Raw genomic sequence first — 57,379 nt, forward strand, 5'->3', positions numbered from 1 at the left:
TATCAATCTTTTTCTCATCAGATTAGATTATCCGAGTTTTCGGACAGTCTCCCCTGCAGGAACAGATGTATCCAGTTTGGCATACTCTCGAAAGGAATTCCTTTCAGATTATCAATCTGTGGTGTTACCCCTTCTTTGCACCATTCATATGTATTGGTTGTTGTATAGTCTTCATTAATTTCAAATACATAGGCACGGTCTGCGCATGTATACTCACCGACTTCACGTAACACGGTATTGATTCCATCGTCGATCAGCTCTGTACTGCTAAGACTTGTAATCTGCTAGATCATAAATCGTTCCGCTTCCAGTTCTGCGCTTAACTTTCCATTTTCATACAATAATTCTGCTATTGTATGGTTCTCTGTCATACTCATAAGGCCACCTCTTTTCTTATCTGGTTATCTGTTTTTATCTGTCTGCACGTGGTCTTTCTTTTCTCATAGGCCGTATTCTCTCTTACTTTTATGAAATGGTAAGCTCTTCCAACATCTGTCGTACGGTCTTTCCATTTCCCGGATGCCGTTTGTATGGTGCGATTTCCTCCAACGGCTCCAGTACAAAAGAGCGTTTATGCATTTCAACATGGGGAATACATAAGTCATCCTCCTGACTAATCAGATCGTCATAGAAAATGATATCCAGATCCAGCGTTCTTGGTCCCCAGTGAATGATCCGCTCTCTTCCGGCTTCCTTTTCGATCCGGTTCAGTTCTCTAAGGAGTTCCTTCGGATAATAAAGAGTTTTCATTCTCAGACAGCCATTCAGAAAATCCGGCTGGTCTGTCACACCGTACGGTGGGGTTGTAATAAATCCGGACACTTTTTCCACTTTGCTTGCAGGAAGCGCGTCAATTGCTGACACTGCATCGTCCAGAATCTGTTTGCTGTCTCCCATATTAGATCCGAGGGCAATGTAAGCAGTGTGCCAGCTTCTTGTGATTCTGACGCTGACAGTTTTAAGCGGAAGTCCTACCGGTGCCCATGGTTTCTGAATCTCCAGTGTTACTTTTTCAAGCCCGTCAAACTTCTGAAGCATATCTTCTACCAGTTCTTCGGCCACGCGCTCCAGTAATTTGTATGTATGTGATTTTACAAATTCTGTAATAAATGCACTGACTTCTCCGTAATGGATCGATGCCGTCAGCTCATCGGTCTTTCCGGCTTTTCTTGTGTCTGTATAAAGTGTTGCGGACACGATGAACTTCTGTCCCAGTACATTTTCTTCTGGAAATACGCCGTGATTTGCGAATATTTCCAGACCTTCAATTTTAATCTGATCTAATTCCATCCTCTATACCTCATGGTCACGCATAAGCGCTTTTGTCATCTGAATGGCTCTCTTATTCTTCTTTACATCATGGACACGCACAAATGCACTGCCTTTTTGAACACCGTATACCGTCGTCACGAGTGTCCCTTCTTCCCGCTGATCGACTGGCAGATCCAGTGTCAGACCAATGACGGATTTTCTGGAAGTTCCAAGAAGGATTGGGTAATTGAGCTTCTGCATGATTTCTAATTTGTCAATAATCTCCAGATTCATCTCGTAAGTCTTTCCGAATCCAACTCCCGGATCCAGAATAATCTTATCATCTGCAATCCCTGCTGCCTTTGCCAGACGTATACACTCCCGCATATCCTCCATAAAATCATCCAGGAAATTGCTATATTCTGTATTGTCACGGTTGTGCATCAGGCAGCAGGCAACGTTATGTTTTGCGATGACATCTGCAATCTTCTCGTCATATTTCAGACCCCAGATATCATTTACAAGATCTGCTCCTGCCTGAACTGCTGCTTCTGCCACCTTACTTTTATAAGTATCAATGGAAATTGGCACATCAAACTCTTTTTTCAGTTTCTCAATGATAGGAGTCACTCTTGCAATTTCTTCCTCATCCATGATCATTATATGTCCCGGTCTTGTAGACTCGCCTCCTACATCAATGATGTCTGCGCCGTCCTCGACCATCTGTCTTGCATGCTCCATTGCCTGATCCATGCCATTATATTTTCCACCATCAGAAAAGGAATCCGGTGTTACATTCAAGATTCCCATAACATAAGTTTCATGCTCTACGTCAAATTTCTTTCCGCCAATAATCATATCTTTATCTCCATATTCTTCTCTTCTTCGCTCCAATTGCACTGCTCTTTTACCGGACACGCAAAACAATTTCTGGAACGCTTGTCACACTCATAAAAAAGTCTTGCCACCTCCGACATGCCGTTACATTTTCTGCGATGTCCGCGCACAGCTTCTAATATCCATGCCCGTTCCGTCTCTGAAAATGCATCATTTTCCGAAAGTGTATCTAAAATCTCGCCTGCGATCTTCTCACCTGCAATTTCGTGAGGAATCTTGTCCGTGTACTGCAAAGCTTTTCCAATGTCATGTAAAATTGCTGCTGTGTAAATTAACTCCTTATCAATGTCAAGACCTGCTTCCAGGTTCTTAATATACGCAATCCGCGCTACATCCAAAAGGTGTGTGATCTGGTGACAACAAAATTCACGGTCATGCTCAATTTTTTCATTTTCCCGGTAATACTTCTGATAAAGTGGATGATTCCAGACTGCATTGAGGCGCGGCATCTCTATATACTTTTCCATCAGCATCGCTATCTCTCCAACATGCGGAAAAATCGTTCTTCCAGTGCCGGTTCTGTCTCGAAGACTCCACGTCTTGCCAGCGTCACTGTCTGGCTTCCCGGCTTCTTGATTCCGCGCATAGTCATGCACATATGCTCCGCCTCGATCATCACGATTGCGCCTTTTGCCTGCATATGCTCCATCAGCGCATCGGCAATCTGTCCCGTCAACTGCTCCTGAAGCTGCAGTCTTCTTGCAAATACTTCTACTGTTCTTGCAAGCTTGCTCAGTCCTACGACTTTTCCATCCGGGATATATCCGATATGTACTTTTCCGTAAAATGGAAGCAGGTGGTGTTCGCATGTGGAGTAAAATGTAATATCTTTTTCCACAACCATCTCACTGCTGTCTACTGTAAATGTCTTGGACAAATGTGTTGCTGCATCTTCTTCCATGCCGCCGTATATCTCTTCATACATTCTTGCAATCCGGTCCGGAGTGTCAATAAGCCCCTCCCGGTTCACATCTTCACCTATTCCTTCTAATAAAAGCCGAACTGCCTGTTCTACTTTTTCATGATCTATCATTTTTATTCGCTCTTTTCTATTTTTCTATTTTCTTCCACAATCCGCTTCACTTCTCCCAGATAAGAAAGTGAACCACATGCGATGATTACCTGATTATTCATTCCGGCACCGCACAATGCTGTCGCTGATTCCACCGCCGACTGAATACTGTCTTTTGCTTCTGCTTCTTCGCAATATTTTCTGGCACAGTCCGCAAGTTTCCCGGCACTTAAGCTTCTGGCTTTGTTCGGAAGTTCTACAGTGTAGACCTTCTTTGCCAGCGGGCAAAGGATACTTGTAATCTTTTCATACTCCTTATCCTGAAATACTCCCATAATAAGCTGGATTTCCTTTCCTTTAAAGTATCGCTCAATGGATGTTCTCAGTTTGATCGCAGCATCCTCATTATGCGCTCCGTCTATGATAAAAACCGGATTCTTTCTAAGGCAGGTAAATCTGCCTTCCCACACGGTTTTTGCAAGCCCGTCCCGCACTGCTTCGTCCGGAATCTCATATCCAAGTGTTCTTAACTGCTTTACAATCTCAAGCGCTGTGGCAAGATTCTCTCTCTGGCACTGCCCCGCAAGATTCGAATGCATCTTTTCAAACTCTTTATAAGAAAATGTGATTCCATCGTAACTGTCCGTCAGAATTTCCATTTTCTTTGGCTCCGCCTCTACATAAGAGCAGTTCTTCTCTTCTGCTTTTTTCTTCAGGACATTTCTCACAACGTCTGTCTGTCTCGCGGATACTACCGCACAACCAGGTTTGATAATGCCCGACTTCGTCCGGGCGATCTCCTCCAGCGTATCTCCAATCACACCAAGATGATCGACGCTGATGGTTGCAAATGCTGCACAGATGGTATTCTTCACAATATTCGTCGCGTCCGTCTCACCGCCAAGTCCGGTCTCAAGTACGACCATGTCGCAATGCATTTTCCGAAAATACAAAAAAGCCATTGCCGTCTCTGCTTCAAATAACGTCGGGAGAGGTTCTCCCTTTGCTTTCAGACTGGCAATCGCTTCCTTTATCTTCTCTACACTCTGTGCAAAATCCAATTCCGAGATCCATGTTCCGTCCACCTGGATCTTCTCCAGATAAGACATAACGGTCGGAGAAACATATCGCCCGGTTCTGTAGCCAGCCTCACTTAATATAGTCGAAGTGTACGCAAGCACAGAGCCCTTGCCATTCGTTCCTGCAATATGTATGAACTTAAGATCGTCCTGTGGATCACCAAGCTCATGCAACAGACCTCGAATCGTATCTAAGCCAAGTACACTTCCGTATTTCGACATCTCGTCCAAATATACCCTTGCTTCTTTGTAGGTCACGTTTTTTGTTCCCTTCTTTTTTATAAAATTTACTATGATATTTACATATTAGACTTATCATACCACTGTAAGCGCCTGATAACAAGCGAATCTTTTCGAAAAATATACCATAACTTTTTCCATTTGTAATGGTATATTTCATCACCTCAAGATTCCCGAATATCGAATCAGTGTAAGAATCACCTGCACTGCAAAAATCTCCGGAATCCCGTATCGGAATTCATTCTTCCTCGTCTTATGGTGGAATACATGCATTCCGATCCATGCTCCCACAGAACCACCGATGCATGCAAACCCAAGAAGAGTCTTCTCGCTAGTTCGCCACTCGTCATTCTTCGCTTTCCATTTGTCCTGGCCAAATGCCAGGAATGTAATGATATTAATAACACAAAGATAAATGATAAAATTTTTGTTCATGTTTTTTATAAAAAGACGAAATTCCAAAATTCCGCCCCTTTTACCTCTCGTAATTCTTATCTGTTTTTATTATTTTACCACATATTCCGTAATCTTTTCAAACAAGATTTCACCATCTCATGGCTTCTAACGGCTTGAAAATGTGTTCTGCTTTTATTAGAAAGAATCAGACACTAAAAACTCGAAAAGATGTACAATCTTAATTCCATTTTCAATTCCCTTATCCATCTCATTTAAAGTTACCACATATTTCGGATAATGATCTCTGATCGCCATCAAATTCCCCACTTCTCTGTCTGAATTCTGTGGAATCTGCACACACACTTGAACATATATTTTTTCTTCTCTCCGGATTGCCACAAAATCAATTTCTTTCGTATCATTTTTTCCTACAAATACTTCATATCCGCGTCGTTTTAATTCAAGAAAAACAATATTTTCCATTACCCCATCTAACATTTTCCGATTGTAACCAAGAAGCGAATACTTCAAAGAAACATCGGAAAGATAATACTTTTCCTGGGTTTTTAAGATATTTTTCCCTTGTAAGTCATAACGGGCACACGGATATATAATAAATGCCTGTTCCAGCCAGCGTAAATAATTGTAAATGCTTTCTACAGAAATTTTCCGATGCTCACTTTTCAAAAAATTGGAAATCGAGTTTGCTGAAAATGTTTTTCCTACATTTTCAATAATATATTTTACTACTCTATCAAATAGATCCTGTTTGTTGATCCGATGGCGTTTCACAATATCGCGGGAAACCACCGTGTAATAAATTCCATTTACTATCTGATACGCCTGCTGCGATTCATATTCTCCAAGTGCAATGATCGGAAATCCTCCAAAGCGAATATACTCTTCCAGCAGCTCTGTTTTTGACTTACCACTTTCTTTTTTAAATTCCAGATACTCTTTATAAGATAAGGTAAAAACCGGAATTTGTATATAACGTCCAGTCAGATAGGTCGAAATCTCACTTGACATTAACTTGGAATTAGAACCGGTTATATAAATATCTGCCTTTCCGGCTTCTAACAAATTATTAATTGCCTTCTCCCAGCCTGGTACTTCTTGTATTTCATCTAACAGAAGATAACAGTGTTCCTTCACACCTATATCTTCTGCCAATTCATCATACATCTGTTTTGCAGTTATACTCTCCGGTATATCCATATCCGTATACCGTTTCTCTATAATATGATCTTGTGAGACACCCTCTCTTATAAGTTCTTCTTTAAACATTTGAAAAATTGTAGATTTTCCACAACGCCGCACACCTGTCAGTATTTTTATAAGAGGTTTATCTTTAAACGCTTTTAATGCATCCATATAATCTGGTCTGTAAATCATAGAACGCCTCCTTTTTCCATGTTTAATGTTTCTATATTATATATTACCTAAATTCCATTATGTATTCAACAGTTTTTAAGGTTAAACCTTAAAAGCTATATTATTTTCCATATTTTTTCAGGTGATATAAAAATTAATTTAATATCTATGTGGCTATAAAATTCCCCCTCCCAGATGTATTATACCTGAGAGGGGGGATAAAATCTTTTGATATCTGTACCGATATGCCCTTTTGTTATTTATTTTTTCTTCTTATAACCGTCACACTGATCACAGCTGCTGCTGCAATTGCTGCCAGTGCATAAAGCATCGGTCTTGCTTCGTCTCCTGTGACTGCTGCCATCTGGTTTTTCAGCTTATTTAACGGTGTCTTTTTTTCTGATTCATGTTCCTTTCCAGTGCCCGGTGTTCCTTTATTCGGATCTTTATCCTTGTCCGGGTCTTTGCTTTCGCCGCCGCTGGTATCTTCTGCTGTCTCAATGACCAGTGTCAGATCCTCGCAGACTTCTTCCAGTGTCAGATATCCGTCTTTGAACTGTTCCGTAACGTCTTCTCCGTTCAGGAGTATCTTTGAAACCTTCCATCCTTCCTCCGGTGCGATCCGTATCTTCGGCTCGGCAAAACGATCCACAACAAAGTTATCTATGTTGCCTTCCGTCTGATCTTCTTCCCCTTCTATCACTACATCTGCGTGACTTTTTTCCACACGGATATTATGGGAGTCCGGCACGGTTGTACTAATGGTGCTCTGGGAATTCGATGAGCTTCCTGCATCTGCTGCCAGAACGGACATGGTCGTAAAAAACATCGCTGCGATTGCAGCCAGCATAGTCATCACTGTCACAAACACTGCCGTTGTAATGCGGACAGTCTTTTTATCCACAATGATATCCAAATTTTCTGTCTTTTTCCTCATATGCACGCCCCCTTACTCACTTTTGTCCACGTATGATATCGTAAATGTCACCGTATCTGCGTACTCTCCGGCTGCCGCCTTCTTCCAGTCTTCTTTTTTAATCGCGATAGTAAGAGGTGTCTCTTCCCCGGCTTTTGTATACTGTGCTGATGTAAATGGCCGGCTTCCCGCCTCATCCTGCGCCAGAATCTGATAAGGAATCACTGCCTTTGAATTGTTGGAATTCTTTAAGTTAAGATCAGATAGCAATGACACCTGGATACATTTTCCATCCTCAATCTGCGCCTGCTCTACTACAATATTCCCGTAAGAGGTTTCTGTCTCATTAAACCGCATGCTTGTATCTACCGGAATCGTCACCTGGTAAGCCGGGTCCACATGATAACTGACTGTCGCACTTCCTGCCGTCTGGGTGGTGGCTGCATAAATTGGATTTTCTGCACATATTAACAGCACCGGAGTCAGTAGTGCAAAAAGAATTCCTGTTCTTATACTTCTCTTTTTCATCATTCTCCCCTCCTGTTACTGTGCAATTAATGTAGTCTCTACATTTGCCCCGTTCATGGCAGAGCCGTCAGTGAGTGACGCGGTCGTAATCTTGATGGTCGCCGGATATTCTCCCGCTGCAAGTGCCTTCTCTAATGTCACCTCTGTAATCGCCTTCCCTGGCTCCACCATCTTCGATGTGTAGATGGTCTCATCTGTGTCGTTAAGCACGATTTCAAATGTAAAGTAACATGGGTTTCCTTCCGGATTCATCAGGTTCATCTGCACGTCTTTTTTGTCTGCCTCAATCGTAATGGTCGGATAGCCCGGTATCCGGATTCCTGTCGGCTTTTCCCCGGTATCGTCTGCCGTCTGGGTCTTCGCATTTGGATCCAGATCCGGCTTAAATGCCGAATCTGAACCTCCTTTTAATTTCATGAAATAAATTAATCCTGCAATGATGACCGCACACAGACAGATGATAATGACAATAAGTATTTTATTTTTTCCTGCTTTTTCTCTCATCTGCTCTTCCCCCTCTTATCTGAAAAATACATACATACTCAGACTACTAAGATCGTATTCATCTCTTTTATCTCCGTGAGCGTCAAATTCCAGTGTCAGGCTGTCTACATCAATTTTACCGTCAACCATCAGATAGTAATCACATATTCTCATCTTACCATTATTCTTATTCAGATCCTCGGTGTGAACCTGCCAGTCATTATGATCTTTATTGTCAGATCTTGTATGATAAGAAATCTTAAGATCCGAATAACCATCTTTAATTTTCTTAGTCCTGTACAGCACCATGACCTCCATAGATGAGTAATTCTGGTGGATCGCATCGTAGGAAAGATTGGTCATATTCATATGATAAACTGCCGGATTCTGTCCAGTATCTCCGGTTGTCGGCACTTTCGTCTGATTTCCGTCTACATAGAAAGTAAATTTTACAGTCTTGCCATCATCATCTACCCGGTAAGTGTTTTCATAATCCGATGGTTTGTAAAGATAAAAAGAATTTGCTTTCCAGCTTGCGTATAAGGTAATATTTTTTGCGTCCTGAAGCTGCAGCTCTTTCGTACTCATGTCAAATGCTGTGTTGGCTCCTTCTTTTTTCCAGCCTTTGAACTCCCAGCCGTAACGAGTCGGATCTGACGGGAACTGGTACTTATCACCATATTTTGTCTTTCTTACCGTCTTCGCTCTTCCGTCACCATAGTCAAATGTAACATTGTACACATTTGCCTCCCATTCCGGATAGAGTGTCACAACGCCTCCATTCACATCGGTCAGCTTCGACACCTTTTGCCGGTCAGAGTAATAAGTCTTCTTGCCCTTCTTATCCACGGTGTACCATCTCTTAAAGGAGTGGCCTTTGCATGTAAATCCGCATTTTGGAAGTGTTACATTTTCCGTGTAATTGACCGTCTTGGCTGCCATGGAACCTTTCGCCTCCGTACCGCTTAAGATAAATGTAATCTGATATGTATTCTCTCTCCAGTTCGCCTTATACTCCCGTTTTTCTATAGAGCCCTGTTTTACAGACACATTGTCACTTACTCCTGTAATTTCGGTTCCACTCCAGCCTGTAAATGTATATCCGGCGCGGACTGGATTTTTCAGTTTAAATACGGTGGTGTCCACGTTGTAAGTCGTCGGATTCTTCTCCCCGGACTTCATGCTTCCGCCATTTAAGTCATAAGTAATCTGGTATGTCTCCCGCTCCCATATTGCTGTGTAAATATGGCTTTCGGCCGGCATAGTCGTCGGAAGGTTATCGACTTTCTTGCCATTCTCACTCCAGTTTTTGAAAATATATCCTTTTCTTGTCGGATTTTCTGGTGCATTTATCTTGTCACCATAATTTCCTTTGATTGGCTCAATCGTTGTTCCTCCGCCTGTCTTGAACTGAAGTGTGTATTCCATCTTCAGCCACTGTGCCTTATAGGTAAGGTCTTTATCCGGTATCGTCATTTCAACGTCTTCGTCCCAGCCAAGGAACTGGTATCCGGTTCTTGCCGGCGCTTTCGGCACTGTGATATTCGCACCATAGCGTCCGGTCACGACGATCTTACTGTCGTCCTCACCCTTTTCTGCAGCGAATGTTCCGGAATCTGCGTCAAATGTGACTGTATGTACATTTCTCTTATAGTAGTACTTCACTGTCGTCTGTCCGTCTCCGGAAATGGTAACTTTCTCTGTCTTTGGTTCCTCGAAGCCTTTATATTTCATGACTTCTGGTGTCACTTCGCTATCCACAGCCGCCCGTGCATGACTGCTTTCTTTCAGCGTATAACCGTCACCTTGTACATTTTGCTGATAATGTTCTACTACATAGTTGACGATGTTTGCTTCCCATTTTGCATAGAGTGTCAGATCCTGATCCGGCATATTCGCTTTGTACTCTTTCGTACATTTTGCATCTGTATACCAGCCTGCAAATGCATAACCGGCTCTTGTCGGCTTCGGTATGGACATTTCATATCTTGCTTCTACCGTCTTATCTGTCTTACCATCGTAGTTCTTAAGCGTCAGCGTATGCACATTTCTTGTATAACGGTAAATGACCGTTGTTCTTCCATCACCTTCGACTGTCACCTGCTGTTTCTCCGGTGCTGTAAATCCTTCATACGCTTTTACTTCCGGTGTGACAACCGTATCCGTATCGGCGTTAAAGTTCTCCTGTGCTCCCAGTGAATATCCGTCATCATTGGCATTTTGCAGACAATGCTTAACCGTGTAGTTTACACTCTGCACATCCCATTTTGCATAAAGTGTGATGTCACGATCCGGAACCACTCCGTCAAATGCTTTTGTAAACTCTGCGTCTGTATACCAGCCTGCAAATGCATAACCGGCACGATATGGTTTTTCCTCCCATTTCTCACCATATGCAAGTTCTTTTGTCTCGCTGTCATTACCGTTATTGTAATGGATCGTTACCTGATGGCGGTCACGCGTATATTTGTAATCTACATATGTGATTTCTCCATCGTCTACCACATCATAGCTAACCGGCTTTGGTGCTGTAAATCCTTCATACGCTTTTACTGCCAACGTCAGATGTTCTCCTGTTTTAGCTGTGACAGTTTCTGTCTCTGCCAGATCATACTGCTCTGAATTGCCAATAGACTGTTGATAATGTCTCACCTGATAAGTCTTCATTCCGGCTTCCCATTTTGCATAAAGTGTCAGGTCATGTGCCGGCATGGTCGTCTGTACGTACGGCTGTGTCAGTGCTTCATCTGTGTACCAGCCTGCAAATGCATAGCCTGTTTGCGACGGAGTATTTGTAATATCTGCCTCATAGCGAACTTCTGAAGTCTTGTTGTCTTCTCCATTATTCAGGACATAAGTCAGATTGTAGCTGTTCCGCGTATAGCGATACCAGATATCCGGTCCGCCCCAGCCATTTACCTGTCCTGTCTTGGCCTCCGGTGAGGTAAATCCTTCATACTGTTTTGGCTGCGGAGTCACTTCTGATTCTGTCAGGCCGCTTAATACTTCTTCGTCCGTCAGGCCAAAGTAAGAACCATCTACAGATTCTTTATAATGATAGACAGTATAGCTGCTCATCACCGGTGTCTGTTTTGCATAGAGCGTCAGATCTTTGTCCGGCATGGTTCCATCGAATCGATTGTTGAAATCTTTATCTGTATACCAGCCTTCAAAGCGATATCCATCCCGGATCGCTACTTCTGTAATTGCCGCACCAAATGGCATTCCGAATCCTTCTATATTATTTTCATCGACCCCGCGGTCTACCAGCTTCAGCTTATGGATATTTCTCGCATACTTGTATTCAATAACTGTGTTGCCGTTTCCATCTACTGCCACGGTCTGTGTTTCCGGTGAAGTAAAGCCTTCGTAACGCTTCACGTCCGGCGTCACTTTATCTTCCGGATATGCCGCAAAGACTTCCTCTTCATATAAGATATATGGATCTTCTTCCACAACCGGTTTATCTGTGTCCGGATACTCTTCTTTATCTCCACCCGGTTTTTCTTTTTCTGCATCTGGCAGTTTTTCTAGCAGATGCCGGACTGTATAGTTGACTTTCTGCTTCTCCCATTTTGCATAGACCGTCATATCTTTTGCCGGCATCGTCTGGCCAAATGCGTTCTCACATGCCTCGTCTGTATACCAGCCTTCAAATACATAGCCTTTTCTTGTCGGCATCGGTGATGCAATCTTGTCACCATATCTTGCTGTCACTTCTGTCTGGTCTGATTCTCCGCCTTTTGCATCAAAGGTCAGCTTGTACTCATTCAGATCATAGTACACTTTCAGTACAAGACTGCCATCTGCCTTGATCGTTCCCTTCGGCAGTTCACCTTTTAAGTGATAGACTTTCTCGTCAAGATCTGCTGCTTTTGCTGTGACTTCCTCTCCCATCTGTCCGGTCAGAGCCGCGGTCTCGCTTAAGCTGTATCCGCTGTTATCCGTATTCTGCACGTAGTATTTCACGGTATAAGTAATGCCTTCCAGTGCTTTCCATTTTGCAATGTAGGTCTTATTCTCAGATGGAACTTCCTTTGGAACCCCAGCGCCTTCTTCGTCCTCCCAGCCAAGGAATTCATATCCCGGTCTGTAGACTGCCGGTGTCGGCATCATGGTTCCATATCGGTAATTTCCGTCTGCGATCACTTCTGTCTCCGTTCCATTCTCCGTCTCTTTTTCGGACTTGAATGTCTGTGTATATTTATTTCTTGCATAATAGTAATTGATGACCAGACTGCCGTCTGCTTTTACAGTCTCCGTAAGCTGCGGCGGTGTTACAAATCCCGTACGCTCATTTGGAACCGGGCTTACTTCCTCTTCCGTCCTGCCATTCATTTTCACCGGAGTCTGCGCTTCATAGGTTCCATTCGTTCCTTCTATATAATCTACGACTGTATAACCCACATCGGCTGCTTCCCATTTTGCATAGACAAGTCTGTCTTCTTCCGGCATCGTTTCCGGAATTGTGTATGGAATGGTGAGATCCATGTCCTCATACCAGCCGGCAAATGTGTATCCGAGTCTTACCGGATCTTCCGGCTTCTTGATCTCTGCGTTATATTTTCCGGTAATTGCATCGACGAAAGATCCGCCATTACTCTGGAATGCAATATAGTAACCATCTCGCAGGCGGTCCCAGTGAAGCTTGATCTTTCTTGCACATGGCTTCGTATTAAAGGTACCTTCCTGGTTTTTCCATGTAATGATCATCTCACCGTCCTGCTCCGGCTCATCACCTGGATTTACACGGATAATATTGGTCGCCGGATCATACGTAAACGCACTGTTCGTCATGGAAATGTTGAAATACTTTGTATCATCTTCGTAAATCTTCTCGTAATATTTTCCGTCGTCCAGTCCGGTCTTCATATCCATGTACTGCATCTTGAAATATTCATCCGGGATCTGAACCGACTGAATCTCCCGCTTCATATTAATCTCGGCAACCTTATCCTGGGTATAAGCAAAATCCAGTACATTTTCCAGAACACCTACCCTATAAAGCGGCCACTCGTTCTCGTAAAGTGTCGGATTATAGGTAAATGCATTGGACAGTGCCTGTGCCTCGAACTTCACTTCCAGATAAATACCGATTTCCAGATACATAGCTCCCATAGCACGGCTGCTTCGTCCTGCCGATGCCGTATATTTTAATTCGTAGTAGAGGTAACCCCAGACCTGTGCATAACCGCCCACATCCGCCGAGATACCGACACTGGCGATGGACGTTGATAATAATCCCACACGCACCGTCAGTCTCACACCGGCTTTGATGCCAAGAGTTCCCATAGCATATGCCGTAAATTCATACTGCTCCTCTACCAGATCTATCGTATCATTGGTCGCCGTCCGCTCTTTGACCCGTACACAGAAGACATACTCTTTCGCATTCTTATACCAGTACGTCATTCCGATGGAAATGTTCACATTTGCGGAAACAACGAATTCCAGCTTCACCTGAATATCAATGATCAGAAGCACACGGAAATGCTGGTCTACCAGCGGACGCTTGTAGATTTCCACCCAGTCTGCCTCGTCTGCCAGAAGTTCCGAGTACCTCTCTGCCAGAGACTTGGATACGGATATTTCATCTCCGCCACTGACGAGACCTGATGCAGAATTTAGATAATCCTCGCCATTCTCCATCATATTCTTCAGCTCTTCGGTAATCTTGTTGACACCTTTTCGTAATTTCGAACTGGAATCAGATACTGGGTTTCCGGTTTCTGCAGTCTTGAAGTTGACATTCAGTCCGATTCCTGTGTATTCATATAATTCCAGAGATGCCGTTACGCGGTAATCTGCAATGTACGGAATAAATCCCCATGTTTTCCACACGGCTGAACCGTCCACATCGATGGATACTCGCACTTCCTGTTCAAATGTCGCCGTGATCATGATCTCGATGTCTGCGCCCCGGTTCACATGAACTGTAATCGGCACGCCAATCTCCAGTGCAAGCCTTAGTCCACTCACATCTCCGTCAAAATGTTTTAGTGTCGTGCCGAGATTTGCTTTTACCGTCGGTACTCCTAATTCCACACGGGAACCGCCTGCGGCTCTTGCCTTTCTCAACTGGCCATAGCCCTGGCTCTGAACCATGATGTCTGCATTCATATCTTCCTTGAGAGATTCCTGAAGCTCCTCAAAAGATTCTGTCTCCATTGCCGCATCGGCAACTCTTTCTGCCACTTCGGATGCAAATCCGCTGTCTACTGCCTGTGTCTCAATATCCTCTTCCAGCTCCTGCACATCGGTATCTTCCAGAAGGTCCTCCCCTTCTACATTTTCCTTTTGGTACACGTCCATAGTCTGGCGCATATCTTCTTCGCTCACAGGTATATAGCTTACTATGTATTTCCCTTCTGATAACAGAACACTCGTAATCTCTCCATAGAGAGACACGGTTCCGCTTTCATTTTCTCCCATTGTACCTGTGTAAAGTGCCAGATAATCGCCCTCATCTACGGTTGTCTCACTGTCCAGATCCATAGCCTGGCTCATAGCATCATCACCAAAGGTCAGGTCACTGACATTAATCGTTACACTGTTATTATCCGGGTCACCGTCCTGATCTTTGTCCATAGAAAGCGGCAGCACATCCGGCATAAAGAGCACGTCTTCCGGTCTGGAGCCGCGATATGTATACTTGTCCCCATCCGCTCCTGTAATCTCGACAAATGACACATCACTGTTGTCACCAGAGGACATATCCATGGTCGGGATCACATCACCGGAATAAATTGCGACCTGGTCGCCGACTTCTAACTGCTTCTTATAAGTAAATGTTCCGGTCGTATCACTTCCTTCTTCGGTCAGGGAACCGTCTGTTCCAATCGTCATTGCCGCGATTGAAACTTCCTTAACTTTCTTTCCATTTACAGTCAGATTGGAAAGCTCTTTCTTATGAATATACTTGATTTCTTTATTTAACTCTACATTTTTGACTTCTTCGCGGTAGACCGTAAAATCATAGACACGGATCGTTGGGTCAAATCCTGTAAAATATAACGCCTTTTCCTGAAGCTCCAGCTTATAGGCTGCCCCCGGTGTCTATCCGTTCGGATTGCTGATTGTAAATGTATGGTCTGCTCCTTCGGTCACATCTACCGTAACCGTTTCGGAAGAATCTGTCACATTTTTTATTGTGAAATTTTTTCGCACCTGATCAGGCGTCATGGCAGCACTTGTATCCGTCACCGGAATCGTAAAATCAGTTGCCACATCATTTGCTCTGGCATAAGTCGCCATGGACACTTCTTCCATCGGCTGGTTGTCTGCATAAGAGGCATACAAGGTCACATCACTCAGAAGACGGTCCTTACTGTCCACATATCTGGTGCATGCTTCATCGTAACACCAGCCAAGAAATGTACTGGACTTTTTCACCGGTGCCGGCAGATCCTTCAGAACGGTTCCTGCCTGGTACTGCTCCTGTGTTATTGTGAGCATCTGATCTGCCTGCTGCGGATTCTTCTTCGTGATAGTTCCGCCATTTGTCTCATATGTAATATTGTACGCTGTATCCTGAAATGCAATGTCAAAAGTCAGGTGATCTGTATAATCACCTGTATAGTTCGGTTTGTCCAGAATGTTGCAGTCATATTCCTGCTGCTTATGGCTCTCATCTTTCGTAAGACTTGCGACAACCGAACCATTTTCCAGTGCCGAACCACTCTGCGGATTTCTCAGTTCATATGCAAGACTATGTAATCCACTCTTTAATTTCCAGTCATTTTCAGACTGGACTGTCACGCTCACATGATCCTTGTCATATAATCCACCTGCATCCGCTTTTATCGTAAGCTTATCCCCATCCGCATTGACCGTCTGTGGAATATCCACATAATAGTAGCGTTCCGTCCATTTTGCATAGAGGACAACACTGCCGGAATGATCCGCAGTACTAAGCGAAGTAACCGGCTCCCCGTTAAACTCCTCATTATCATACCAGCCGGCAAACTCATATCCCGCTTTTGTGATCTGCTCCGCTCCCGGAAGTTCTGTCACCGGCTCATCGTAATTAGACGGAGCCGTGTAACCTTCCGCAAACGTTCCTCCATTTTTCTTATAGTCAATGCCGGATTCCTTCAGCACATCCGTCCCCTGGGACGTTCCTTCCTCCGATTGCGCAACCGGATTCTGCGCATTCGCGTCTTCGGCAAATGCTGTGACCGGCACTGATGTTGCAAATAGCACCGCACTCAAAATCATACTGACCAGACGTTTCTTCATATGTATTCCCTCCTCATTTTTCCCTCTGAAAACGAGTAATTATATGCTAAATTACATATATATTGTACCAAAGGAAATACATCTCTCACATGCCCGTTGAAAGCCAAAAAAGTGCCTGTTTTACAATTCCTTTTGTAAAACAGACACTTTTTCGTATCCTGTTATTCTATTGATTTACGAATTCTTTAATCTTATCGCGTTTATCAATCTGCAGTTTTTCCAGAATTCCGGAGACATAGTGCTTGACCGTATTCACTGACATTCCCATATGTTCTGCGATTTCCTTGTTCGTCCAATCCCTGCACGCCAGCATGGCTATGGAAAATTCCAGCGGAGTCAAAAGATCCGTCACTGCCTTTTGCGTCTTGGGATTGTGAATTTTCATCCAGCCACGGCTAAATGCAAGTACACCATCCACCAGCTTCTTGTACATTTCCGGCTCTTTTTTCCGGATACAGACTTCCATAGTCCCCTGAAGCAGACCATGATACTCGATAAATGGTTCCATGAATTTGTCCGCTCTTGCCCTCTCCCATGCCCGGGTCACCGTCTGAATTGCTTCTTCTTGTTCTTTCAGATTAATCTGACACATTGCCTGTACGCACCCCAGATAAATCATGGAAATCGGATAAACTCCGTCTGCCATCAGAAATGCCCCCTGTACAACACCTTTTGCCTTTGCATAATCCTGTCTCAGATAAATCTCATGTGCTAAAAGACTTACTGCAAATAATCGTTGCCCAATTGGAAGATACGGAATGTACTGCTGAAGTGGCGGGGTTCCTTCCTCCGGCGGTATATGAAGAAATGTGCTGATTACATAAAATGCGAACAGACACGCCGCCTTTACATTCACAGGCGTGTCCTCCTGCATTGACCGTGTCAGACACTGATGCACATCTTCCCTTGTATGCTGTGCTGCCTGAGAATCTCCAAGTGTAAGATTCGCAAATGTGTAAAGCATATCTGCCGATAGCCGGAGCATCACATCATCGTGATCCAGATAATCTTTTATCGTCTCCACACATCTTTCTGCCTGAGCTGAGAAGAAATAATATTCTCCCTGTGCAATCTGTGCCAGTTCCTTATCTTCTATTTTCTCAATTGCTTCTGCTGCCTTTCCCGGTTGAAATGCACTTCCAACCAAAGGAAGGATGACTCTGTCAGATATTTCCATTTCTTTCACCACTTCTTATAAAATTATATTTTCTGTCAATATGGCCTTTATCAATGAAACTTTTCTACATAATAATTCTGTATATCTGTTAAAATATACGCCTCATAATATTCTACCGGAATCTCCTGATTGTCTTCCAGACAATAGGAAATCGCTTTAATTCTCAATAAAGGCTGACTTTCATCCCGTTCCAGTAACCGGCTCACCGACACATCTGCTGTTGTAGCTTCCAGTGTCTGTCTCACCTTGTACATATATGTCCCATAGAATGAACCAAGCACTTCATATAAAGACCGGTTATTGAAGTCAAAAAAATCTAACTTTTCAAATCTTTTTGCCGGTAATACTGCTGTATTTAAACTATACGGAATACCATCTGCATAATAAAGGCTGCGAATTTCAAAAATCTCTTCTCCTTCTTCTATCTGAAGTTTATCTGCCAGATACGCATCTGCTTCTTTTTTTTCTAAAGACAACTGCTTCTTGCCCGGCAACTTTCCTTCGTTCCTTACAGCCTCTGTAAAACTATAGATTCTTGATCTTTTCTGATCTGCCAGTTCTCTCACAAAGCAGCCCTTTCCCTTGATCCGGTACAAGATCCCTTCTGCACACAATTCGTCAATTGCTTTTCTCACCGTCACACGACTGACTTTATAACACTGGCACATTTCATTCTCGGATTTGATTACCTGATTGGGTTTTAAAATATTATCTTTGATCTGTTCTTTTATCTCTTGCTTGATTATTTCGTATTTGGTCATCTTACTTTCCACCTGCTTGCCATAAAGAATAACTTTGGCTTATCGTTATAGCGAAAAAAGCCATAGATCTCATACTCACATGAAATCCATGGCCTTCTTGATCTTTTATTATTTTAACATAAAATCCTCTATTTTTGTCCGTTATTATGCAGTTTCTTTTGCAATTTTTCTCCAGTTCAGGAAACCGTATGTGGAGTTGATGAAGTTGATTGTCTTCATAATGATAATCAGCAGTGCAGAGGAATCTCCCTGCATAAATACCATGATCCACATCACAATTGAAAGTGCATTTACAATTGCCCACATTGCCCACTGCTCTGAGAAACGAAGCAGATACAGGAAACTTGCCACAACCGATACGACTGTTGTCAGAGAATCCATAAATGGAAGATTTCCACCCATCCATTTCAGAATCTGCATGTATCCAAGTACTCCGATAATTGTCACTGCTACTGTTGTGAGCATAATCTTTGGTGTCATCGTACGGAATTTTACTTCTCCACCCTTTGTCATGTTCTTCTTCCATGTGAAGATTGCAATGGCACTGACCGGAATTGAGTAGATCAAGTTGTACATGACCTCACCGTAAAGCGGAATACCCATACAGTTAATCGCATATAATGCACTATTGATAATTGCAAAATACAGACCGGCAACTTTACCTTTTGCTCCAAGTACCAGGTTCAGACTACTTGTCAGCGTCATGACCAGCATAAACAGACTTTCTTTCTGAATTGCCCAGGCTACTGTCTGTACAATCAGTACAAATGCAAGCCATGCTTTTTCTTTCCAGCTCCAATCTGTAAAAAATTCTTTTATTTTATTCATTTTCCCATTCCTCCGAAATCTTCTGAAATTCCTCCAGGTCCATAACCGGTCCGGACGTTCCTACAATTGCCGCTGCCGTACGATTTGCAAGTAATACGGCATCTTCTACTTTCATTCCCTTTGACATTCCTGCAATAATCGCCCCGATATGACTGTCTCCGGCTCCTACAGTGTCCACAACATTGGTCTTAACAGATGCGACCCTTCTCATTTCTTTTCCATCATAGAACAAGGTTCCTTCTGCCCCAAGCGTAACAAATACGAGATTGCCACTCTTCTCATAAAGGGCTCTCACTGCTTCTTCTACATTTTCCTGCTGTGTATAACCCTTTGCTTCTGCTTCATTAATATGTAAGATTGGCTTTAATGCAAAAAGGTTTTCCATTGTTTCAGATTCGATTGCCGTAATCATCGGTCCCGGTGCGAAAAAGATATGCTTTTCTTCCACATTTTCCACTGTTTTCAACCATTGTGAAATGATTTCACCACTTTTTCCACAAACCTGATAGCCTGCGATGTAGATATTCTCATAGTTGTCCATGTCGATTTGCTCAAACCATTCCTTTTTGAAGTGGCATTCCGCTCCCTGCACTGTGATAAATGTTCTTTCTCCATCAGCCTCTACAAGACTCAGGCAATAACCGTTATCCTCTCCCGGTTCTTCAATCATCGGCTCATATCCTTTTTCCTTCATGCCTCTACGGATAATATCTGCAAATGAACCGCTTCCCACCGGCACACACAAATCATGTTCACATTTCAGATTTCTCAATGTGTTGGCAACATTGTACGCACAGCCGCCAACTACCGTTTTTGTCTCCTTGCAGGGAATATCCTCCCCACTCTTTGGGAGACGTTCAACCTTCATCATCAGATCAACAATCGCAGCTCCGACTACTAGCGTCCGCATCCCAACAGCTCCCTTCCTTTTTCAAGAATATTGATATACTCCTCAAAATCTGTCTCCGGGTTTTGAACTCTTAAAAGTTCTGTGTACTCTGGATTAATCTTTGAATAACCAACAAATGCCCCACATATAGCTGTTGCCATCGCTCCGATTGTATCTGTGTCACCGCCAAGATTTGCACACATCAGACAACATTTATTTGGATCCTGTGTGTAATATGCAATGGAAACCGCTGCCGGAACAGATTCAATAATTCCAACTCCTGCCCCAATTACATCATAGATTTTCTTAGAAAATGCATCTTCATCGTCTGCATATTCTTTTGCGATCTGAACACCAATCTTTACTCTCTCTGCAAGTCTCGGGCTGAAGGTCTCGCAACCTTTTTCGTATCCGGCTTCTTCTACAGAAAGAATATCACTTAACACCTGCTCGAAATCATCATTGACAATTGCAGATGCAACACCTTCTGCAATCATAGCTGCTCCGGCGATTGTAACATCACTTGTATGTGTTGCCTTGGAAACTCCGTACACATAATCTATCAGTTCTTTTCTCTGATCTGGTGTAAAGAGGCAGCCGATTGGTGCAATTCTCATAGAACTTCCATTGGATAAAGCTTTGTTCGTTATCGCACTTGCATCTACTCCATCTCGGAAATTCGCCAGTGCAACCTTAGAGGTCGGTCCTAAAATATTATTTTCAAATGCATTCTCTTTTTCAGCCCATTCCAGCATACGCTTTGCTATATCTGAAGCATTTGGCTCATAACCAGTTGCCTTCAATGAATCCAAAAGAATCATTGCCTGCCCCGTATCATCTGTAAACTGAGCTTTGTTGTAGTTAAATGCAACATCATTCTCTTTTGGTCCATCAATAAATTCTGTGATTTTTCCACCAAAGAATTTTCTTGCCCTTTCTCTGCCCCACAATTCTGCCGGCATTCCCATCGCATCACCAAGTGCCATTCCATATAATGCTCCGGCAATTTTATCTCTTAATTCCATGTTTCTTTGCTCCTTTTAGATACAGTTTGATAGTACAACTTGTATTATTTCTTGTTGCATTTATTTTATACATATCGGTTATTTATGTCAATATACTTTCATTTTTTTACAACTTTTCAGCACTTTTTTCAATTTTCATCGTTTTTTGAATAAATACAAGTCTGATTTTTTGTCTAAAATAACAACACCGTATCCGGTACTGTGTTTCTATTTCGTAATCTTCAAAAAAACGCCAGAACCGACATTTGCCGGAACTGGCATTTCTTAATCTGAGAGCTTTTTATACTCCCATTTTATTCTTTTATCATTTTATGAATTATTTTCCTAAGCTGTCACTTTTTTATCTTCCGGCTTCTCAAGGAGTTTCTTAATTCCCTGAATTGCTACAAGCACTCCAAGGATTAACAGAAGTACTGCAAAGATAAGCTGCAATGTATTTCCAAAATCCAATCCTGTTGTCATGAATGCCTTTGTAAGTTTTACAATTGTCATTCCAAGTGCCGTAAATGTAACTGCCATCATAAATACCATTGGTCCCCAGAGCATGAATCCCTGACGTTTTGTCTTCTTTAAGAATACTGCGCAGGCTACAAGTGCCAGTACAGATAACAGCTGGTTTGCAGAACCGAACAGTGGCCAAATCTCTGCATATCCGACTTTTGTCAGGAAATAAGCAAGTACCAGTGTAATGATTGTTGCAAAATACTTGTTCGTTACTACCTTTAAGAAAGGACTCATATTCTCATCTTCCACATCTGAATCAATCCAGAACTCCTGGAATGACAGACGTCCGACTCTGGCTACTGAATCCAGAGATGTCAGTGCAAATGCAGATACTGCAAGGTTGATCAGTGTAAATACAAGTGAATGTGGCAGACCGATGGCTGACAGGAAGTTCGCAATTGCTCCTGCAAAAATCTGTGGCTGAGTGGTCAGTCCCTGTGCTGCTGCCTCACCTTTTCCAAATGATGCAACGGAAATCAATGCCAGAACTGCAAGCATACTTTCCATTAACATGGCACCGAATGAAACCGGAAGCATGTTTTTCTCATTTTTAATCTGCTTGGAAGCAGTACCTGATGATACCAGTGAATGGAATCCTGAAACTGCACCACAAGCGATTGTTACAAACAAGATTGGGAACATATACTGCGGATTTCCATTTGCATCCGGTATCGAGAATGCTGTAAATGCTTCAAGATTACATGCCGGATTTGCAACAAATACACCAATAACAGCACCGAGGATCATAAAAATCAACAGATAACTGTTCAGATAATCACGAGGCTGAAGTAATGCCCATACAGGTGTTACACTGGCAATTAAAATATAAGCAAAAATAATAAGATGCCATGTACCAAGGCTTACATAGATTGGGAAGTTAAGTCCAAGTGCAATTGCAACTACCAGTAATATAACTGCTACTGCTGTATTTACCCATTTATTAAATTTTGAATATTTCAAGAAAAATCCAAGTGCCACTGCTTCTACGATAAATAACATCGATGTTGTTGCAACAGCTCCATTTGCCACTACTTTTGTAACTGTTCCTGATTCACTTGTTGCGAATCCATTAAATGTTCCGGCTACGACATCAGCAAATGCTGCGACAACCAGAATGCAGAACAGCCAGCAGAATAACAGGAATAATTTCTTACCTAATTTTCCAATGTACTCTTCAATGATGTAACCAATTGTACGGCCTTTGTTCTTTACAGATGCATACATAGATGCGAAATCCTGAACTGCTCCGAAGAATACACCACCAATTAAGATCCATAAGAGAACCGGAAGCCATCCAAAGATTGCCGCCTGAATTGGTCCGTTAATCGGACCTGCTCCTGCGATTGATGCAAACTGATGACCAAATACTACGTTAGTATCAGCCGGTACATAATCCACTCCGTCTTCTAATTCATACGCCGGAGTTTTCGCATTCGGGTCAATGCCCCATTTGTTTTGGAGATAACGGCCATACAGAAGATAGGCTCCTCCGAGCACTACGATGGCAATTATCATCATAAGTATTCCACTCATAATAATCCCTCTTTCTTTATATTTTGATTATATATTAATCTCAGGAACACCAATCAGCATTTCTGAAATTATTATTGATCTTGCGTATATGTTTCCATACAATAAAAAAACGCCTTCGCTATCCTTTCGGATAACAAAGGCGGATTTATCTTCCGTGGTACCACTTTGTATTACTGCATTTATCACTAACTACAGTCTCTCATCACTGTCATTCTCAAACAGTTTCTTCTGTAACGTGAAGATTACGTCCCTGCTTACTTTAGCTCTGATGTTAAATATGTTAAGTATTTCAGAGGGATGCTCCCAGGTGATATCACAAAATCCGTTCTGTCGCTTCGCACCACCCAACGACTCTCTGAAATCGCGTTCTCTTTTGTGACGTATCCCTTTCACTGCATTTCTTTTTATTAACTATATTAATTTTACACTTTTTTGCGTTAAAGCGCAAGAGACTATTTTAACATAATTAACAATAATACGAAGGACTGTTTGTGCAGTTTTTACAATTCTATTTTTTTGATATGGAATCTTGTTATATTTTATTAAATATCTCTACTGCCTTTTGTGCAAAGCGCTTCCCATAAATATTAAAATACTCTTTATAATTTCCCATTCCATTGAACTTTTCCATATTATTATTTACTCCGACCGGTCCAAGATGAATCACTGGCTTTCCACAAGCCATACCGCCTGAATAGCACAGCATTCCCTTTACCATCTCAATTGTCAAAATAGACTGAATGACCTGAGTTCCGCCACCATGTGTGTACTGCTCTGTTGCAAATGCGCCACCCATTTTCCCCGGAAACTCTAACTCTCCTGCTTTTTCAAACAGCCAATTATGAATCTGCGGTGTCATCTGTGCCATATAGGAAGGAGAACCTACTACAATTCCTTTTGCTTCCTTTACAAAATCTTCATCCACTTTTTCAATAGAAAATGCTCTGGCTTCTACTCCTGAGACTTCATTCATTCCATCGGCAATCCATTCTGCTGCCTGTTTTGTATTTTCAGTTTCTGAGTGGTAAATAACTGCAAGCTTCATAATAATTTCCTCCATCATTTGTGTATCGGTTTATATAGGTTTCATCCCTTGTTCAAACGCCCCCTCAGAGGTCATGTTGCAAGCGAGATGTATGTTTAGAAGATTAAACGTATTTCTTTATTTCTTCGATTACAATTTTCAAAGCTTTAATCCGGGCATATTTCTTATCTACGGATTCCAGAATATGCCACGGTGCATATTCTGTGTTCGTCTTTTGAAGCATTTCATTCACCGCAACTTCATATTCATCCCATTTTTCCCGATTTCTCCAGTCTTCATCGGTAATCTTCCACTGTTTCTCCGGATTATTTTGCCGCTCTTGAAATCTCGCCAGCTGGGTATCCTTATCGATCTGTACCCAGAACTTAATAATCACAGCGCCCCAGTCTTTTAATTCTTTTTCGAATTCATTGATTTCATTATAGGCACGCTGCCAGTCATTTTCACTGCAGAATCCTTCCAGGCGCTCTACCATCACTCTGCCGTACCAGGTTCTGTCAAATATCGCAATATGCCCGCTTTTTGGCAGTCTCGTCCAAAAACGCCACAGATAATGTCTTGCTTTTTCATGCGGTTCCGGGCTGGCAATCGGTTGTACCTCATAACCTCTTGGATCAAGCGCCTCCGTAATTCGTTTGATATTGCCGCCTTTTCCTGCTGCATCCCAGCCTTCATATGTGATAATGACCGGAATCCTTTTCCGGTAAAGTTTATTATGCAGTTTTCCTAATTCTATCTGAAGCTGTTTTAATTCTTTCTTGTATTCTTCGTCATTCAGTATTTTGTCCTGCAAATCAATATCTGCAAGATGTGGAATTGGTTCCAGTGGAAATACATTCTGCAAGATTGGCACCGAATGCGCCTGATTCTGCAATGCCACTTCAATGTTGCTCACCAGCGTCTCCATCACCTGCAGCTCTGCCCACTTCTGGTCACCTGCATCAATGATATACCATGGTGCGGAAGATGCATTTGTATCTGACATGTACTTTGAAAATGCCTTTTTGCATTTTTTATAATGTGTATTTTCCCACTGATCGAACAGGGAAACGCGCCATTGTGTATCCTTATTTTCCAGAAGTTTCTGCTCCCGTTCTTTTTGTTCTTTCTTCTCTATCTGCATAAAAAACTTCAAGACAAGATAACCGTTATCTGTCAGTTGTCTTTCAAAATTGCGGACACTTTCTATACGAGAAGCATATTCTTTTTCATCTGTTTTTCCCTCTAAATGCTCTCTGCAGATCTGCTCCAACCAGCCAGAATCCAGGAATGTGAATTTCCCTGCTTCTGGAATCTCCTTAAAAAATCGATATAAAAATGGATATCTTAGTTCCTCATCTGTCGGCTCGGACATTGTCACGACCTTGAAAAAGCGCGGATCAATATTCCGGATCACCTTACCGATTGTGCTTCCCTTTCCGGATGTGCCCCAGCCTTCAAAAAGCACAATTACCGGGATTTTATGTTCCTTGATCTTCATCTGTAAATCATACAACTGCTTTCTGGCTGTAGATAAACGTAACTTCATCTCATCCTTTTCCGGCATACGTGCCGGATTCCAATTCGTCAACATATCCGAGTCCTCCTTACCACTAAATTTCATCCATTACTACGTCATTGATTACATCGTACGCATCTTCAAGTGCATCCAATGCTTCCGTCAAAGTATCCGCTTTCTCCTCAGCTCCCTCCTCCTCATACTGATCCAGCACTTCCACAAGCGCATCTTTTACCTCCTGCAGCGCCTCCATGATTTCCTGCAGATTGCCTTCTCTATTTGCCATTGGTAAAATATTTATAATTTTTCCCATGTTATAATCTCCTTTTCCAGACCTTATAATAACTTTTCCGTCCATTCTTTCTCTTTAAATCCCGTCAACACAAGATTTTCTTTCACAATCAATGGTCGTTTCACAAGCATTCCGTTTGTCGCCAGAAGCCTCAACTGCTCTTCCTCGCTCATGTCAGGAAGCTTGTCTTTTAATTTTTGCTCTTTATAAAGCATACCACTTGTATTAAAAAACTTCTTTAGCGGTAAATCCCCATTCTCATACCACTGCTTCAGCTCCTCGTAAGTTGGATTCTCCTCCACAATGTGGCGCTCCTCATAAGAAATGTGATTGGCATCCAGCCATTTCTTTGCCTTCTGGCAAGTAGAACATTTTGGATAATATAAAAATAACATCTTTTCAATCCCTCCGTAATAATTTTTACTTATTTTTGCTTCTTTCCCAGCTGCCAAAATGCCACCGCACTTGCCGCTGCTACATTTAATGAATCAACGTCATGTGACATCGGAATCTTGACTGTGTAATCACACATCTCAATTGTCCTATCCATCAAACCTTCGCCCTCGGTTCCAAGAATAATTGCCAGCTTCTCTTCCTGCATAAGTTCCGGATTGTCGATTCCGACCGAATCATCTGTCAGCGCAAGCGCTGCCGTCTTATACCCCATTTCCCGAAGTTCTGTAATCGCCTGCCTGGGCCAAAGTATCTCCCGCTGGCAACGCATTTCATTATTGTCCTGAATAAATGTCCACGGAATCTGAAAAACCGTTCCCATACTGACTCTTGAGGCTCTCCTGTAAAGTGGATCACTGCATCCAGGAGTCAGAAAAACTGCATCCATGTTCAAAGCTGCTGCCGACCGGAAAATTGCACCGACATTCGTCGGATTCATTACATTTTCCAAAATGACGATCCGGTCTTTTCCCTCACACATATTCTGATAATCCATAAGCGGCTGACGCTTTAGGGCGCACAGCATTCCTCTTGTCAATTTGAATCCGGTCATTTTCGTCAGCACTTCAAACTCCGCTGTAAATATCGGGACATCTTTACCTTCAAACCTCTCCAGGATCTGCCTTGTCTCTTCATTTTCTTTCATCTGATGCTTTTCGACCAGAGCCGATACCGGGATATAGCCCGCATCTAACGCTCTGCCAATTACCTTCGGACTCTCCGCGATAAATAATCCAGCCTCCGGATTGTCCTTATTTATAAGCTGCGCCTCGGTACGTCTCGCATAAATATCAAGCTCCGGTGCAGAAAAATCATTGATTTCTAATATGTTTAGCATTTTGTCTGCAATTCCTTTCCCATGCTATTTTCTTCTATATGCTACTGAATTCTCCCTACACCACTCTTCTGCCTTATCAAGATACGCCTGGCTTCTGTAATCATAATAAAGCTGACTGATTCCCAATTCATTTATCTTATCTTTAAAGGCTCTGTAAGGATGTCTTTTTCTCAATGCATTCGAAAGCATTTCAGATACTCTTTCATTTCCAATCTCATATGCAAAATGTTCCAGAATATTTTTCGAAAAGTGACAGATATTCTTCTTCAACTTCTTCAAATGGACGAACCGTATAATCTAAGTCAATATGTAACTCTGGAATTTCTCCGTATTGTATTTCTCCAAGTAAATGTTCCAAGTCATACCATAGCATTGCATGATCTATTTTTTTGAGTTCTTTCTGTTCTTCCTCCGTCAAATCTGAGCCCAAAAATTTTTCATAAATTATGCCAAGCAAATGTTCTTCCTGATCCTGATATTCCGGTAGTTCATTCTTAAATGGTGTTGGAACATCGGACATATAGCATTCACTTGCATCATGAAGCAAGCATGCAAGTATCATTCGATTTGACAGACCACGGGCTGCCGCCTCCCTGGCACAACAAATACAATGCTGTCCCACCGACCAAAATGTCTTTACATGTCCATTTCCACGGCAAAGCATTGAAAGTGCATGTGCAATATCTTCAATCCGAATTAACTCCGGATCCGGATTTGTTGGTTCAAAATGTTTTCCTGTGTATGTTGTAATATATTCACTCATCATTTTCTCCTGTTACTTCATAGCCTCATACTAAAATTATTTTCTATGTACATATGCCTTGAAATCAATCACCTTTGCTGGTTTTCTTTTTGGGACAATTCCTAAACGTTCCATGTCTAATTTAGTATCTTTTTTCCATCAGCCACTTGATTCCTTTTGCCAGACGCTTCCCAGAATCCGCAAAATGTCCTCCGGGATTCCATTCTAATACTACCCGCTCGGCAAATGGATCTTCCAGCAACAATTTTTCTTGTTCCCTGGTGCGGTCTCCCACAGTTGCCATTACCGCATTCTTCGTCTTTTCTTCCTTTCCTCCAAGGCTCAAGTATACGCTACATTTGCGCTTCAATGTATGTTCTCTCATGTAAATGTCCCAATTCTTGAACCACAGAGAACCAGAACAACACGCGATTCCAGAAAATATATCACATTCATACGCCGACCACAAGGCAAATAATCCTGCTAAGGAATATCCTGCCAGCCAGTGTTCCTGTTCTTTCACATTATATGTCCGGTCGATATATGGAACTCCTTCCTCGAGCAACCACTTCAATGTCCTCGCGCCTTGTCCGGCAAATGCTTCCGTTCCAAATACCGCCAAAGCTTCCCAAGGTGAAAAATCCCGGTTCCAGTCTTCCACCTGAAATGCTACTAAAAGAAATTTCTGTTCCGGCACAAGCTCCATCAAAGCTTCCCAAAAATGTTCTACTTCTCCTCCCTGATGTGGATACATGCCCCAGAAAATAACCGGACCTCCCGAACCATTCTGTACGATATGTAATTGTATATCTGCTACGATTGTCTCTGTCACATTTATCTTCTTCATTTTCATCACATTTCTGATTCCTGTGCCATCTTTATCATTTTCTCAAATGACTGCGCAAACCGCTCATCATCTTCCTCAGTACGTCTCTTCGGCCCTTTTATATGATTTTTATGAGAACTTCTTCTCGCCTTCTTATTCAAATGTCGCTCCATAAGCATTTGATCAATATTATCATTGGTGTACCATTTTCCAGACTGATGAATAGCAAATGCACCCTTTCCCAACGCCATCGCTGCCACTCCATAATCCTGTGAAACCACAATATCTCCCCTATGACAAATGCTAATCAACTTATAATCAACAGCATCCGCTCCGGCACCCACAACAATCACTTCACTGTACTCAGATGTCAGGACATGATTTGTGTCACATAATAAAGTCACCGGAATGTTGTATTTTTTTGATATGTTCTCAACTATGCTGACCACCGGGCAGGCATCAGCATCAATGAATACTCGCATGTTTCTCTCCTAAAATATTTTTAAATAATTTTACTTTGAAATCAATTGTGTAATCCACTTCTGAATTATTACTCATTTTCTTATTCTCCCAATTCTGTTCCAATCTTCTCTATCAACTCCACGTCTGCTGGCAGCCAGGCTACTTCTCCCAGTTCATCTTTTTTCAACCACTTTGCGTCTTCTGCTTCTTTCAGAACCAGTTCACCTTTCACGACCACGCACCAGAAGCAATCCATGGACAAATGGAATGTCGGATAGTCATACTCGATTGTATCAATCAGTTTTCCTACTGTGATTTCCGTATCCAGTTCTTCCATAATCTCGCGTTTTAATGCTTCTTGTGGTGTTTCACCTTCTTCGATCTTACCTCCCGGAAATTCCCAGCCATCTTTGAATTCTCCATATCCGCGCTGTGTTGCAAATATAATTGGCTCTCCTTCTTGATTCAATGCTTTTATAACTGCTGCCACTACTTTTACTGTCTTCATCTTAATTTCTATCTCCTGTTTCCGTTCTCTTCTTATCCATTTACAATGTATTCATAAATGTCCTCACGCACTGGTGTCTCCAATGCCCATTCAATTTCTACTGCTGTCTTATCTGTATTTGGCATAATAAATTCTTTTTTATTTCCTGTCGCAATTACTCTTCCAAGATAATAAAATTCCTTGGATATCTTATCGTCTTTATTCTTTCTTACAAAAAGATGTACATCAATGCCACGTTCTCTTGCCTTTAAGAAATTCTGTACATCTTCCGAATCCACGCTTCTTCCACTTTTTGAAATCGCAATCAGACGACTTGCTGATACAAAGTGATCTTCATATTTTGTTGTATCACTGATATCGTCCTGTTTATCGTAATTGATAAAGATTGGAAATGTCTTCGTTTTCTTATCGTATTTGTAACCACCAATGTTCAATGGAACTTCATTTCTTTCCCAATTCAGTAACCGACACGCGTCTTCATAAGTATATTTCTGATATAATACCAAATCTGTATCTTGATAATGAACACTATAATTTTCTTTATATCGTGTTATTCCAAAATCCAGTAATTCTTCTAAAATAGAACGGAAATCTGAATTACCTAACATTTTCATAAATGACTTTGATGCGCTATAATCGTCCCCTTCTTTTTCTAAAAATACGCACTGTACGTAAGTTTTCTTAGCTGCGCTTGTCGGAAATTCATTGGTCATCACATTTATAATATTTCCTGCACAATTATCATCTATAAAATGGTGATATTTTTTTGATGATAATTCGCGCAACCAACCTATAGGATTATTGGGACAATCCATCAAATATTTTAGTAATTCCAGTTCATATACACGTTTTCCACTGGCAAGTTTTTTAGAAATAAATTCAATTACTTTTTCCTCATCTTCAGACAGACGAATCGTGTACTCTTTTTCATATTTCACAAGGAATTTGTAATAAGAACCGAGACTGCTGTTATCGAAAATTCTAAGTACATCCATTTCTCCATATTTATCAAAATCTGCTAATGCAGGAATGTGTCCCAATTTATTTTTTAGATTCGTATAATTCTCCCGGATCAACTTAATATCGCTAAAGTTTGCATTATCAATTGCTTGGAAAATGCGTTTTCTCGATATTTCATCAAAATGAATCGTACTGGCACCTGGAATGATCCTTCCACCTTCTGTCACATAGCGACGAATGTTATCTTTATTGTAACTTCGATCTCCTGACAGAGCAATCGGAATCATAAAGTTGTTTTGATAATTTCCAATAAAATCCAAAACTACTACATACTCTTTATCTTCCGCTTTTCGCAATCCTCGTCCTAACTGTTGAATAAATACAATCGGAGATTGTGTTGGACGAAGCATGATGACCTGATTAATTTCTGGAACATCAACACCTTCTGAGAATATGTCTACAGAAATAATATAATCCAATGCATTTTCCGATTCTTTTCCTGCTAGTCTCTCAATAGCCGCTGCCCTCGCCTCTTCTGAATCATTTCCACTAAGCACCAATGTTCTCCAGCCATTTTTATTAAATTTCGCAGACAGTTCTTTTGCTTCATCAATTCGACTACAGAATATCAACCCTTTCACACGCTCTCCACTATAGCCAAAATATCTTGCCTGCTTCATCACATTTTCCACACGTTCGTCAGAGGTCAGATGTCGGAAATTCTCTATCTTTTCTTCTGAAGATTTTCCTCCATCTGCAATAAGATCCAAATCTGTAATTCCAAAATAATGAAATGGGCACAACAAATCTTCTTCCATTGCATCTTGCAAACGAATCTCGTATGCAATCTGATGGTTGAAAATCTCATAAATATTTCTTCCTTCCAAATTGTCGTCTCGTTTATCTGGTGTTGCAGTCATACCAAGCCATAGCTTTGGCTGAAAATAATCCAATACTTTTTTATAACTATTGGCAGCACTGTGATGTGCCTCATCAATCACAATCGCATCAAACCTCTGCCTACTATATCTCTGTAATGTCTCCTCTTTACTCAGTGTCTGAATTGTCGCAAATATATAATCTTTGTCATATTCCTGATATTTTCCAGTCACCATTCCCATTGAAACCGAACCACCAAACACCTTGCGATAGGACTTAATTGCCTGTTTTGCTATTTGATTTCGATGCACTAAAAATAACACTCTCTGAAACCCCATTTCGCGCATGGCAAATGCCGACGCATACGTCTTTCCAGTACCCGTCGCGGAGATCAGCAATGCTCTCTCTTCTCCCTGCTCCAGAATCTTCCTCAGGTTTACTATAAATCTCTCCTGCATAGAATTCGGCTTTAATCGATATTTTTCCAGCGATGGAATTTCTTCACTTTTCGCAATCTCGCGCTGATGCTTTATAATATTGTAACGCTCTTTGTAAATTTCATAAAAATCATTATAAGGTAGTGCATACTCGCTATTCCAAAGATTATTGAACTCTTTTATGATTTCTTCTGCAACGTCTCCATTTTCCGTAGAAATCAGTTTCGTATTCCACTCTTTATTAACCGTAAGTGCCGCACTTGTCATATTGGAACTTCCAATGATAATCCTATAAATCTCTTCTTTCTTGAAAATATATCCCTTCGTGTGGAAACCATTCCCAGCAGCTTCCACGTCATACATTTTCAACGTAATATTTTTCAATCCATTAAGTTTCTCAAGTGCTCTCGGCTCACTGAAATTCAGATAATTCGTCGTAAGAATCTGTCCCTTAACACCCTTTTTCTCAAGCTCTTTTAACGTCTGAAGAAGCGGTGTCACACCACCCATCGTGATAAATGCAACACTGATCTGGAACTGATCACAGCGCAGCAATTCATCCTCCACAGATGAAATAACTTTCTTTCCCTCTTCCGGATTGTTCGATACAAATGCTGGCTTGTAAGCCAGATTCGCAGCTACAGAACCATTTATATAAGCGGCACTTAAGCCATTTTGCAATTCATTGATCGTATTCGTATCCATGTAAAAATCTTCCTCTCATTCCGTAATGAGCAAAACAAAATACTCTGGTTAGTATTATACCTTATGGAGGGAGGGGTTGTCATTGAAATCTGCTTTGTTTACGCTCTCGCTCCATTTTTTAACGCGTAACCCCCTTCTATTGCCCTTTTCGGGGCTATCTCACTAAGTATTAGTGCGCAGCTTCCTTTTTTTGCTTCTTAGATACATCTTCCTCCGTAAGGTCCCAACTTGCTTTACTTCCCTTTGGCTTCTTCGTGACTTCCTGGCTTCTTTTTTTGACTCTTCATCTATGGCCTTTCCGATGAATAGCTGGGCTGGCTTTTCATTGAGATTTCTTATGCTTTTTTCGTTGACATTTAATACTGTTCAATGTATCATATAAGCAAGAAATGGGTTTTGTTACTGAGTAAGGTCATTTGACCGGAAAAGATTGCTCGTTTCTTTTTTTATTTTCATGATATCGTATAAGTAATATTTCCCATCTTCATCGTGTCTGACCAACATCGCAACATTAAAGACGTTGTATCTCTCTATTTCTCCATCATCTCCAAATACCGGAAGAGCAAATCTTGAATCATATGAATACCAACCATATTTAGCATCTTTACTATGCTTCTCCTTACGATTATCTTCATAAACCTCGTTCGTTGCTATTTTAAACAATTCCGGTAATCCCTGTGCGGCATTCGCTTTTGCTTTCGCATTTGCTTCTTTCAAAATCCGAGTATAATTTGAGTGCGTATACTCATCAGGAAGATCCGATCCAATATAAATCATCTTATTGCAATCTTCTATCTGATAGAATTCTCCTACATACTGGCGTAAATACTTTTCAACTTCATCCCAATTAACTGCTCTTTTTCCCTTGAACAGAATATCGTGAATAAATACTGTTTTCTTTCCGTTCAAATCCTCGATAACATTTACTTTTCTCTCCAAGTTAACCTCCTAAACATTTACGTATTATAACGCATTGCGTTATGTTTATTACAAAAAAATATACAGAGGATACCTTTTAATTATCTTCACTTTTGATTCGACGCTCTATTTCCGCTCTGTATTTCAATAATCGCAGTAAATAATCCGGAAGTTCTCTTTTCTCTGCTTCCCAATCTTGAACGGTACGATACGGAATACCATAGTAGTCACAAAATTCACGTCTGTTCATTCCCATTTTTTCTCTTAATTTTTTTACTTCTTTTCCTCTACTCATGATTAAACCCTCCCGCCAGAAACAACGCATTGCGTTACTTAATAGTACCCGATATATGCTATGTTGTCAATTCGCTATATTCTCACCTCTCATCATATTTTCGCCCATATATTTTTATAAAATAGAAAAAACCGACCCAATATTCGCACTATGCTTCGCTTATATTCATATATGGATAAGTTTTCAAACCTTGATTCTTGAGCCATACTGCTCTACCAGTCTCTTCACTTCTCCTCGCATCTGTTCTACAACGTCCTCTGGTGAGAGTATTTTCACCTGCTCGCCCAATGAGAATACCCAGCCCAGGAACTGCTTGCTGACATGTACATCTACATTTACGGTGAAATGATTTTCATCTGCTGGTATGAGCATAATGTCTTTTCCGAATCGATCAATGATAACTCCGGCCAGGCGGTTATCTACCAAAAGCTTTACGGTCTTTTCTTTTCCACCGAACATTCCGAAGCTTTTCTTTGCATAATCTGCCATGTCTAATTGCTTAAAATGTTCTTTTCCTTCGCGTGCTTCTGTAGACATGCGGATATGAAGCATCTTATCTACGCGGTAATGCTTGATCAGCTCTGCTTCTGAATCATATCCCACGAGATAATAATTTTCATCGTCCCATGAAAGTCCCCACGGGCTGATATGATACCATGCGCCGTCATGCCGAAGCTCCATTTCTTTTTTCACATTCCACTGATAATACTGGAACTTGATTTTTCGGTTCTCTGATATAGCATTATGAATCGCATCAACTGTATAATAAATACTTTCGTTCATGGCCTTAATTCTGCCGGACACATAGACTTGTCGCTGCAATTTCTGTGCGTCATATTTGCTGACCAGTTTCTCCAGTTTTTTAATCAGTGTATTTGTCTTCTTTTGGGTAATGAATTTCGAAGACTGAATTGCATCTACCAGAAGCTTTAACTCCGGAAGTTCGAATGGGCGCTCTACCACATGATAATGATAGCGGTTTCCCACCGGCTCTCCTTCAACCTCTATCCCTAGCTTTTCCAGATCTTTCAGATCATTATAAATACTTTTCCGGTCCGCAGTGACTTCGTATTCTTCCAGCTTTTCCTTAATTTCCGGCATCGTGATATAGTGCTCTTCATCTGTATTTTCTAGCATAATCTGTGCAAGTCGATATAATTTAAGCTTCTGATTCTTTCCTTTTGGCATCGAAGTCTTCCTCCTCACCTGATGATAGTTTGATTGTATCACAGCTGGAAATAATATGGTACATTCAGCTTCCCCATAAATGAAAACAGGCCGACCTTTCGGCCAGCTTGTTTTCATTTATTTTTCTTATTCTCTTATAATAATTTCAATCTTCTACGAATAATTCTCTGTCAAGATCTATTGTACTGCTCCACCTTCTACAACCAGTTCCTCTTCGTAGTCTTTTCCGTAAGTATCTACAAGTGTCTCTTCGTAATCTTTGTGGAAGAACTGTTCATCACCAAGTGATTTGATTTCCTCATTTACCCAATCAAGCAATGTATCGTTTCCTTTGGATACTGCTGGTGCAATGGTGTCTTTATTTCCAAGTTCAGAAATTCCAACTGTGTAACCTTTGTTCTGAAGTGCAAATGCGATAACCTCTGTGTTGTCGTTTGCCCATGCTACACCATTTCCATTTTCCAGAGCGTTCTTTGCTGTTGCGTAAGAATCATATTTCTGAAGTGGAATGTCCGGATAATTCTCTGTCAGGTAAGTCTCTGCTGTTGTTCCGGAGATGACGATCATCTGGTCTTTACTGTTCCAGTTGTCCAGGCTCTTGATAACGTTGCTGTCCGGAGATACAACTCCAAGTGCTACGTTCATGTATGGAAGTGCGAAGTCTACTTCTTCTGCACGCTCGTCTGTGACTGTGAAGTTTGCAAGGATCAGATCAACTTTTCCTGTCTGCAGATACTCGATACGGTTTGCAGCTTCTGTAGATACAAAGTTGACTTTTACACCGAGATCTTCACCGATTCTGTTCGCGAAGTATACATCATATCCCTGATATTCACCGTTTTCATCAACATATCCAAATGGATTCTTATCGGAAAATACTCCGATATTGATTGTTCCGTCTTTTTTGATTTCATCTAATGTACGATAAACAGTTCCGGAATCTTTTTTTGCTGAGGAATCGCTTCCTTTAGAATCATCGGAGCTTGAGCTTCCGCATGCTACAAGTGCAAATGTACTTGCGACTACGGTTGCCAGTGTAATTAATTTTTTCAGTTTTCCATTTTTCATAATAAACTCTCCTTGTCTCATTTCTTATATCAAAACTCTTATAAGTCTTGCTTTTTCTAAAAATTTCCTGTTACAGATTGATTCAAATATCTCTCTTTACAGACTCAAATGTAAATGTATTCAAGAATTTCTTCGCCCGATCTGTCTTCGGGTGTTCGAAAAACTCATCTGGTGTTTCATCTTCTTGTATTTTTCCGCCTTCCAGAAATATGATCCGGTCTGCGACAGCTCTGGCGAACTGCATTTCATGAGTAACGATGATCATCGTTCTGCCTTGCGCTGCCAGGTCTAAGATTACGTCCAGTACTTCACGGACCATTTCCGGGTCAAGTGCTGCTGTTACTTCATCGAAAAGTAAGATTTCCGGGTGCATACACAATGCACGGACAATTGCAACTCGCTGCTTCTGTCCTCCGGAAAGCTCTCTTGGATAACTTCCGGCTTTTTCTTCCAGTCCAACTCTTCTAAGAAGCTTCATGGCTTCTTCTTTCACTTCATCTTTTGAGCGTTTTTGGACTTTCGTAGGTGCCAGTAAAATATTATCTAATACAGTCAGATGGGGAAACAGATCATAGCTTTGAAACACCATTCCAATCTTCTGTCTGAGACGGGTCAGGGATTTACTTTTCGGGTCAATGACCTCACTTCCCAGTTTGACCACGCCGCCCTGGATTGGCTCCAGGGCATTGATACATCGAAGTAATGTACTCTTTCCACAGCCACTTGGACCAACTACCACAATGACTTCGCCTTTCTTTACGTCAAGACTTACATCATCTAAGATGACTTGATCTCCATATTTTTTTATCAGATGTTCTACTGTAAGTAATGTCTCTGCCACAATCTATCACCTCCATCTTCTTTCCAGATATTTTGCAAGCATACTGATTGGCCAGCATGCGAAAAAGTATAATAAAAATACTACAAGATAAATGCCAAATGCAGCATTTGGACTGCTCATTCGATTTGCCTCGATGATCTGCTGTGAGACTTTCAGCACTTCCACCACACCGATCATCAGGATCAGGCTTGTAGTTTTGATCATTCGTGTGATCAGATTGATGGATAGCGGAATGAGTCTGCGAAGTGTCTGCGGAATGATAATGTACCAATAAGTCTGCACTTTGCTCAATCCTAATGCCTCGCTGCTTTCATATTGATGTTTCGGGATACTGATAAGCGCCCCTCTTACCAGGTCACTCATTTCAGCTGCTCCCCAGAATGTAAATACTATAATTGATGCATTTTCTCCTGATAAGTCCCAGCCAAACGCTCGCGTTGTCCCGAAAAATACGAGAAATAACAGTACCATTTGTGGCATGATTCGTACAATTTCCAGGTAAATGCGAAGAATCGCTTTGGTAATTGGATTTTTCCAGGTCATCAAAACTCCCAGTACGATTCCAAGTGGAATGCTTATGACTACGGAAATCAGGCTAATCTTCAGTGCCACTCCAAGTCCTGCCAGCATTCGTATGAAGTTCTGTCCTTTTAATAAAACACTAATCCCCAAATCCGGCATAACGCAGCCTCCTTTCCAAGAGACTTCCCAATATCGAAATTGGAAGTAAGATCAACAGATAAAAGACTACCAGTAAAAACAGGCTTTCTGTTGTCTTGTAATAAAGTCCGATTAAGTCTTTTGCGGTAAACATAAGGTCCATAAGACTGACTGCACTAAAGACACTCGTTTCTTTCAAAAGAAAGATTACATTTGCCATAAAGGCCGGTACACTTATTGAAAATGCCTGTGGCAGTACCACGTACCGCATAACCTGCAGACGGTTCATGCCGAGGCTCAATGCGCTTTCTGTCTGAACCTCTGCGACTGTCTCCAGTCCGCTTCGAAACGCTTCTGCCATATAACTTCCTCCAAGAAATGTCAGTCCTGCGATTCCACATGTCTGCGGATCTGTCTGGATTCCAATCTTTGGAAGTCCATAATATATAAAAAATAATTGTACAAGCAGTGGTGTATTTCGACTGAGTTCGATATAGACCGCTACAATTTGTCTTGCGACCGGTACTTTTTCATACTGGATGATTGCACAGATCAGTCCGACGATAATCGCACAGATAACTCCGGCTAATCCAAGTTTTACAGTCAACAAGGCAGCTCGTTCATACATTGGCAAATATTTGATAATAAATTCCCAGTTCATTGCCTTACCCCTCTCTCACGATTTTTAATCTCTTGCTCCTTTCGATTTCATGAAAGCAATGTTATCACTATTTTCCTAGCTAGTCAATAGGTTTAATATGAAATATAGGTTTTTGCTCAAACCTATAATCAATATCCAGCTATAGATGTTAGCTATATCTAAGTAATACATGATCTTCATCGCTGACAGTGTAACTGGAGTTTTTTGCATTGATATTACCTTATTCCATTATATGTATGCGGTGAAATGTATGTTATGAATACAAAAATAGCCGTCCTAATCTTTTGTGGTCACCTCACAGTTACCTCAAAGTTCAGGAACGGCTATCTCCGTAATAACTAATTATTTATTTCTGCTTTTTTTATAATTCCAACCCCTATTGGATATGGTCCTGTGTGTACTCCAATCGTCGCACCGATCTGGTGGATTTCAATCTCTTCGATTCCGAGACGTTCTTTTACGAGATCTTTTAACATCTCCCGGAATTTGACTGCCTCTTCATAATCATATCCATAGCCGATGCAGAAGCTGTACTCGCCTGGTTTTGCGTTGATTTCATCCAGATAATCTTTTGTCATCTCCACAACCTTTTTCATAGATTTGATGCGGTTTCTTGCAAGTCCGGAACTGAAGATTTCCCCTTCTTTCAATGTGATCATCGGTTTTATCCCCAGTGCACCTGCTGCTATCCCCGCAAGTTTTCCGATTCGTCCGCCATGCCTTAAATAATCAATGCTTCCGATTGTAAAGAAGATCCGGCCGGTCTCACGGATAGGAAGGATTCTTTCAATGATTTCCTCATAATCCAATCCCATGTCACGCATTCTGCATGCCTCCAGTACAAAAAGTCCCTGAAGAACGGTATTGACCGTGGAATCAATAACTGTGATCCTGGCTTCTGGATATTCGTCCTTTACCATCTCTTTTGCAACCGTTGCAGATTGCAGGGAGCCACTGAATTTTGTCGTAATACAGATGCAAATCACCGGAATATTTTCCTTTGTACTTTTTACAAATATCTGATAAAAATCATCTACTGACGGCATAGATGATTTTGGAAATACATCCGGGTGGTCTACCATTTCCTGATAAAATTCCCGAATTCCAATCTCTTCTATTTCTTTCTGATAAGTCTCACCGTTAAATGATACATAAAATGGTACGACTTCTATATCATGTGCATCTGTGATTTCCTGTGGAAGATCCAGTGATCCGTCACTGACGATCTGAACTTTCTTTTGCATAACTACTACCTCTCATCTCATGAAATTACGATTCTATATTGTTCTGATTTCCTTTGCATACCCCGAAAATATCAGGCTTACAGAATGAATTATTCTAATACATAGTTTCTAATACTACTTCTTATAGAAACGTAAAGCAGTATAACACAAAGGCAGTATTATGTACACGCTTTTGGCAAATAATTTTCTAAAATTTTAGAATTAAACCGTATGCTTTAAGTTTGAATCTCTTGTCACTTTATACTTGATTTATAAATCTTAAAAATGCTTCTTTTCCTTCTGGTGTCCGTTTGTAAACTCCGGCCTGTTCCAGAACTTTTGAAAAGACAATTCCAGTCTCTTTCTGAACGATTTCTTTTACATTTTCTGCTGTAATTTCGTAGTTCGCTGCAATATCTGCCGCCCACTTTGCATGAGACTTGGTCAGCGGATCTTCTGTCATATCCTCACCGGAAAGGAGTTTTTCTTCCACTGCCTCCAGCTCTTTTTTCAGACGTCCCGGAAGAATTGCCAATCCCATAACTTCAATCAGGCCGATATTTTCCTTCTTAATATGATGGAACTCTTCATGTGGATGATAAATTCCAAGTGGATGATCCGGCGTTGTCAGATTGTTTCGAAGCACCAGATCTAATTCAAAATCTTCTCCTCTGCGACGGGCAATTGGGGTGATTGTATTGTGAGGTTCTCCATCTGTCTCTGCAAGAATCATAGCTGCTTCATCTGTATACCCACGCCAACTTCCAAGAATTTTATCCGCAAGATCAATTAATCTTTCCGATTCTTTTGCATTTAAACGAATAACAGACATTGGCCATTTTACAATTCCTGCTTTTACATCTTCGTATCCTTCAAAAGAAATCTCCGTCTCAATCGGTGCGCGTTCCATTGCAAATGTATAATGTCCGCCCTGGAAATGATCGTGCGCCAGAATGGATCCTCCAACAATCGGAAGATCTGCATTGGAACCAACAAAATAATGCGGGAACTGTCTTACAAAATCTAATAACTTCGCAAAGCAGGCTTTATCAATTTTCATCGGTGTATGCACTTTATTAAAACAGATGCAGTGTTCATTGTAATATACATATGGAGAATACTGCAAATACCAGTCAGTATTGTTGATTGTCACTGGTACAATACGGTGATTCTGCCTTGCCGGATAATTGAGTCGTCCGGCATATCCCACATTCTCCTCGCAGAGCATGCAGCGTGGATAATCGGAAGCTGGTTGGTTTCTTGCTGCTGCGATTGCTTTTGGATCTTTTTCCGGTTTTGACTGGTTGATGGAAATGTCAATCTCACCATATTCTGTCTCGGTCTTCCAACGGATATCTTTCGCAACTCTGTCCTTTCGGATATAATTCGTGTCCTGACTGAACTGATAATACCAGTCCGTTGCCCTCTGGGAAGATTCTTCCTGAAGTTGTTGAAACTTCTTCATCACCTGTACCGGTCGCGGTGTCAGGCTGCCCATGAGTTTTGTATCAAAAAGATCACGGTATACGACTGAATTTTCTTCCAGTACGCCACGCTCATATGCATCATCGATCAATGTGTCCAGTATCTCTGTCAGACCAGCTTCTTTTCCCTTTGCTGACTCTTCCCATGAGAAAGAATCTGCCTGCATAACCTCCAAGATCCGGTTTACTGCCCATACTTTTTCTTCCTGCTCGATCAGCTCTTTCTCCAATGCATAATTCACTAACGCAGTAATTGCTTCATTTCGATTCATCTCATTTCCCCCTCATTCTTTAAAGGATAAGTCCACCAGCCGGACGGATACTCAATACATGACAGCATCCTTCACTCAACATAGTTTCCATCGTTTTCTTAAATTCACACACATCTTCCACCGGGACAAATGCCTGGATTGTTCCGGCAAATCCACCTCCATGTACGCGGCATGCGCCCTTTCCATTCAGCGCTTTCTCAGCCACGGCCAATGCAACTGCCATGTCCTGATGTGTGATGGCTGCTGCCGGTGTAATATTCTGAAGAAGTTCCCATGAAGAACGTCCTGACTCTTTTACAAGATTTAAAAACGCCTCTTTATCTTTCCGCTCCAGTGCATCTGCTTCCTCTGCTGCTCTTCTGTCATCTGCATAGAAATGTAAAGCCCTGAGAACTGCCCTGTCTCCTGCTTCTTTTCTGACCTGTGCCAGATCTGCCAGCAGATCTTCTTCTTTGACTTCGCGAAGTACTTTTTTACCAAAATGCGCTGCCACTTTGCTCATTTCTTCCGGAATAGACGCATATTCATTGGTAAGTGCTGCATGATCCGCACCACAGTCGATGATACAAAGTGCAAGTCCCAGTCCTGTAAGATCCGCATTGATGGATCTTACTATCGGGTTTGCCGGATCTTTAAAATCAATGGCTACTGCATCTCCCACGGAAGAAGCAGTCTGATCCATCAATCCACACGGCTTACCAAAATATTCATTTTCTGCTGCCTGACCGATTTTTGCGATTTCTACTGCATCAAACTTGTCCTGACAAAACAGATGATTTCCCGTTGTTCCAATCAGCACCTCACACGCTGCGGAGGAAGACAGTCCGGATCCAGGCAATACCGTTGATGTCACATACATATCAAAGCCTGCTACCGGATATCCTGCTTTATGAAGCTTGGCCAGCACGCCTCTTATCAGAGAAGCAGTTGTTTCTTTTTCTTCTTCCTTCACTTCCAAATCAGCAAGATCAACACTTGTCATTGGCCAGCCTTCTGACTGAAAATGCACAACACTCGTTCCGTTTAATGCAACACATGCAAGAAAGTCCAGATTCACTGCTGCCGCCAGCACTCGTCCATGCTGATGATCGGTATGATTTCCACAGATTTCTGTACGCCCAGGCGCAGAACAAAGTGCAACCATCGTATCTTCTGTTGCTCCAAAGCTCTCCTTAAATCCTTCCATCACCTGTGCGGCTCTTTCTCTTGCTGCCTTTAGATCCTCGCACCCTGTTTTCAGAAGTGACGCGTCCAAATCTCCATTTTTCACCATCTGATATACATCATTCCACTTTTTCAAAATATAGTTCCTGCCTTTCCTGTATGATTTTATATGATGTTGGGGCCAAAAGCCCCAACTATGATGCCTACGGATTGTTACGTGCGTTGCACTCCCACAACCCTGGCATCATTTATATGTTAATATATTTAACATGCTTATTTTTTCAGAAAATGTTCCCGGTTCGGGTATTCCTGACGAAATGCCTGAAGTGCCGCCTCCTGTAGAAGGGCAAATTCTTTATCCATGTGCAATGCATGGGGTGCCTGAAATGCAATGGCGCTGATCTGTTCCGCGATTTTTTTCACAACTCCTTCATCCGATAGCTGTCCCATTCCAAACACAAGTGAAGTAAATCCTCTTCCGTCTCTGCTGACTTCCATAAATTTCAAAAAGACATTTTTTAATTCCAGCAGAAGATTTTCTCTTAATTCTTCGTCCAAAGAATCTGCATCTGCCAGACATAATGTACTAATAATCTTTGCTGCCTGTTTTCTTCTTTGTCCGCCAAAATCTAACGATGTGCCTTCTGCCAGACATTTCAGTTCCATCAGGCTTCCTACGAATGCATCTTTTGTCGGTTTTCTCTTTCCATATCTGGCGACCCATAATTTTTTTCGGAACACATCCGCCTGCGTTAATTCATTTTCTGTATTCTGTTTTAGTAATTCCAGCCTTTTTGGCGCATCTGTCTCCTGATAAAATGTCTCGATCCATGCTGCTTCCATTCACTTCTTACCTCGTCTGTCTTTTTATAAAATCTTCCACATTACTGCTGTATACCGGCTGATACTCAGAAACATAATACCTGCCTTCTTTTAACTTGTTTCGGTTCACATCTTCTCCTCGGAAAATCTCTACAGCTAGCTTCGCTATCTGCAACGCCTGATTTTCTTTATCATTATACACTGTCCCCTGCATTTCACCAGCTTTTATTGCTTCCAATGCATCATCTAATCCATCAATACCGAAAATGACCGGCCACTCTGCCTGTTCATATCCGGCTTTTCGATATGCCTCCACAGCTCCAAGTGCCATTTCATCATTGTTAGAAATGACAAGTTCAATTCCATCTTTATACTGACTGATCAGGCGGTTCATCCGGTTTTCGGCCTGTCCCCGGTTCCAATCTGCGAACTGATAACTTAATTTTTCCAGATTTACCTCTTTCTCGATCAATGTTTTTACAGAGAAATCCGTTCTGCTGATTGCATCCTGATGCCCAGCTTCTCCTTCCAACAATACATATTGTATTTCACCATCCTGATTCTTGTCTACTTCCGGATGATTTTTAATATAATCTGCCGCTATCTCTCCCTGCATCACTCCAGATTGTTCTGCGTCACAACCTACATAATACAGGTCTTCCCACTGCATCAAATCCTCCCAGACCGGTTCCCTGTTAAAGAAAATAATCGGGATGTCATTCTGTTTTGCCAGCCTGATGATCCGGGACGGAGCAGTTCTGTCTACCAGATTGACGCACAAAACATCACAACCAGCATCAATCATCTCTTCCACTATATCATTCTGATCCTGCTGATCATCATTTCCATTTTTTACAGATACGGTAATCTTCATATCTTCTGTTTCCATAGATTTCAGATTTTCTTTTAGCTTATCTGCCAATGCATTGATAAAAGGATCATCCTGTGTATATGTTACAACACCTACACGCAACACTTTATCAGATTTTATTTTTCCTGATCCACAGCCGGAAATACACAGCATCGCTACCATTACAACAACTGCACAGACACTTTTTTTTCTACATTTTTTACTCATAGGAATATAAAAACCTTTCTATTTCGTCATCTAAAAGCTTAGTATCCTGATCCATAATCTTTACTTCCGTTTCGTGGCTTTCCATTTTGTAAAGTCTGTTTTTTATTTTCTTTGCAATTTCTTCTACACTTTTATATCCTATCTCATATCCATCCAGTACGACAAGCCCTTGTGTCTTTCCGTAATTCTGAAGTGCAATTGCTTTCATACTGCTTCCGATCCCATAAATCTTCGTTCCTGCTCCCTGTTCTTGTGTTTCTTCCTGTGCTTCCTCCTGCGTTTCTTCCTGCGTTTCTTCAAACTGGTCTCCCAGTTGATCTAATGCACCGGGATCTAACACTACCAGCGTATCTACTTTTGGCTGTTCTTTCACTTTCTCGCAGACATCCTGGTCTTTTTCCTGATAATAATGCCATAGGATCTGACAGTCGGAACCTTCCAGTGCATCCGTAAGCCCGCGGACTGCACTGGCTGCCGCTTCCGTATCTTTCCTTCCCACAACAATTCCTATGGTCTGTTTTCTTGAATTTATCTGTCCGCCAATATATTTTCCCATCTCATAGTAATCTGGTGCGACTACCGAAAACTTCGATGTTGCTTCTGCGTCTTCGGTATACAGATCTTCCACGACCAAAATAACCGGAACATCTGAACATTCTTTTGTCAACATCTCTTTTGTATCTGTTCCAGGTGCAGGAAGCACAATAAATGCATCGATATGATTATTTTTCTGCTCTTCGATAGCTTCCTTTTCTGCTTCTGCATTTTCAATATCATCTGTGTTGCAAATGACCAGATGTATATGATTCTCTTTTGCCGACTGCTTCATTCCTTTAATCAGAGAATCCCATCTCTGGTCTCCGGATTCCGGAAGTATTACGGCTACTCTTTTTTCCGGCACGTTCTGAATAAAAATCTTCCACACAAAAAACAGTGCCAATACAAGAAGAATCAATTCCATAGCAAAGAATGTTATTTTATTCTTTTTCATGTGCATTCCCCCTCTGGCTGTATTTTTGCATTTCCAGCTTTTCTGCATTTTCTTTTGTGTATGGGATTGCCGGAATGTGAATAACGACTTTCGTTCCTTCATCAGGTTCACTGTAGACAGTAAGTCCGTATCCTTCACCAAACATCAGTTTAATTCGGGAATGAACATTAATAACTCCGACTCCTGACCCATGTTTTGGAACTTTGTTGTTATCTGTCAAAATATTTTCCAACACTTCTTTGCGCATTCCCATTCCATTATCTTCTATACTAATGTATATATCATTGTCTTTCTTTTCCCCGGATACTACAATTCTTCCATCATCGTCTTCATCCATATGTCCGACTCCGTAATAGATCGCATTTTCCAAAATAGGCTGGATGACCAGCTTTACAATACAGTAATTATAAAGTTCTTCATCTATCTGAAAATCTATCTTAAATCTTTCTTTATAGCGTACCAGTTGAATATTCATATAACTACGGCTATGCTGAAGTTCATCCTTGATTGGAATAATCGTCTTACCCCTTGACAGGCTGACTCTCAACAGTTTTGCAAGCTCAGAAATCATAATGACCGCTTCTCGATTCTTCTGTGCTTCTACCATCCAGGTGATAGATTCCAACGTATTATAAAGAAAATGTGGATTGATCTGGCTCTGAAGCGCATCCAGTTCACTTTTTCTCCGCTCGTTTTGCTGACGCATAATTTCTTCCATCAGCTGTTCGATTTGTTCATATGATTTCTGCACGGAATGTCCAAGATGTCGTACTTCCAAAGATCCCCCGATATAAATATCCGGTTTTTCTCCGGCTTCATAAGCCTTCACAGAAGCATCTAATTCGCGGATCGGCTTTGATACTTTCTGGGAAATTAACCGGTTTCCCTCTAAAAGCAGCATCATCAATATAATGATCGTTGTAAAAATATAATATCTGAAGTTGTTAATATTGGCTGTCTGCACACTTTCCGGTATCACACCGATCAGTTTCCAGCCTGTATAGGAAATACTTCCGACAATAACATTTTCTTTACCATTGCCAGACGATATCTCATAGACTCCATCCTCATATCCTGCTGCCTTAAGGCTGTTCTCTTTGAATAATTCACGGTCTATCTCTGCTCTTCTTGGATGGTAGAGAAGTTCCCCGTCCCGATTACAAACATAATAGTAAACTCCGTCCGAAGACTCATTGATCTGCTTTAAAACATTTTCAACAACAGAATATTTCATATCTACCAGAAGCACTCCGCTCCCCGGTCTATCTCCGTCATTAATATCAACCGAACGGCTGAGCGAAATGACTCGATGATACCGATAAGTTCCGTCTTGGAACAAGTTCTGTACATGAGGCATGGAAAAATGAATATTTTCAATCGCATTTTCCGCATTCTGATACCAGTCCTGGTTTTTAATCTCTACATTTTCTTTTTCTAAAGATACCGGCTCTGAAGCAATAAGATTTCCGTCACTTCCATACAATGCCATGCATTGTCTGTTTTAACCATGTTAATTGCAAATGCATCGTACTCGCTTGGATTTCCAAGACGGTTTGTGATGTTAGACTCTGTCTGTCCATCTCCACCGATGTAATCAACTGTCAGGTTCAGAAGATCATCATAATTCTCAAGCAGTGGCTGATATGTTGAGCTCAGGAAGTTATCTGATGCATTGTAAATGTCAAGCCATACTTTCTTAGATGGACTCTTAGAAGAATCAAGCTGTTTAGAAACTTTGTCGTAAACCTTTGTTGAATCTGTAAAGTCTTTGTAGTTGTCAGCTGTTACAGCTACGTTTAATGCGTAGTATGATCTGTCCTCTTCACTGTATCTGTAGTCTTCACCTTCTGTCAGGCAGTTACCAGCATCATCTGCTGTACCGATACCTGTATCAACATCTACTCCGTCAAGTGCGTTACGAAGAACTCTCAGTGTCAGGTAAGCCTGTACATCTGCATGCTGTGAAATTGTTCCGCCGTATCCTTCAGCAATTGCTGCTACAGCATCACTGTTAGCATCATATCCGAATGTAGGAACTTTGTTGTCTTTTGCCCAAGCGTTGAACATTGACATTCCCATACCGTCATTGTTAGAAACAACAACATCGATCTGCTCTCCAAAAGAAGCTGACCATGTTCCGATTGCGTTACCTGCTGTTGCTGCATCCCATGTAGCTCCTGCTGAGTTCTTCATCTCCTGAGAAGCAAGCTCACGAATTGTATATGTCTTTCCATCTACATCAAGAGTTGCATCTTTAACAACTTTTGCTTTTCCGTCTACGTTAGTTCCTGCTGGTGTAGAATCAACTTCACCGTTTGCATCAATACCTGTTCCAAGAGCAGAACGAACACCACGTGTACGAGCGATAGAATCGTTATGTCCGATATCACCAATTGCAAGTACATATCCGATTACTCCGTCACCGTTTCTGTCAATCTTGTCTGCATTAGCTTTGATGTAATCAACAACCATCTGTCCCTGCAGTTCAGCTCCCTGGTTAGCATCAAATCCTACATAGTATGTATCATCATTGAAGTTCAGAGCCTCTTTGTCAAGTTCTCCCGTAGAACTGTTAGATGGCTGACGGTTGAACCAGCAAAGCGGTTTGTCTGCATTTGCTACGGAACTGTCTGATGATCCTGATGATTTAGAATCTCCTGAGGATCCACCACAACCTGCAAGGGATAACGCAAGTGTAGCTGTCATAATTGCTGCTAATACTCTTCTTTTTTTCATTTTGTTTCCTCCCATTTGTTCATTTTGCTTCAATTTTCCTTGAACCAATTAACTAATTCCATTATAATCACTATGCTCTGTTTAGAACATAGAATATTTTTGTATTTATTATCAAATTTCTATGGTAATCAGTGATTTTTTTATGCATTTTCCTTATATCTACTTTTTTCGGCATATTCATCGCAACACCCAAATCTGCACATTTAAAACAAATCTACTGTTTTCATTCATGCGAAAAAAGCTTCACACACAACTTTCCAGGCTGTGTATGAAGCTCTTTATATTGTATTCTCTTCTATAATTTTATTCGATCACTCCACCGTTGGCCTCGATCAATCCATTAATATAAGCTGTTCCGAGTGCACGGTCATATAATCCGTAACCTGGTTTTCCTGTTTCTCCCCAAATCATACGTCCGTGATCCGGGCGGAAATATCCGTCAAATCCAGTCTCTACCAATGCTTTCACAATTGCATTCATATCGAGAGAGCCATTCTGTGTCAGATGTCCAGACTCTTCAAATGATGTATCCGGAAGGATCTTTACATTTCGGATATGCATAAATCCAATTCGATTCATTGAAGAATATTTGCGTACCATAGCCGGGATATCGTTTTTCGGAGAGCTGCCCAGGGATCCAGTACACAGACACAAACTGTTAGCCGGGCTGTCCACAATAGAAAGATATCGATCCAGATTCTCCTCGCATGTGATCACTCTTGGAAGTCCAAAAATCGAATACGGAGGATCATCCGGATGAAGCGCCATGACAACGCCGCACTCTTCCGCTACCGGAATGGATTCTACAACATCAAAAATCAATCCATGCTCCCGGCATTCATCTACCAGATGTTTGATACTTTCTTCCGGCCATACTTCTCCCGGTTTTACATCATAGACAGCAGAAACAATGGAACGCATTCCCGGAATCTGACGGATCTTATCTAATGTTACCGGATCACTGCCTCCGTACCAACGAAACCCTACAAATGAGATGAGCAGCAGGATTCCAATAATATATTCCATGATATTTCCTCCTGTATCAAAGATTCTTTATGATTTCTATAACCTCTTTTAAATTCGAAACTTTCGCATCCCACAGGCCTTCTTCTTTCTTAGGTGCCGGGGACAGATCGGGGATTACAATCGCTTTGCAGCCAGCATTTTTTGCAGCCTTCAGACCATTTGGGCTGTCTTCCAAAACAAGACATTTCTCAGTCGGAACTCCCAGCGTCTCTGCCGCAGCTATGAAGATATCACCGGCAGGCTTCGCTGCCTTCACTTCATCACCGCACACTGATGCACTGAAATATTCTGTTACATTTGCCATATCCAGATAACCCCTCGCTTTCTTGCGGTTTGTCGAGGTTGCGAGCGCCGCCGGAATATTTTCTTTTTTCAAATACTCCAGCAGCTCCACCAACCCTTTCTTTACCGGAAGCCCATTCTTATCGATCCATTCTTTTGCATATACCGTCCGAAGCGTAAATGCTTCATCATACAGCTCTTCACTTCCAAATGCTTCTTTGAAATGTCTTCGCTTTTCTTTTTCTCCGGTTCCACGAAAAGAAGCAATCAATTCATCTTTCATATGAATGCCAAGCTTTTTTCCTGCATATTTCCAGCCTTCGTATCCGATTCTTTCCGTATCGAACATAAGCCCGTCCATATCAAAAAGTACTCCCTGAATCATTGTTTCTTCCTATTCTATATTTCCTAATTATTATTACATCTTCATAACAGATTCCCATACTTCTTCAACAACCGGGATTCCCTGTTCTTTGTTCTCTTTGATATTCTTAAGCTCTAACTCTCCCGGATAAAGAACTTCTCCGTCCTCTTTGATCGGCTCAGAAGATTTCACATCTGCAAGAATCTCATCTACAATTGCATCTGTCTGCTCCACTGTGTTGAACTTTGTAGGATCTACTGCAATCATAATCTGAGTAAGTCCAATCTCGTCACCGAATGTTCCGATTTTTGATACAGAGTTTCCATCTGTAAGAACTGTTGCGATCAGATCCAGCACGATGGAAAGTCCACTCCCCTTCCAGTATCCCATCGGAAGCACACGCCATGTCTTCTCGATTTCTGAAGGATCTGTTGTGAGTTCTCCCTTTGTATCATATCCTCCCGGCACCGGAAGTTTCAGTCCTTTCAGACGGCAATCTTCAATCTTTCCATAAGAAAACTGAGATACAGCACAGTCGATCATTGCATGTTCCCCATTAGAACGAGGCACTGCCATGATCAACGGGTTATTTCCGATCTTGCGGTTCAGTCCGTGGGAGTATACACCAGCCAGACTGTTCTGTGCGAAAATGATTGCCGCATTCTCGGCATCTTCATGAGTGAATCCTTTTTCTCTAATACTCTTGCAAACTCCTGCACCATTACATCATATTGAACTCTCATATTAATCTCCTTTCAATTTCGAGAAAATATTATTGAAAATTATGAAGAAAAAAAGCAGAGGTACTTTCAGTTTTTCTTTCTGAAAATCCTTCTGCTTTTTATAGCTCTATCTGCAATCTTTCACCTATATCGTCTTTTTTTGTTGTCTTATGTCAGCTTATGTTGTCTTTCCTTCCACCAATTCCGGCTGGATCACACAGGAAGAGTACACATCCGTCTGTTCAATCAAACTTGTAAGGAGCTGCACGCTCATCATCGCAACCATCTCCGGCTTATTGTCAATAGTCGTAAGACGTGGTTCACAGATTCTTGCATATTCTGAATTATTGTACCCGGTAACCGCTACATCTTCCGGTACTCGAAGTCCGGCACGCAATGCCGCTTTCACCGCTCCCGTTGCTGTAATGTCTTCTCCACAGACAATGGCTGTAAATTTCTTATTCTCGGCAATCAGTTTTTCAACCGCTTCGATTCCTCCACCGATACTTCTGTCCATATCGATCACATATTGCTTCGCGTCACTAACACCGTGACTTTCCAATGCTTTTATAAACCCTTCACTTTTTAACCTGGCACTGACCGTATCCATATCCTTTAGATAGTACATATCAAGGTGCCCTCTTTTTAGCAGATGTTCCACTGCCAGAGAAACGCCATACCGGTCATCAACTAAGACAGAATAGGAATTCGGCAGTTCCAGTTTTCCATTCGCAAGCACTACCGGTGTATTCTTAATCATATTTCCAATTTCATCTTTTTTGCAAAGTGTATTAAAAATTGAACCGACCAGTACGATTCCGTCTACTTTTTTCTCAAGCATTGTCTTTAAATACTTGGCTGTCTCTTCCAACTCACCACCCGTATTACAGATTGCGACCTCGTATCCTCTGTGGCTGAACTCCCGTTCAATTGTATAAACAGTTCTCGCATAATGCGGCACGCGGATATCCACAGTCAGTACTGCAACCGTATTCATTGTTTTACTTACCATACCACGCGCAATCGCACTGGGCGTATAATCATGCTTGTCCAATATTGCTTCTACTTTTTTTCTTGTAGCAGCATTCACATTCCCTTTGTTATTCATAACACGAGAAACCGTTGATATAGAAACTCCGGCTTCTTTTGCTATATCATATATATTCATCTTTTTCCTCTTTTCACTGCTTTGCATTGCATACCAAGCTCTTATGAAAGCGCTTTTATACTATGAGGATGCGTGATTTCAAAGGGATTTGTCAAGAGATTATTGATGAAAGTAATTTTTCCTGATACCCAGAAGTCCCATATTCTTCAATCGCTTCCGCCAGTAGGTAATTAATTTATCTGACACCTGCATAAGAATACTCCTTTTTTAAATTAATTTTACTATAACACACTAGTCATAAAATCCAAGAACGTCCATGCCGTCTCACTTTTACAACCGTTTTATTCTTACCTCAACTGTAAAATCAATGAATAGAGCAAAAAATGAGACAATCTCATTTTTCAATTACAAAAGAGAGGAGCATTTATATGCCAAAACCAAAGACAGCCACCGGAGAAAAGAACTTAATCAGTAAAAGACTCATCGAGCTTCGTGAGAAAAACCATATGTCCCAGCGGATGCTTGCCCATCAGCTTCAACTGCGCGGCTATGATATGGACAAAAATGTAATTACAAGAATTGAAACAAATAAGCGCTTTGTTACTGATGTTGAAATCAAAGCATTTTCTGAAGTTTTCGAAATATCTTATGAATATCTCATTGATGGAAAAGAAAAGTAATGCGAGTGGCTTCGCATTACTTTTCTTTCCTATTGATATTGTCAATATTGGTTGACACATTTATCTCAAAGATATCACTGCCTATGCAGCCAGTCCCAGAGATTCGTAGTATCTCTGGCGCTTGATCATCGGAGGAAGCCCACCGTTAGCAGAGCAGATCCTCCTGTTATTCCAGTAACTGATGAAATATCTCCAAATGAGAACCTTCAGTTCCTCTGTGGTCATAGTCTCCGTATTGTAGCGGTCATAGAGAAGCTCGCTTTTCATTCTAGCCCACATGCTTTCGCATCGGGCATTATCGTGGCACCTGCCACCAGCACTGTTCATGCTTTGAATAATACTTGGCGAAATCGGTGATATCCACCGTTTCTCCAGCCCCAACAAGCTGCTTGCATATGCCGGTTTAGATCCTTCTGTCTATCAGTCAGGGAACTTTCAGGCTAAAAAAACCAGAATGTCCAAACGTGGATCTAAAGTCCTTAGATATGCACTTGTTAATGCAGCTCTCAATGTTGTTAAAAACAATGCCACCTTCAAGGATTACTACGAAGCCAAGATGGCTGAAGGCCGGACTCACTATAATGCCCTTGGACACTGTGCCGGCAAGCTCGTCAGAATCATTTGGAAAATGATGACTGACAACGTGGAATTTAATCTTGATTAAGAGGTCTGGATACCTACATCATAAATTTGTTTAAAAGCACCCACCAGGGAGCCTTATTAAGGTTACCCATTTTTACCACGAAAAGGATTTATTAATTTCCAGCTAATTTAAGCTTGACTTTTCATAGCTGGTCTCCCAACACAATATAATGTACTTAACGCTATATTAAGTTAGCATATTTAAAAAGAATTATATATAGTATTAAATAAATAGGTAATATGCTTCTAATTATCTTTTCTAGTATAATTCTCTTATATTTTTAAGCTTTATAAACAAGTATTATCGCATACACATTATCAGTCAAAAATCCTCGTAATATCCCTATACCGATTTACTACCCGATAAATCTCTACATACTCTTCTCCCACTTTATAAATAATTACATAATTTCCCCAAACTGCATACTTGTAATCTGTTCGGAAACTAACTCTTTTGGAGAGATCTGAACCTATCCCCGGAAACATTTGAATATTTTCAAATTTACCGTAAATTTCTTTGATCGTCTTTGCAGCATATTCTGCATTATCCTCAGCGATATAATCACGAATTTCTTTTAAATCCGTTGCAACCAATGGGTTGATTCGTAATTTCAGCATAGTTTACTCCCCCACAAGTGCTTTTAGTTCGTCCAAACTGAGCCAGCCTTCGCCGTCTTTGACTGCCTCCTCTGCCTCCTGCAGCTTCATTAATAGCTTTTTCTCTGCACGATCACGCTCATAATCTTCTATATCAAGCACTACAAAACGCCCTCTGCCATTTTTTGTCAAAAACACCGGCTCTCCAGTCCGGCAATTTTTTAAAACTTCATTATAATTTCTCAAATCAGATACTGGTAAAATATTCGCCATATAGACCGGTCTCCTTTCTTGATGCACTGTTTTTTCTATATTTATTATATGCGAAAAAGCTGTAAAATTCAACTTAAAATTTTACAGCTTTCTTATTTTTCAAATAGTAACCATCAATTCTTCAATAATATCCCGACAAGGAATTCACCAATTATAATCAATCAAAACATCAAAGATTCATTCTTGATTATATTTATCTAGATAAAACATTGTTATTTACATCTTTTTACACAAATAACGATATATAATCGTAGCTAATATATACTCTGCAACTGCAACACCGGCAAGAATACATACGATCAAAGTACCTGCACGAAATAGTGCAGCTATAAACGAAGCAAGATCCACAATTAAAGGGGTGTTTTGTTAAAGGAACATTTACTGCACGAAATCTAGCTGCCAATGATATAAAGAAAATTGTTGATGAGGTAAACAAAATCAACCATAAGGCATTTGGCGAGGAAAAAGATCTTATCGGTCGTGTATACGAATACTTTCTTAAAGAATTTGCAGTAAATGCTACAAAAGAAGAAGGAGAATTCTATACACCACATGATGTGGTTCAGTTGATTGCAAGCCTGATGTGATTTCTGTTCGTCAGACCAAAGATTTGCCGCCACCTTCCTTCTGATTTCACCTCGCGATGGACACCCTACTTGGTCTTGGCTGTATCCTTCCCACTACTAGGGCAGATTGGGGTAGGGTCAAGCGATGGCGCGGTAATCCGTTTCCATCGCCTGCCACCTCAAACCGTGCATGAGGTTCTCCCTCACACGGCTTTCCGATAACCTTCTTCCTACAGCATTCAAACGACTGCCACATATCTTTTCTTGTTTAGATAATAAAAGTACTCTATTCCACTGGTTGCATACCTCTTTCGAAATCCATACAGCACATGTTCTCTGTATTTCTTCTGTTTTCGCCTGTAGTACACCCGTCTCCATAGCTTCATCCACACGAATTCATCGAGCTGTTTAAATCGTTTTGTTGAGTTTCCATGCTGAAAGTAGTTTCTCCATCCTCTTATGAGTGGATTTAATTTCTCCACCTTCTGCTCCAGACCCTCATAAGCTGATTTTCTGCAAGTAATTACTCGACTGCATCCTTTACCTTTTTTATCGCCTTTTTACTAGGCATCATATACGGCAACTTCCTTCCACTTTTGGTTTTACCAAACTTCTGGAAGCAGAATCCAAGAAAGTCAAAACTCTCTTTATTCATATCTACAATCTTCGTTTTCTGCGGATTCAACGTCAGTTTCAACTTAGTCATTATTCTTTTCAGATGCTCAAACGCTAATTCTGCATCTGTTCTTTTTCTGCACATAATCACTGCATCATCTGCATATCTAACTATGACACCCAGTTCCTTATGATTTTCCCAGTAGGAGTCCAGTACATGAAGATATATATTTGCTAACAACGGGCTAATGACACCTCCTTGCGGTGAACCTTTTTCCGTTGGATAGTATTTCCCATTTTCAATAACTCCTGCTCGTAACCACTGTCTGCATAACTTAATGACCCTTCTATCACTGATGCGACGATTTAATAATCCCAGTAGTATTTCATGGTTGATGTTGTCGAAGTATCCCTGTATATCTGCATCTACTACATACCAGTTTTTATATAATTCTTTTTTCACTTTTTCTGTAGCCTGTTTTGCGTCTCTTTTAGGGCGAAATCCATAAGAATTATCTAAAAAGTTTGCTTCAAAGACAGGTTCTATCACAATCTTACAAGCTTGTTGCACAATCCTGTCTCTAATAGTCGGTATACCCAATGGTCTTTGTTTCCCATCCGGTTTTGGAATGTATACCCTCTTTACCGGCTTTGGTCTGTATTTCTTATTCTGCAAATCTTCTTGAATATCTAACAGGTATTCTTCTACTCCGTATTCCTCAACCATTTCAAAGGTAATGTTGTCAATTCCAGCACTTCCCATGTTTTCTCGTACTTCTTTCCATGCCCGCCACAAAATATCCAGGCGAAAGATACGGTCATACAACGCATGAAATCTACGTTGCTTATCCTTTTTGGCTGCTAGGTATAGATTACGTTGAAGTTGTTGTGATTTTCCTATTGAGTGTTGTTGTCCAATGTTTGGCATGCACTATCCCTTACCTTCCCGTTAATCCTGATTAAAGCAGAGCCCCTTTTCTCCCATTGTTTTTCTTACCAACAGTTCATAGATACTATGGGCTCCTCCGACTTCTCATACCACTTCCCAAGAAATTTCGCATGCGTGCTTATATCCTCAGTTACATACTTGTGGTTATATGATGGTATGAGATCTCTCCTGTTCCGTTATCAACTTTCATAACATTCCGCTCCCTCTACACCGAAGGGTTCTTCAATGCTGTACTCCAGTATCCCCACATCTTCCATGGTCTTCGTCAGAAAGTCAGTGACTCGACTCCCTCTTGTCCCCTTACGGGGCTAACGTAACGATGCTACAGGATTCACTTTATGTTACGGACTGTTATTTTGCACCTGTTTCTCACAGGCATACCTCGCTTCAACACAATCAGTCACCAAAAAGCATTGGAGGCTCGCTACAAGGCTCACTGGCGATTACCTTGACCAGACTTTCACTGGCAAGCTGATAACAGCTTGCAGAACACACGACTTTCACCCGTTAGAAACGTGCGCCGCAAGGCGCACATAAAAAACCCTGTTGCTCACGCACCAGGGTTTTTGTTTATCTCTCCGTATTTAAAACAAGATTAGGCTTCTATTCAACTTCTGAAAACTGATCTTTTCCAACATTACATAATGGGCATTCAAAATCTTCCGGAACATCCTCCCACTTTGTTCCTGGTGCAATACCACCTTCCGGGTATCCAACCTCCTCGTCATACTCCCATCCGCAAACATCACATACATATTTCATTATTGAATCCTCCTTTTAAAATATTGTTCATTCACAGCTATTTTGCTTTTGTATCCTTATTACTCTATAGTATTCGTATGGACAAAGTTTATTTTAACATTTCCATAATCCATGTAAATTGCAGTATGCATATACTTCCTCCACCTGCTCTCCGTCACAAAGACAGAAATCTGCAACCGGCTCCTGTCCTGGATTTAACTGTTTTCTATAAACACCCTGATTGGTATTTAATGGAATCCATTCAATAAAGTGTTCTTCAAGCATTGGATGTTTGATTTCTCCAACAACAACATGAACCAGATTACCGTCTAGTGTATATACCGGTACATGCTTTTCAACTGCGGCATCTGTTACTCCGGCTTTCAGTTCCGGCATCAGCTCTCCACAACAAATTACAGGTACACCTTTGTCTTTACCTTTTCAATAATGTTTCCACAATGCTTACATACATAATATTTTACTTCCTTGTCTATTCTCCCTTAATAATTCTCTGCACGTACTTCAAAATAACTCTGCGGATGATTGCATACCGGGCATACCTCTGGAGCCTTTGTTCCGACTACAATATGTCCGCAGTTACGGCATTCCCATACCTTAACTTCGCTCTTTTCAAATA

56 protein-coding genes, 4 pseudogenes and 1 other annotated feature are annotated in these 57,379 nt (G+C 41.3%); of the genes and pseudogenes, 3 read left to right on the forward strand and 57 right to left on the reverse strand.

Features of this window, described 5'->3' with window-relative positions:
• Window positions 1–17: 17 nt before the first annotated feature.
• The 49 genes and pseudogenes from LI149_RS09365 to LI149_RS09605 all read right to left on the reverse strand — a co-directional run bounded on the left by LI149_RS09365 (window position 18) and on the right by LI149_RS09605 (window position 51,739).
• Entirely contained in the window at window positions 18–233 is a 216-nt protein-coding gene (locus LI149_RS09365; protein WP_227143264.1) for a hypothetical protein, read from the reverse strand.
• A 232-nt stretch (window positions 234–465) separates the two neighbouring features.
• A complete protein-coding gene (folK, locus tag LI149_RS09370) occupies window positions 466–1,290 on the reverse strand; it encodes a 2-amino-4-hydroxy-6-hydroxymethyldihydropteridine diphosphokinase (RefSeq protein ID WP_173786110.1) in 825 nt (274 codons plus the stop codon).
• A 3-nt stretch (window positions 1,291–1,293) separates the two neighbouring features.
• A complete protein-coding gene (gene folP, locus LI149_RS09375; protein WP_227143285.1) occupies window positions 1,294–2,109 on the reverse strand; it encodes a dihydropteroate synthase in 816 nt (271 codons plus the stop codon).
• The gene (locus LI149_RS09380) at window positions 2,106–2,621 is read right to left on the reverse strand and encodes an HD domain-containing protein (RefSeq protein WP_173790356.1); all 516 of its coding nucleotides are present in this window, start codon (window positions 2,619–2,621) and stop codon (window positions 2,106–2,108) included. Before LI149_RS09380 ends, folP begins: the two co-directional genes overlap by 4 nt.
• Before the next feature lie 2 nt (window positions 2,622–2,623).
• Complete coding sequence (folE, locus tag LI149_RS09385) at window positions 2,624–3,181, reverse strand: GTP cyclohydrolase I FolE (RefSeq protein WP_227143265.1); 558 nt, start codon at window positions 3,179–3,181, stop codon at window positions 2,624–2,626.
• A gap of 2 nt (window positions 3,182–3,183) precedes the next feature.
• On the reverse strand, window positions 3,184–4,497 hold the full coding sequence (locus LI149_RS09390) for a folylpolyglutamate synthase/dihydrofolate synthase family protein (RefSeq protein WP_173786112.1): 1,314 nt from the start codon (window positions 4,495–4,497) through the stop codon (window positions 3,184–3,186).
• Window positions 4,498–4,638: 141 nt separating this feature from the next.
• Window positions 4,639–4,914, reverse strand: a complete 276-nt coding sequence (locus LI149_RS09395; RefSeq protein ID WP_227143266.1) for a DUF1294 domain-containing protein — start codon at window positions 4,912–4,914, stop codon at window positions 4,639–4,641.
• 156 nt (window positions 4,915–5,070) lie between these two features.
• The gene (locus LI149_RS09400) at window positions 5,071–6,270 is read right to left on the reverse strand and encodes an ATP-binding protein (protein ID WP_173786113.1); all 1,200 of its coding nucleotides are present in this window, start codon (window positions 6,268–6,270) and stop codon (window positions 5,071–5,073) included.
• Window positions 6,271–6,505: 235 nt separating this feature from the next.
• Window positions 6,506–7,186: a hypothetical protein gene (locus LI149_RS09405; protein ID WP_227143267.1), complete on the reverse strand. Its 681-nt coding sequence runs from the start codon at window positions 7,184–7,186 to the stop codon at window positions 6,506–6,508.
• 12 nt (window positions 7,187–7,198) lie between these two features.
• Window positions 7,199–7,696, reverse strand: a complete 498-nt coding sequence (locus LI149_RS09410; RefSeq protein ID WP_227143268.1) for a hypothetical protein — start codon at window positions 7,694–7,696, stop codon at window positions 7,199–7,201.
• A 12-nt stretch (window positions 7,697–7,708) separates the two neighbouring features.
• A complete protein-coding gene (locus LI149_RS09415; RefSeq protein ID WP_173786116.1) occupies window positions 7,709–8,197 on the reverse strand; it encodes a hypothetical protein in 489 nt (162 codons plus the stop codon).
• Between the two features lie 15 nt (window positions 8,198–8,212).
• The gene (locus LI149_RS09420) at window positions 8,213–15,022 is read right to left on the reverse strand and encodes an InlB B-repeat-containing protein (RefSeq protein WP_227143269.1); all 6,810 of its coding nucleotides are present in this window, start codon (window positions 15,020–15,022) and stop codon (window positions 8,213–8,215) included.
• A gap of 210 nt (window positions 15,023–15,232) precedes the next feature.
• Window positions 15,233–16,414, reverse strand: a complete 1,182-nt coding sequence (locus LI149_RS09425; protein ID WP_227143270.1) for an InlB B-repeat-containing protein — start codon at window positions 16,412–16,414, stop codon at window positions 15,233–15,235.
• A gap of 166 nt (window positions 16,415–16,580) precedes the next feature.
• The gene (locus tag LI149_RS09430; RefSeq protein ID WP_173790179.1) at window positions 16,581–17,591 is read right to left on the reverse strand and encodes a response regulator transcription factor; all 1,011 of its coding nucleotides are present in this window, start codon (window positions 17,589–17,591) and stop codon (window positions 16,581–16,583) included.
• A 50-nt stretch (window positions 17,592–17,641) separates the two neighbouring features.
• A complete protein-coding gene (locus tag LI149_RS09435; protein ID WP_180211259.1) occupies window positions 17,642–18,352 on the reverse strand; it encodes a GntR family transcriptional regulator in 711 nt (236 codons plus the stop codon).
• A gap of 144 nt (window positions 18,353–18,496) precedes the next feature.
• On the reverse strand, window positions 18,497–19,180 hold the full coding sequence (gene pnuC, locus LI149_RS09440; RefSeq protein ID WP_005333694.1) for a nicotinamide riboside transporter PnuC: 684 nt from the start codon (window positions 19,178–19,180) through the stop codon (window positions 18,497–18,499).
• A complete protein-coding gene (locus LI149_RS09445; RefSeq protein ID WP_005333693.1) occupies window positions 19,173–20,090 on the reverse strand; it encodes a PfkB family carbohydrate kinase in 918 nt (305 codons plus the stop codon). Before LI149_RS09445 ends, pnuC begins: the two co-directional genes overlap by 8 nt.
• Window positions 20,078–21,094, reverse strand: a complete 1,017-nt coding sequence (locus tag LI149_RS09450; protein WP_173786121.1) for an ADP-ribosylglycohydrolase family protein — start codon at window positions 21,092–21,094, stop codon at window positions 20,078–20,080. The genes LI149_RS09445 and LI149_RS09450 overlap by 13 nt, the downstream gene beginning before the upstream one ends.
• Window positions 21,095–21,418: 324 nt before the next feature.
• Window positions 21,419–23,131: a carbon starvation protein A gene (locus LI149_RS09455; RefSeq protein ID WP_227143271.1), complete on the reverse strand. Its 1,713-nt coding sequence runs from the start codon at window positions 23,129–23,131 to the stop codon at window positions 21,419–21,421.
• 132 nt (window positions 23,132–23,263) lie between these two features.
• Window positions 23,264–23,533, reverse strand: a binding site (T-box leader).
• Window positions 23,534–23,663: 130 nt separating this feature from the next.
• Entirely contained in the window at window positions 23,664–24,176 is a 513-nt protein-coding gene (locus LI149_RS09460; RefSeq protein ID WP_117495266.1) for a flavodoxin family protein, read from the reverse strand.
• 103 nt (window positions 24,177–24,279) lie between these two features.
• Window positions 24,280–25,749 carry a polyphosphate:AMP phosphotransferase gene (gene pap, locus LI149_RS09465; protein WP_173786123.1) on the reverse strand — a complete coding sequence of 490 codons (1,470 nt, stop codon included), beginning with the start codon at window positions 25,747–25,749 and terminating at the stop codon, window positions 24,280–24,282.
• Between the two features lie 19 nt (window positions 25,750–25,768).
• Window positions 25,769–25,987 (reverse strand): hypothetical protein, encoded by a 219-nt coding sequence (locus LI149_RS09470; RefSeq protein ID WP_173786124.1) that lies wholly within the window; start codon window positions 25,985–25,987, stop codon window positions 25,769–25,771.
• A gap of 23 nt (window positions 25,988–26,010) precedes the next feature.
• Entirely contained in the window at window positions 26,011–26,361 is a 351-nt protein-coding gene (locus LI149_RS09475) for an arsenate reductase family protein (RefSeq protein ID WP_005339963.1), read from the reverse strand.
• Between the two features lie 29 nt (window positions 26,362–26,390).
• Window positions 26,391–27,257 (reverse strand): RNA methyltransferase, encoded by an 867-nt coding sequence (locus tag LI149_RS09480; RefSeq protein ID WP_173786125.1) that lies wholly within the window; start codon window positions 27,255–27,257, stop codon window positions 26,391–26,393.
• Between the two features lie 24 nt (window positions 27,258–27,281).
• Window positions 27,282–27,431: a hypothetical protein gene (locus LI149_RS09485; protein WP_207662199.1), complete on the reverse strand. Its 150-nt coding sequence runs from the start codon at window positions 27,429–27,431 to the stop codon at window positions 27,282–27,284.
• 40 nt (window positions 27,432–27,471) lie between these two features.
• Window positions 27,472–28,020, reverse strand: a complete 549-nt coding sequence (locus LI149_RS09490; protein ID WP_173786126.1) for a hypothetical protein — start codon at window positions 28,018–28,020, stop codon at window positions 27,472–27,474.
• Between the two features lie 121 nt (window positions 28,021–28,141).
• Window positions 28,142–28,852, reverse strand: coding sequence for an alpha/beta hydrolase (locus LI149_RS09495; protein WP_173786127.1), 711 nt, complete (start codon window positions 28,850–28,852; stop codon window positions 28,142–28,144).
• Entirely contained in the window at window positions 28,852–29,307 is a 456-nt protein-coding gene (locus tag LI149_RS09500; RefSeq protein ID WP_173786128.1) for a YaiI/YqxD family protein, read from the reverse strand. Before LI149_RS09500 ends, LI149_RS09495 begins: the two co-directional genes overlap by 1 nt.
• Window positions 29,308–29,387: 80 nt before the next feature.
• Window positions 29,388–29,795, reverse strand: coding sequence for a (deoxy)nucleoside triphosphate pyrophosphohydrolase (locus tag LI149_RS09505; RefSeq protein ID WP_227143272.1), 408 nt, complete (start codon window positions 29,793–29,795; stop codon window positions 29,388–29,390).
• Window positions 29,796–29,827: 32 nt separating this feature from the next.
• Window positions 29,828–32,776, reverse strand: coding sequence for a DEAD/DEAH box helicase (locus tag LI149_RS09510; RefSeq protein ID WP_227143273.1), 2,949 nt, complete (start codon window positions 32,774–32,776; stop codon window positions 29,828–29,830).
• Between the two features lie 399 nt (window positions 32,777–33,175).
• Window positions 33,176–33,715, reverse strand: a complete 540-nt coding sequence (locus LI149_RS09515; protein ID WP_227143274.1) for a hypothetical protein — start codon at window positions 33,713–33,715, stop codon at window positions 33,176–33,178.
• A 76-nt stretch (window positions 33,716–33,791) separates the two neighbouring features.
• The gene (locus LI149_RS09520) at window positions 33,792–33,989 is read right to left on the reverse strand and encodes a DNA-binding transcriptional regulator (RefSeq protein ID WP_227143275.1); all 198 of its coding nucleotides are present in this window, start codon (window positions 33,987–33,989) and stop codon (window positions 33,792–33,794) included.
• A 183-nt stretch (window positions 33,990–34,172) separates the two neighbouring features.
• Window positions 34,173–35,177, reverse strand: a complete 1,005-nt coding sequence (locus LI149_RS09525; RefSeq protein WP_227143276.1) for a YafY family protein — start codon at window positions 35,175–35,177, stop codon at window positions 34,173–34,175.
• Window positions 35,178–35,354: 177 nt separating this feature from the next.
• Window positions 35,355–36,245, reverse strand: a complete 891-nt coding sequence (locus LI149_RS09530; RefSeq protein WP_227143277.1) for a transporter substrate-binding domain-containing protein — start codon at window positions 36,243–36,245, stop codon at window positions 35,355–35,357.
• Window positions 36,246–36,327: 82 nt separating this feature from the next.
• Window positions 36,328–37,086, reverse strand: coding sequence for an amino acid ABC transporter ATP-binding protein (locus LI149_RS09535; protein WP_005339924.1), 759 nt, complete (start codon window positions 37,084–37,086; stop codon window positions 36,328–36,330).
• Between the two features lie 6 nt (window positions 37,087–37,092).
• Window positions 37,093–37,767 carry an amino acid ABC transporter permease gene (locus LI149_RS09540; protein ID WP_117495251.1) on the reverse strand — a complete coding sequence of 225 codons (675 nt, stop codon included), beginning with the start codon at window positions 37,765–37,767 and terminating at the stop codon, window positions 37,093–37,095.
• Window positions 37,748–38,407 (reverse strand): amino acid ABC transporter permease, encoded by a 660-nt coding sequence (locus tag LI149_RS09545; RefSeq protein ID WP_105309913.1) that lies wholly within the window; start codon window positions 38,405–38,407, stop codon window positions 37,748–37,750. Before LI149_RS09545 ends, LI149_RS09540 begins: the two co-directional genes overlap by 20 nt.
• Window positions 38,408–38,745: 338 nt before the next feature.
• Entirely contained in the window at window positions 38,746–39,651 is a 906-nt protein-coding gene (locus LI149_RS09550; protein ID WP_227078749.1) for a DegV family protein, read from the reverse strand.
• A 238-nt stretch (window positions 39,652–39,889) separates the two neighbouring features.
• A complete protein-coding gene (galT, locus tag LI149_RS09555) occupies window positions 39,890–41,386 on the reverse strand; it encodes a UDP-glucose--hexose-1-phosphate uridylyltransferase (protein WP_168933401.1) in 1,497 nt (498 codons plus the stop codon).
• Window positions 41,387–41,405: 19 nt separating this feature from the next.
• Window positions 41,406–42,686, reverse strand: coding sequence for a galactokinase family protein (locus LI149_RS09560; protein ID WP_117657285.1), 1,281 nt, complete (start codon window positions 42,684–42,686; stop codon window positions 41,406–41,408).
• 137 nt (window positions 42,687–42,823) lie between these two features.
• Window positions 42,824–43,393 (reverse strand): DUF6553 family protein, encoded by a 570-nt coding sequence (locus tag LI149_RS09565; protein ID WP_005333650.1) that lies wholly within the window; start codon window positions 43,391–43,393, stop codon window positions 42,824–42,826.
• A 7-nt stretch (window positions 43,394–43,400) separates the two neighbouring features.
• Window positions 43,401–44,450, reverse strand: coding sequence for a galactose ABC transporter substrate-binding protein (locus LI149_RS09570; RefSeq protein WP_227143278.1), 1,050 nt, complete (start codon window positions 44,448–44,450; stop codon window positions 43,401–43,403).
• Window positions 44,443–45,441: a substrate-binding domain-containing protein gene (locus LI149_RS09575; protein WP_227143279.1), complete on the reverse strand. Its 999-nt coding sequence runs from the start codon at window positions 45,439–45,441 to the stop codon at window positions 44,443–44,445. The genes LI149_RS09570 and LI149_RS09575 overlap by 8 nt, the downstream gene beginning before the upstream one ends.
• Window positions 45,428–46,930, reverse strand: coding sequence for a sensor histidine kinase (locus tag LI149_RS09580; protein WP_227143280.1), 1,503 nt, complete (start codon window positions 46,928–46,930; stop codon window positions 45,428–45,430). Before LI149_RS09580 ends, LI149_RS09575 begins: the two co-directional genes overlap by 14 nt.
• The gene (locus LI149_RS09585; protein ID WP_227143281.1) at window positions 46,876–48,177 is read right to left on the reverse strand and encodes a substrate-binding domain-containing protein; all 1,302 of its coding nucleotides are present in this window, start codon (window positions 48,175–48,177) and stop codon (window positions 46,876–46,878) included. The genes LI149_RS09580 and LI149_RS09585 overlap by 55 nt, the downstream gene beginning before the upstream one ends.
• A 303-nt stretch (window positions 48,178–48,480) precedes the next feature.
• A complete protein-coding gene (locus tag LI149_RS09590; RefSeq protein WP_227143282.1) occupies window positions 48,481–49,203 on the reverse strand; it encodes a mannonate dehydratase in 723 nt (240 codons plus the stop codon).
• Window positions 49,204–49,219: 16 nt separating this feature from the next.
• Window positions 49,220–49,870, reverse strand: coding sequence for an HAD family phosphatase (locus LI149_RS09595; protein ID WP_227143283.1), 651 nt, complete (start codon window positions 49,868–49,870; stop codon window positions 49,220–49,222).
• Between the two features lie 33 nt (window positions 49,871–49,903).
• Window positions 49,904–50,592 (reverse strand): annotated as a pseudogene (locus LI149_RS09600) (Ldh family oxidoreductase).
• A 157-nt stretch (window positions 50,593–50,749) separates the two neighbouring features.
• Window positions 50,750–51,739 (reverse strand): LacI family DNA-binding transcriptional regulator, encoded by a 990-nt coding sequence (locus LI149_RS09605; protein WP_227078744.1) that lies wholly within the window; start codon window positions 51,737–51,739, stop codon window positions 50,750–50,752.
• Between the two features lie 368 nt (window positions 51,740–52,107).
• Here LI149_RS09605 and LI149_RS09610 point away from each other — a divergent pair, with 368 nt between their 5' ends.
• Entirely contained in the window at window positions 52,108–52,359 is a 252-nt protein-coding gene (locus LI149_RS09610; RefSeq protein WP_005339884.1) for a helix-turn-helix domain-containing protein, read from the forward strand.
• Between the two features lie 81 nt (window positions 52,360–52,440).
• On the opposite strand, the pseudogene LI149_RS09615 reads toward LI149_RS09610, so the two are convergent.
• A pseudogene (locus tag LI149_RS09615) lies at window positions 52,441–52,692 on the reverse strand (integrase core domain-containing protein); the annotation flags it as partial.
• Between the two features lie 4 nt (window positions 52,693–52,696).
• Between LI149_RS09615 and LI149_RS09620 the strand changes: the two are divergent.
• A pseudogene (locus tag LI149_RS09620) lies at window positions 52,697–53,023 on the forward strand (transposase); the annotation flags it as partial.
• 296 nt (window positions 53,024–53,319) lie between these two features.
• On the opposite strand, the gene LI149_RS09625 reads toward LI149_RS09620, so the two are convergent.
• Both LI149_RS09625 and LI149_RS09630 read right to left on the reverse strand, forming a co-directional pair.
• Window positions 53,320–53,619, reverse strand: a complete 300-nt coding sequence (locus tag LI149_RS09625) for a type II toxin-antitoxin system RelE/ParE family toxin (RefSeq protein ID WP_227143284.1) — start codon at window positions 53,617–53,619, stop codon at window positions 53,320–53,322.
• Between the two features lie 3 nt (window positions 53,620–53,622).
• On the reverse strand, window positions 53,623–53,871 hold the full coding sequence (locus LI149_RS09630) for a type II toxin-antitoxin system prevent-host-death family antitoxin (protein WP_168933414.1): 249 nt from the start codon (window positions 53,869–53,871) through the stop codon (window positions 53,623–53,625).
• 473 nt (window positions 53,872–54,344) lie between these two features.
• Here LI149_RS09630 and LI149_RS09635 point away from each other — a divergent pair, with 473 nt between their 5' ends.
• Window positions 54,345–54,458: an N-6 DNA methylase gene (locus LI149_RS09635; protein WP_227086067.1), complete on the forward strand. Its 114-nt coding sequence runs from the start codon at window positions 54,345–54,347 to the stop codon at window positions 54,456–54,458.
• Window positions 54,459–54,676: 218 nt separating this feature from the next.
• On the opposite strand, the gene LI149_RS15900 is transcribed toward LI149_RS09635, so the two are convergent.
• The 5 genes and pseudogenes from LI149_RS15900 to LI149_RS09660 form a co-directional block, all read right to left on the reverse strand.
• Complete coding sequence (locus LI149_RS15900) at window positions 54,677–54,919, reverse strand: group II intron maturase-specific domain-containing protein (RefSeq protein ID WP_369123558.1); 243 nt, start codon at window positions 54,917–54,919, stop codon at window positions 54,677–54,679.
• 41 nt (window positions 54,920–54,960) lie between these two features.
• A complete protein-coding gene (ltrA, locus tag LI149_RS09645) occupies window positions 54,961–55,980 on the reverse strand; it encodes a group II intron reverse transcriptase/maturase (protein WP_227078743.1) in 1,020 nt (339 codons plus the stop codon).
• 624 nt (window positions 55,981–56,604) lie between these two features.
• Window positions 56,605–56,763 (reverse strand): rubredoxin, encoded by a 159-nt coding sequence (locus tag LI149_RS09650; RefSeq protein WP_117456460.1) that lies wholly within the window; start codon window positions 56,761–56,763, stop codon window positions 56,605–56,607.
• Window positions 56,764–56,856: 93 nt separating this feature from the next.
• A pseudogene (locus LI149_RS09655) lies at window positions 56,857–57,236 on the reverse strand (desulfoferrodoxin family protein).
• A 6-nt stretch (window positions 57,237–57,242) separates the two neighbouring features.
• Window positions 57,243–57,379: rubredoxin-like domain-containing protein (locus LI149_RS09660; protein WP_369123559.1), on the reverse strand; the 137-nt coding region annotated here is incomplete at its 5' end.

It is taken from the genome of Dorea sp. 210702-DFI.3.17 (genome assembly GCF_020560825.1).
GTDB classification, from domain to species: Bacteria; Bacillota; Clostridia; order Lachnospirales; family Lachnospiraceae; genus Dorea; species Dorea formicigenerans.

What these genes read in the sequence shown, in the direction of transcription:
- folK (WP_173786110.1), bottom strand. Translation starts at nt 1,290, where the DNA reads ATGGAATTAGATCAGATTAAAATTGAAGGTCTGGAAATATTCGCAAAT.
- folP (WP_227143285.1), bottom strand. Translation starts at nt 2,109, where the DNA reads ATGATTATTGGCGGAAAGAAATTTGACGTAGAGCATGAAACTTATGTT.
- LI149_RS09380 (WP_173790356.1), bottom strand. Translation starts at nt 2,621, where the DNA reads ATGCTGATGGAAAAGTATATAGAGATGCCGCGCCTCAATGCAGTCTGG.
- folE (WP_227143265.1), bottom strand. Translation starts at nt 3,181, where the DNA reads ATGATAGATCATGAAAAAGTAGAACAGGCAGTTCGGCTTTTATTAGAA.
- LI149_RS09395 (WP_227143266.1), bottom strand. Translation starts at nt 4,914, where the DNA reads ATGAACAAAAATTTTATCATTTATCTTTGTGTTATTAATATCATTACA.
- LI149_RS09400 (WP_173786113.1), bottom strand. Translation starts at nt 6,270, where the DNA reads ATGATTTACAGACCAGATTATATGGATGCATTAAAAGCGTTTAAAGAT.
- LI149_RS09405 (WP_227143267.1), bottom strand. Translation starts at nt 7,186, where the DNA reads ATGAGGAAAAAGACAGAAAATTTGGATATCATTGTGGATAAAAAGACT.
- LI149_RS09410 (WP_227143268.1), bottom strand. Translation starts at nt 7,696, where the DNA reads ATGATGAAAAAGAGAAGTATAAGAACAGGAATTCTTTTTGCACTACTG.
- LI149_RS09415 (WP_173786116.1), bottom strand. Translation starts at nt 8,197, where the DNA reads ATGAGAGAAAAAGCAGGAAAAAATAAAATACTTATTGTCATTATCATC.
- LI149_RS09420 (WP_227143269.1), bottom strand. Translation starts at nt 15,022, where the DNA reads ATGACGATTGGAACAGACGGTTCCCTGACCGAAGAAGGAAGTGATACG.
- LI149_RS09425 (WP_227143270.1), bottom strand. Translation starts at nt 16,414, where the DNA reads ATGAAGAAACGTCTGGTCAGTATGATTTTGAGTGCGGTGCTATTTGCA.
- LI149_RS09430 (WP_173790179.1), bottom strand. Translation starts at nt 17,591, where the DNA reads ATGGAAATATCTGACAGAGTCATCCTTCCTTTGGTTGGAAGTGCATTT.
- LI149_RS09435 (WP_180211259.1), bottom strand. Translation starts at nt 18,352, where the DNA reads ATGACCAAATACGAAATAATCAAGCAAGAGATAAAAGAACAGATCAAA.
- pnuC (WP_005333694.1), bottom strand. Translation starts at nt 19,180, where the DNA reads ATGAATAAAATAAAAGAATTTTTTACAGATTGGAGCTGGAAAGAAAAA.
- LI149_RS09445 (WP_005333693.1), bottom strand. Translation starts at nt 20,090, where the DNA reads ATGCGGACGCTAGTAGTCGGAGCTGCGATTGTTGATCTGATGATGAAG.
- LI149_RS09450 (WP_173786121.1), bottom strand. Translation starts at nt 21,094, where the DNA reads ATGGAATTAAGAGATAAAATTGCCGGAGCATTATATGGAATGGCACTT.
- LI149_RS09455 (WP_227143271.1), bottom strand. Translation starts at nt 23,131, where the DNA reads ATGAGTGGAATACTTATGATGATAATTGCCATCGTAGTGCTCGGAGGA.
- LI149_RS09460 (WP_117495266.1), bottom strand. Translation starts at nt 24,176, where the DNA reads ATGAAGCTTGCAGTTATTTACCACTCAGAAACTGAAAATACAAAACAG.
- pap (WP_173786123.1), bottom strand. Translation starts at nt 25,749, where the DNA reads ATGTTGACGAATTGGAATCCGGCACGTATGCCGGAAAAGGATGAGATG.
- LI149_RS09470 (WP_173786124.1), bottom strand. Translation starts at nt 25,987, where the DNA reads ATGGGAAAAATTATAAATATTTTACCAATGGCAAATAGAGAAGGCAAT.
- LI149_RS09475 (WP_005339963.1), bottom strand. Translation starts at nt 26,361, where the DNA reads ATGTTATTTTTATATTATCCAAAATGTTCTACTTGCCAGAAGGCAAAG.
- LI149_RS09480 (WP_173786125.1), bottom strand. Translation starts at nt 27,257, where the DNA reads ATGCTAAACATATTAGAAATCAATGATTTTTCTGCACCGGAGCTTGAT.
- LI149_RS09490 (WP_173786126.1), bottom strand. Translation starts at nt 28,020, where the DNA reads ATGAGTGAATATATTACAACATACACAGGAAAACATTTTGAACCAACA.
- LI149_RS09495 (WP_173786127.1), bottom strand. Translation starts at nt 28,852, where the DNA reads ATGAAAATGAAGAAGATAAATGTGACAGAGACAATCGTAGCAGATATA.
- LI149_RS09500 (WP_173786128.1), bottom strand. Translation starts at nt 29,307, where the DNA reads ATGCGAGTATTCATTGATGCTGATGCCTGCCCGGTGGTCAGCATAGTT.
- LI149_RS09505 (WP_227143272.1), bottom strand. Translation starts at nt 29,795, where the DNA reads ATGAAGACAGTAAAAGTAGTGGCAGCAGTTATAAAAGCATTGAATCAA.
- LI149_RS09510 (WP_227143273.1), bottom strand. Translation starts at nt 32,776, where the DNA reads ATGGATACGAATACGATCAATGAATTGCAAAATGGCTTAAGTGCCGCT.
- LI149_RS09520 (WP_227143275.1), bottom strand. Translation starts at nt 33,989, where the DNA reads ATGAGTAGAGGAAAAGAAGTAAAAAAATTAAGAGAAAAAATGGGAATG.
- LI149_RS09525 (WP_227143276.1), bottom strand. Translation starts at nt 35,177, where the DNA reads ATGCCAAAAGGAAAGAATCAGAAGCTTAAATTATATCGACTTGCACAG.
- LI149_RS09530 (WP_227143277.1), bottom strand. Translation starts at nt 36,245, where the DNA reads ATGAAAAATGGAAAACTGAAAAAATTAATTACACTGGCAACCGTAGTC.
- LI149_RS09540 (WP_117495251.1), bottom strand. Translation starts at nt 37,767, where the DNA reads ATGCCGGATTTGGGGATTAGTGTTTTATTAAAAGGACAGAACTTCATA.
- LI149_RS09545 (WP_105309913.1), bottom strand. Translation starts at nt 38,407, where the DNA reads ATGAACTGGGAATTTATTATCAAATATTTGCCAATGTATGAACGAGCT.
- LI149_RS09550 (WP_227078749.1), bottom strand. Translation starts at nt 39,651, where the DNA reads ATGCAAAAGAAAGTTCAGATCGTCAGTGACGGATCACTGGATCTTCCA.
- galT (WP_168933401.1), bottom strand. Translation starts at nt 41,386, where the DNA reads ATGAATCGAAATGAAGCAATTACTGCGTTAGTGAATTATGCATTGGAG.
- LI149_RS09565 (WP_005333650.1), bottom strand. Translation starts at nt 43,393, where the DNA reads ATGGAAGCAGCATGGATCGAGACATTTTATCAGGAGACAGATGCGCCA.
- LI149_RS09570 (WP_227143278.1), bottom strand. Translation starts at nt 44,450, where the DNA reads ATGAGTAAAAAATGTAGAAAAAAAAGTGTCTGTGCAGTTGTTGTAATG.
- LI149_RS09575 (WP_227143279.1), bottom strand. Translation starts at nt 45,441, where the DNA reads ATGAAAAAGAATAAAATAACATTCTTTGCTATGGAATTGATTCTTCTT.
- LI149_RS09580 (WP_227143280.1), bottom strand. Translation starts at nt 46,930, where the DNA reads ATGGCATTGTATGGAAGTGACGGAAATCTTATTGCTTCAGAGCCGGTA.
- LI149_RS09585 (WP_227143281.1), bottom strand. Translation starts at nt 48,177, where the DNA reads ATGAAAAAAAGAAGAGTATTAGCAGCAATTATGACAGCTACACTTGCG.
- LI149_RS09590 (WP_227143282.1), bottom strand. Translation starts at nt 49,203, where the DNA reads ATGGAATATATTATTGGAATCCTGCTGCTCATCTCATTTGTAGGGTTT.
- LI149_RS09595 (WP_227143283.1), bottom strand. Translation starts at nt 49,870, where the DNA reads ATGATTCAGGGAGTACTTTTTGATATGGACGGGCTTATGTTCGATACG.
- LI149_RS09605 (WP_227078744.1), bottom strand. Translation starts at nt 51,739, where the DNA reads ATGAATATATATGATATAGCAAAAGAAGCCGGAGTTTCTATATCAACG.
- LI149_RS09610 (WP_005339884.1), top strand. Translation starts at nt 52,108, where the DNA reads ATGCCAAAACCAAAGACAGCCACCGGAGAAAAGAACTTAATCAGTAAA.
- LI149_RS09625 (WP_227143284.1), bottom strand. Translation starts at nt 53,619, where the DNA reads ATGCTGAAATTACGAATCAACCCATTGGTTGCAACGGATTTAAAAGAA.
- LI149_RS09630 (WP_168933414.1), bottom strand. Translation starts at nt 53,871, where the DNA reads ATGGCGAATATTTTACCAGTATCTGATTTGAGAAATTATAATGAAGTT.
- ltrA (WP_227078743.1), bottom strand. Translation starts at nt 55,980, where the DNA reads ATGCCAAACATTGGACAACAACACTCAATAGGAAAATCACAACAACTT.
- LI149_RS09650 (WP_117456460.1), bottom strand. Translation starts at nt 56,763, where the DNA reads ATGAAATATGTATGTGATGTTTGCGGATGGGAGTATGACGAGGAGGTT.